Genomic DNA, 57,671 nt, shown 5'->3' on the forward strand with positions numbered 1-57,671 from the left:
GGGTAGTAGATCATCGGCTTGTCGTAGACCGGCAGCAACTGCTTGCTGGTGGCCAGCGTCATGGGGTGCAGCCGGGTGCCCGATCCGCCGGCCAGCAGGATGCCCTTCATCGCGCCTTCCATCGTGCGGTCGTTTGCCGCCGGGGTGTTCGCGCGATAGGGGTGCAGGTGCGACAGGTTGGTCATCGGGGTCGGTTCCGATCCGGAGGGCTGCATGGTTCGCTCCTTTCCTGATGGCCGGCGACGCGCCGTCCGGGGGGCGGCGCCGGGTGGCCCGCGCGATTGCCGCGCCGGGGGCCTGCGCGCATAGTGATGACGGCAACAGGGATTTTTGCGTGCTCGCCGAACGATTGACCCATGACCTGGCCTGTGTCCTCGAACGCCCCGACCTGCGCGTGATCGCGGGGGGGCGGCGCATCGGGCTGGATCCGGCGCTGGAGCGGCCGTTCGTGGTGCGGGCCGACGGCATGGTCGTGCTGGGCGCGCCGTGCATGAGGGCGCCGGCCTGTGCCCCCGCCCTGCTGCGCCACGCGCTGGAGCTCGCCCGCCTGATCGAGGCCGTGCCCGGCGATGATGTGGCCGGCGACGCGGTGCCCGGCGACGTGGTGCTGGCGGGGCTGTGCGCGGCCCGCACCGCCGCGCTGTTCGCGGAGCTGGACGGGCCCGGTGGGGTGGCGCGGGCGGACTGGCATGCCGACATGGCCGCCGCGCATCCGCCGGGCGCGGGCCGCCTGCGGCAGGTCTGGATGGAGCTGGCGCCGTTGCAGCCGCCGGTTGCCCCGGAACATGCCGATGACGGTGCGTTCGGGCTGCTGGCGGCCCGGCTGGGCGCATTGTGGCCGCTGCTGGAGCCGGCGGAAAAGCTGATGGCTGAAGGCGGGGATGCGCGGCTGGCGATCGACCCGGCGACGGGGCTGAATCATTACGGTTCTTCCCACCGGCCTCGCCCCTGGGCTGTGACCTATGCGTCTTCCACCGCGTCCTCGGTGTCCGAACGGGGTTTCGCGGGGGCCGAGGCGGCGCGGGCGCGGCTGGTGCAGGGCGGGTTGGCCGGGGAAGGTGCGGAGGTGCGGGCCGGCATGGTCGCGGAGGTCCGGCACCGGATCGCGGCGCATTACGGGATGAGCGGGGCGCAGGGCGTCGTGCTGGCGCCGTCGGGCACGGATTGCGAATTGTATGCCCTGGCCCTGGCGATGCTGGGTTCTGGTGGACATCCGGTCAGCAACATCCTTCTGGCCCCCGAGGAAACCGGGAGTGGCGTACCGTTAGCGGCAAAAGGTTGCCATTTTGCGAATGACACCGCGCTGGGCGCCCAAGTGGCCAAGGGCGGGTCGATCGCGGGGTTTCCGGCGGACACGCTGCTTCTGTCGGTGCCGCTGCGGCGGCCGGACGGGGCGTTGCGCGCGGCTGCCGAGATCGACGGGGAGTGCATCGAGCTGGCGCGGCGGGGCCGGCAGGCGGGGCGGCATGTGCTGCTGCACCGGCTGGACCTGTCCAAGACCGGATTGCTGGCGCCGGGGCTTGAGATGCTGGACCGGCTGGCCGACGCGGCCCGGGCCGAGGGCGCGCCGGTGCCCGATATCGTCGTCGATGCCTGCCAGGCGCGGCTGGATCCGGCACGGGTGCGGGCCTATCTGGACCGGGGGTGGATGGTGATGATCACCGGCTCCAAATTCTTCACCGGGCCGCCTTTCTGCGGGGCGCTGCTGCTGCCGGAAAGCGTGGCTGCGCGGCTGCGCGACGGGGACCTGCCGTCCGGGCTGGCGGATTACTGCCATCGCGGTGCGTGGCCGGAGGCGCCGGCGGCGCGGGGATTGCCGGTGGGCGAGAATGTGGGGCTGATGCTGCGCTGGTATGCGGCGCTGGCCGAAATGGAGGCGCTGAGGGAGGTCCCCCGGCCGGTGGTGCGTGCCCGGCTGGCGCGGTTCCTGACCGCGCTGGAAGCGGCGATCGATGCCGACCCGGACCTGCGGCGGCTGCCGGTGCCGCATCCGGAGCGGCCGCCTCTGGCCGATGCCTGGGACGATCGCGGCACCATCCTGAGCTTTTTCGTGCGCGATCCGCTGGCCTCATTGCCCTGTGGGGACGATTTCGTGCCGCTGGGGCTGGAGCCGGCGCGTGCGCTCTATCGCTGGCTGAATGCCGACCTGTCGCGGGTGGTACCCGTGGGGGCGGATCGGGCCCTCGCGGGGTTGCTGTGCCATGTCGGCCAGCCGGTGCCGCTGCCGCACCCCATGCTGCCCGGCGGGGTGGCCGGGGCGCTGCGCCTGTCGGCCGGGGCGCGGCTGGTTTCGGGCGAGCCGTCGCATGACGGGCTGGTGCCCGATCTGCGCATGGATCGGGAAATTGCCGATGCACAGCGGGTTCTGGCCAAGATCGGGCTGATCCTGCGGCACTGGTCGACCCTGGCGGCGGCCGACCCGGTACAGACCTACGCGCCGCTTCCGGCTATGGATACCGGCGCACCCGTCACCCTGCCCTGATCGGACCGGCCTTCATGAACCAGAATCACGGTCATTTCCTCGACACCCCCAAGCTGCCGGACGGTGTCACCCGCTTCTGGCTGATCCGTCATGCGCTGGTCGAGGAAAATGCCCGCATGCGGGTCTATGGCACGCTGGATGTGCCGCTTTGCCCCGACAGCCTGGTGGCCCAGCGCGGCATGTACGAGGCGCTGGCGGCGCGCCTGCCGCAGAACGCGCAATGGTTTACCTCGCCACTGGGCCGCACCCAGCATACCGCGCGCACGATCCAGGAGGCGGGGTATGGCCTGGTGGACTGGACGGTCGAGCCCGGGTTCACCGAGCAGTCGCTGGGCGAATGGCATGGGCTGCGCCATCACGAATTGCTGGACCAGTTGCAGCTGGCGCCGCATCTGTTCTGGTCGGTCGCGGCATCCGAGCGGCCGCCCGGCGGCGAGAGCATGCTGGAGGTCTGCGCCCGGGTGGGCGAGACGATGGACCGCATGGCGCGCGCGCATGCGGGACGGAACATGGTCGTCGTCAGCCATGGCGGGGCGATCCGCGCGGCGCTGGCCCATGCGTTGCGGGTGCATGCCGACACCGCGCTGCATTTCTCGATCCAAAATCTTTCCCTGACGATCATCGAGCGCTTTCCCGAAGCGTGGCGCATCGTGGCCGTCAACGAACTGCCGGGGGTCTGAACCTGCCCGGCATGGCGGTTTCGGCCGCCGATCAGTGCATGGAGTACCCCGAACATGACGTCATCCGACCGCCAGACCCTGCGAGGCACGGCGCTGCTGAACGATCCGTTCCTGAACCGTGGGACCGCCTTCACGACCGCCGAACGCCGGGCCCTGGGCTTGGAAGGGCTGCTGCCGCCGCAGGTTGAAACGCTGGACCGGCAGGCCGAACGGGTGCTGGCGCATCTGGACGCCAAGCCGACCGACCTTGAGCGCTATATCTACCTCTCCGCGCTCGTCGATCGGAACGAGACCCTGTTCTACAAGGTGCTGATGTCCGACCCGGCGCGCTTCGTGCCGATCGTCTATGCGCCCACGCTGGGCGAGGTCTGCAAGTCGTTCAGCCATCTCTATCGGCGCCCTCGGGGCATGTATATCAGCCTGGACATGAAGGGGCGCATTGCCGAGGTGCTGCGCAACTGGCCGGTGCCGGATGTGCGCTTCCTGTGCGTGACCACGGGCGGGCGCATTCTGGGGCTGGGCGATATCGGTGCCAACGGGATGGGCATCCCGATCGGCAAATTGCAGCTTTATACCGCCTGTGGCGCGGTGCCGCCGCATACCACGCTGCCGGTGCAGCTTGATATCGGCACCACCAATGCGGCCCTGCGCGCCGATCCGCTCTATCTGGGCCTGCGGCGCGAGCCGCCGCCGGAAGCGGAACTGGATGCGTTCGTCGAGGAGTTCGTGGCGGCGGTGCAGGAGGTCTTTCCCGCCTGCTGCATCCATTTCGAGGACTGGAAGGGTACCGACGCGATCCGTTACCTGGAGCGCTATCGCGAAAAGGTGCTGTGCTACAACGACGATATCCAGGGCACGGCGTCGGTGACGCTGGCGGGGCTTGTCACCGCGCTGCGGATCAAGGGCGAGCAGCTTTCGGACCAGAATTTCCTGTTCCTCGGCGCCGGGTCTTCGGCGCTGGGGACGTCGGACCTGCTGGTGACGGCCATGGAGGCCGAGGGGCTGACGGTTGCCGAAGCGCGCTCGCGCATCATTATGATGGATGTGAAAGGGCTGGTCGAGCCTTCGCGCACCGACCTGACCGAGGCGCAGCGTCGCTATGCCCATGCGGCCGCGCCCACGCGCGATCTGCTGGAGACCATCCGCCGTGTGCGGCCCAGCGTGCTGATCGGGGTTTCGACCGCCGGGGGGGCGTTTACCCAGCCGGTGGTGGAATTGATGGCCGAGATCAATGCGCGGCCGATCATCTTTCCGCTGTCGATTCCGCGCCCGGAATGCACGGCCGAGCAGGCCTATGGCTGGTCGGACGGGCGGGCGCTGTATGCCGCCGGCATCCAGTTTCCGCAGGTTCTGCGGGGGGACATGGTGTTTCGGCCCGGGCAGGCCAATAATTTCTATATCTTCCCCGGCCTGGGGCTGGCGGTCTATGCGACGCGGCCGCGCCTGATTACCGGCGCGGTGATCATCGAGGCCGCGCATGCGCTGGCCGATCAGGTATCGCCCTCGGCGCAGGCGCGGGGGATGCTCTATCCGCCGCAGTCGCAGATCCTGGAAGTGGAGGTGACGTCGGCCTGCCGGCTGGCGGAGTATCTGTTCGAGAACGGCATGGCGACCGTGCCGCGCCCGGAGGACATCCGGGCCTGGATCGAGGGGATGTGCTACAGCCCGGAATATGGGGCGATCGCGCCGGCTGAAGGCTGAGAGGCTGTTTGCAAAGTCACCCTGCCGGCGATCCGACGCGCATTTGCTGCGCTTCGGTGCTCACGGCCATCAAGGCCGCTCCGCTCCGATGCTCGAAAATACACGCCGGACGTGCCGCTTCGCGGCACTCTCGCTCGGCAGGCCGACTTTTCAAACAGCCTCTGAGGCGCGCGGCATACTCTTTAAATTAAAATGGTCTTCAAGGGGCAGTTTGTGCAGTGCGAATGGCGTAGATCTTATGACAGGCTGGTTCCGATGCTGATCAAGGAACATTTCGGTGACCCGGGCGCCCTTACGCGGCAGTTTCCGTATATGAAATCGACGTTCCTGTGGAAAAGCGACGATTTCATCATCACTGCAGAGGCGCTCGCCAATCCGAATAACAAATATCACGGGCTCGAGCGGCTTGCCGTGGAGCATCAGCAGGCCGGATCCTGGCAACTTGCTGGTGAGTATTGGCTGATCGCGGCGGGTTGGCGCCGTCATACGATGGATGCCAGTAACGAACGTCATGTAGAAGCATTGCAGCTTGTCTTGCGGCATGTCGAATATAACAGGGCGATGGCCGAGTGGAAAAAGAAGAGGCTAGGCAGAAGCGCGATGCCTTACCCCGGCCAGTTCGGGCTGTCGGACGATTGAAAATTGAAATTTTCAAAGAATATTCAGGATTGTTGCAGGGCGTGCGCCTTTGGAGCGCGGGGGAATGTCCTGTATTGGCGCAGATGAGGCGAAAGCGGAAATTCGGGATCTGACAAACCGGCTTCCAGCGTCAAACTATCGAAGCCTCTGGCGGAACGGTCCGCCAGAGGCCATCGATTGAAAGTCTTCTTGCTTCTTTTTCTTCAGAAAAAGAAGGCTCGTCCTCAGCTCACTTTGGGCGGGCGCCCATTGGCGGCGGCGACTTTCGTGCCCCATTTTACCAGGGTTTCGGTGCAGTCCGAGCGGTCGAGGTCGCATTCGATCAGGGTGGGGCCGTTTGTGTTGGCCCTGGCCTGTTCGATGGCGCTGGCGAGTTCGCCGGCTGTGGTGGCGCGGAGGCCGAGGCCGTGTCCGTCCTGGGCGTTGAAGGCGGCGATCAGGCCGGCATAGTCCCAGTTCTTGATGTAGTTGTAGGGGCCGTCATGGATCTTGATTTCGATGACGTAGCCGTGGTTGTTCACGAGGAAGATGATGACCGGGAGCTCGTAGCGCACCATCTGCGCGACTTCCTGCGCGGTGAGCTGAAACGAGCCGTCTCCGACCATCAGGACGTGGCGGCGGTCGGGGGCGGCCAGCGCGCCGCCCAGTGCGGCGGGGACCGACCAGCCGATGCTGCCCCACTGCATTTCGCTTTCCACCTTTGCGCCGCCGGGGAGGTTCATGCGCACGGCGTTGAACCAGCTATCGCCGGTTTCGGCCGTGAGCGTGGTGTTGCTGTCGACCAGGGCGTTGATCTGGCGGGCCATTTCATCGTTGGTCAGGCGGGCGTCGCGGGGTGCCTGGGGAATGGCGGGCAGGGGCTGGCGCGGGATTTCTGCGGAGCCGGCGCGGCGGGGCGCACGGGCGGCCAGGGCTTCGACATACTGGGCGATGGAAAAGCCTTCGAAGACGCGGCCGTTGACGGTGACGCTTTGCAGGTCGGCCAGCAGCGTGTCTTCCGGGCGCAGCGTGGCGCGCCAGCCGACGGTGGCGTAGTCGTTGAAGATCGGGCCGAGGCAGAGCACGCCGTCGGCGCCCTCGACGAGCTCCTGCGCGCCGGGGGAGCTGACTTCGCCCCAGTAGACGCCGCGATAGGCGGGGTGATCCTCGGGGAAGAAGCCCTTGGCGGCGGCCATGACCGTGACCGCGCAGCCCATGCGGTCGGCCAGGGCGGGGAGGAGGTCCAGGATGCCGGAGGCGCGCATGCGGCTGCCGACCAGCAGCACCACCTTGTCGCGGGCGTAGAGGAAGCGGCCGGTTTCTTCCAGCGCGGCTTCCAGGCTGGCCGGGTCGGCGGCGGGCTCGGACAGCAGGCTGCTGACGGGGCCCGGGGCCGGGCATGGGGCGTTGGCGAGGTTGCAGGGGATTTCGATATAGGCGGGCTTGCGCGCGCGCAGGGCGGTGCGGATGGCGTGGTCGATCTGGTGCGGTGCGTTTTCGGCCGAGAAGATCACCTCGGTCGCGCAGGTGATGTGGCGCATCATTTCGGCCTGGTAGCCGTAATTGGTGTTGCCCAGCGTGTGGTGCAGCAGGTGGCCCGACCCGTGGTCGTTGGTGTTGGGGGCGCCGGAGACCAGGATGACCGGTACATTTTCGGCATAGGCGCTGCCGATGGCGTTCATGGCGGAGAGCGCGCCGACGCTGAAGGTCACGATCATGGCGGCGGCGCCGTTGGCGCGGCCGTAGCCCTCGGCGCTATAGCCGCAATTCAGCTCGTTGCAGCTGTAGATCTGTTTGGTCGAGCCTTCCGTCAGCAGCTCGTCGAGCAGGATCAGGTTGAAATCGCCCGCGACGGCGAAATGGTGCTTCAGGCCGATCTGGCCGAGGCGGGTGGAAAGATATTGGCCGACTGTGGTGGTCATGGCGATGACTCCCCCGGTTTCCGGGGCGACCCGTTCGTCCCGGCTGCGTAGGGCGCAGACTGGGAGGCGCGGATTTTTCTGTCCAATATATGCGAACAACGCTATCCATATATTTCAGATATGAACATCGATTTCCGCCATCTGCGCTACATTGCCGCGATCGCCGAGCATGGCAGCTTCACGCATGCGGCACGGGCGCTGCACATGGAGCAGCCGCCGCTGAGCCAGCAGGTCCGCGCGCTGGAACAGGCGCTGGGGCTGAAGCTGTTCGTGCGGTCGCGGCAGGGCGCGGTGCCGACCGAGGCGGGGGCCGAGCTGGTCAAGCGGGCGGGTATCCTGTTGCAGATGCGGCAGGAATTCACGGATGTCGCGACCGGGCTTGCGCGTGGCGAGCGGGGCAGCCTGCGTGTGGGGCTGGCGGGCGCGGTGTCGCTGCTGCCGCTGATTCCGGCGGCGATCCGCCAGCTTCGCCTGGCGCTGCCGCATGCGGTGATCACGATGGAGGAAAGCAACACGCCGGCCTTGTGCGCGGCGCTGACCGAACGGACGATCGACGTCGCCATCATTCGTCCGCCGGCGCCGGGCGGGACGTTCGCGATCGAGACATTGTTCGAGGAGCCGACGCTGCTGGCGGTGCCGGTGGGCCATCCTGCTGCCGGACAGGCCACGGTTGCGTTGCAGGATGTGGCGCAGGATCCGCTGATCCTGTTTCCGCGTGCGCTGGGGCCGGGTTTCTTCGATGCCATTCTGGCGGCGTGCCAGAATGCCGGCTTTACCCCGCAACTGGGGCAGGAGGCGCCGCAGATTACCGCCGCCGTGCCGCTGGTGGCGGCGGGGCTTGGCGTGTCGATCGTGCCGGCCTGCCTGGACCAGATCCATGCCGGCGGGGCAGTGTTTCGCCCCATTGCCGGCACCGCGCCGCGCGCGACCCTGGCTGTTGCGACGCGGCCCGAGCCGCCGGCGCCGTTGCTGCGGCGGTTTGTGGAGACGTTGCGGGAGCAGGTGCGCGGGAGGGGGGCAGGGTGAAAGGGGAGCATTATGTGTGCCGGCAAGAGGCTTCTGAACGAATGGCTTCCAAAGGCGCCGCCTTTGGCGGGGTGTGGGGCGGAGCCCCACGGCTGGCGCTCTGCCTGATCCTGCTGCTGTCTCTGTGGCATGCCGGCGCATGGGCGCAGGGCCCGCGGGACCTGCCGACATCGGGCATGGTGGTGGCGCTGGTTTCGCGGGTGACGGGGTCCGATTTCTTTTCCGGCTATCGGAAGGGGGCCGAGCGAACGGCGGCGGCGCTGGGGATGATTCTGCTGGTGATTCCGGCGGGGACGACCGGCGTGTCGCAGCGTGAGGCGGTGGAAAAGGCCGTCGGCCTGAAGGCGCGGGGTATCATTCTGAACGATGTGGTCGGCCCCGATGTGGATGCCGTTCTTGCGCCCGCGTTGCAGGCGGGGGTGCCGGTCGTCTCCTTTGATTCCACGGAGAAAGATCCGCGCGTGATCCGGGTGGGGCAGGATGACGTGGCGATGGCCCGGCTGGTGGCGACGCAGGCGGTGGCGGACCATGCGGGGGCGGTGCGTGTTCTGGTGGCCCATATTACGGGTTTTCCGGAGATGGACCGGCGCTATGCGGCCTGGCAGGAGCGTGTGGGCCGTGCCGGGTGGCATGTGCGGAGTGTGGAGATGCCGGCTGGCGGCGATGTGCCTGGGCAGGCCGGGGAGCGGATTGCGCGGGCGATCCGGCGCGATCCGGGCGTGGCGGTTGTGTATGCGCCCTGGGACCAGCTTGCTTTTGGGGCGGTTGCGGCCTTGCGCGGGACGGCGTCGGGCGGGGCCGGGGGGCGCGCCGTTTATGGGAGCGACATAACGGATCAGGTCATTCGTGAGCTTGGCCGGAAGGGGACGCCGTGGGTGGGAACGGCGGGGACCGATCCTGCTGTCATGGGGGCGGTCTGCGTTCGTACGCTGGCGTTGCGGCTGGTGGGTGGGCTGCCGGGTGCGCCCGCGCCTGTGGCGCCGGTTCTCCTGACCGCTGCCTTTGTGCGGGGGGCGCGGATCGGGAGCATGGAGGATCTGGAGCGGGCCGTTCCGGCCTTTGCCCATAGTCCGGTTTCGGTGGCGCCGTGGATGCCGGAGGGGGCGCGCTGATGCGGGGGGTCAGGGCGCCTTTGCTTCGGGCATGGTTTCGGCCGGGCGTGGTTCCCGAAAGCGGCCGATCTCGAACGGAGTGATGACGTCGGCCAGCGTGTAGCGGTCCAGCACGGTGGTCATGGCCAGCAGGGCTTCGCCCAGGACGCCGCGCAGGCGGCAGGAAGGCATCAGCGTGCAGGGGCCGCGGGGGTCGGCTTCCGGAGTGTCGGTCATGCACGCCAGGAGCGCCATGTCGTCTTCCATGTACCGCACCACGGTGCCAATGACGATGTCGGAGGCGGGTCGGCCGAGGCGGATGCCGCCATTGCGGCCGCGGATGGTGTCGATGAAACCGCCCAGCCCGAGCCGGTGGACGACCTTGACCATATGGGCTTCGGAAATGCCGTAGGCCTCCGCGATCTCGCGGATCGAGGACAGTCGTTCGGTCCTGATCCCCAGATAGATCAATGCGCGGAGCGCATAGTCGGTTTGCAGCGTCAGTTTCATGAGTGGAAGATGCGCGCTCTTGACAGGTTTTCCAATGGGTTCGAAAAGGTATATTAATAATGAACCTTAAAGGATCACGCCATGTCCGCACCCCTCGACGAGGCAACCCGCGCGATTGTCCGGGCCACCGTTCCGGCGCTGAAGGCGCATGGGGTGGCGATTACGACGGAGATGTACCGGCGCCTGCTGGCGCGGCCGGAAATCCGTGACCTGTTCAATCTGTCGCACCAGCGGGACGGCGAGCAGCCGCGCGCGCTGGCGCTGGCGGTGCTGGCCTATGCGGAGCATATCGACCGGCTCGACGCGCTGGGCGGGATGGTGGAGCGTATTGCCGGCAAGCATGTCGGGCTGAACATCCTGCCGGAACATTATCCGTATGTGGCCGAGGCGCTGCTGGGGGCGATTGCCCATGTGCTGGGGGATGCGGCGACGCCGGACATCCTGGAGGCGTGGGGGAAGGCCTACTGGTTTCTCGCGGATATCCTGATCGGGCGCGAGAAGCAGATCTATGACGCGCATGCGGCGGCGCCGGGTGGGTGGACGGGCTGGCGTGCGTTCCGGGTCCGTGCGCGGCATCGGGAGACGGCGTCGATCGTCTCGTTCGAACTGGTGCCGGTCGATGGCGGGCCGATCGCGCGGCACAGGGCGGGGCAGTATCTCAGCTTCCGGCTGGAGGTGCCGGGGCATGGGGCGCAGCGGCGGAATTACAGCATTTCGTCGGTGCCCGGCGCGGATCATTACCGGATCAGCGTCCGTCGGGCCGAAGGGGGCGTGGTGTCGCCTTGGCTGCATGACAGCGTGGGGGAAGGGACCGAGCTTCAGGTGGCCAATCCGGCGGGTGACTTTGTGCTCGATGGAACGGGGCCCGTCACGTTCCTGACGGCGGGCGTAGGGCTGACGCCTGCCATGGCGATGCTGGGCGAACTGGCGCAGGCGGGGGGCGGGCGGAGGGTCCGCTATGTTCATGGGGCGGAAAGCGAGGAATCGGCGGCCTTTGTGGCCGATGTGTCCGCGCTGGCTGCCCGGGGGGTGGTGACGGCGGATTTCTTCTATGCGCGGGAAAGCGGCGTTGCGGCGGAGGGCGGGCCCGGCATGACGCGCCATGCGGGGCGGATCGATGCCGACTGGGTGCGGGAAACGCTGGATCGTGCCGCGACCTATTATGTCTGTGGGCCGGATTCGTTCATGCGCGACATGGTGGGTGCCCTGCGGGCGGAGAAACTTCCGGCTGCGCAGATCCGCTATGAGGTCTTCGGGTCGGCGGCCGATCCCGAACTGGTCCTCTGAGGGGCGTCACGACGAACGGCCTGCCCGATATCCGGCTCAGGCGCGGATGATCGTGGGGATGGCGGTCACGGGGAAATTGACCGAGCGCGCGATGAAGCACATGGCATGCGCCTGATGGTGGAGGGCCATGTCGGTCTTTCGCCGTCGGTTCAGGCCTGCCGGTTTTCGAGCAGGCTGCGGCGGATGCGGCGGCCGCGTTCGATGCGGTCGACGATGAAAGCCTCGTCGCCCCAGCGGATGGCGCGGGCCATGGCCTGGGCGTCTTCCATGAAGCGGGCCAGCATTTCCAGCAGGGCCTCGCGGTTGTTCAGGAAGATGTCGCGCCACATCACCGGGTCGGACGCCGCGATGCGGGTGAAGTCGCGGAAGCCGGAGGCCGCGAAATCCAGCACTTCGGACCGGGTTTCGTCCGCCAGGTCGTCGGCGGTGCCGCAGATGGTGAAGGCCAGCAGGTGCGGCAGGTGGCTGACGATGGCGCAGACGCGGTCGTGATGGGCCGGGTCCATGATCCGGGTGCGGGCGCCCAGGCGGTGCCACATCGTCTCGATGAGTGCTGTGGCCGCCGGGTCGGTATCTTCCAGCGGTGTCAGCAGGCACCAGCGGTCGTCGAACAGGGTGGCGAAGCCGGCATCGGGGCCCGAATATTCGGTGCCCGCCATCGGGTGGGTCGGCACGAAGGGGATGTCGGGCCGCAGGGAGGGGGCGATGGCGTTGATGATCGACTGCTTGGTCGAGCCGACCTCGCTGAGGATCGCGCCGGGTTTCATGGCAGGCAGGATCCGGGCGCCGACCGTGGCGATGGCGCCCACGGGCACGCAGAGGATGACGCAATCGGCGTCGGCGGCGGCACGGAGGGGATCGGCCTCCACCCGGTCGGCGATGTCCAGTTCCGCGACGCGCCGGCAGACGGCGGGGTCGATGTCGCAGGCCACCAGTTCGGCCGCGATCGTGCCGTCGCGCCGGGCGCGGCGCAGGATCGACGAGCCGATCAGGCCGGGGCCGATGACGGCCAGCGTGCCGAAAAGGGATGGGGCGGGATCGGTCGGGCGGTCGGTCATGGGGCGGTTCAGCGCGAGCGTTCGGAGGCGGGGTAGGCGCCGTCCTCGCGCGCCGGGTCGGGCCGGTTGCCGCGCAGGCGGCGGACCTCGGCGGCCTGCCACAGCAGCAGGACGGGGATGCCGATCACCAGGTCGCGGCCCCGGCGCAGCAGCGACAGGCCCAGCGAGACCGAGGGATCGATGCCGAAGGCCGAGCCCAGGGCGATATAGGCGGCTTCCTGCACGCCCAGGCCGGCGGGCACCAGGAACGAGACCGACATGATGCCGCAGGCCACGCCCTCGATCGCGATGGCGCCGCTGAGGCTGAGATGCGCGCCCAGGAAATAATAGCCGACCCAGATGGCGGCGGCGCTGCCGATCCAGGCGACCAGGTGGGTCGCCGCGGCCTCGGCGATGCGGCCGGGGTGGGACCAGACTTCGTCGAGCTTTTCCTGCAGCGTGTCGGCGCTGCTGAGCATTGCGCTGTGCCATTGCGAGGCGATGTTGCGGCTGAGCCCGCGCGCCATGCGCTTGAGAATGGTGCCGCCATGCTGCTGGGTCCAGATGAAGCCGCCGATGCCCAGCGCCAGCAGCAGCGTGCCGATGATGACCGGCTTGGCGAACGGGCTGGATTGCTGGTGGGCCACCAGGAACACCACCGCGATCAGCACGAACACGATCTGGCCCAGTACCTCGGTCGTCAGGTCGACGATGTTGGCGCTGGCGGCCTCGGGCCAGTCGATCGGCCGGCCGCCGGTGCGAGGCGAGGCGTCGCGGCCGGTCGCGCGGATGCCGATCAGGATGCCCCCGAGCTGCGAGAAGGGCAGGCATGTCGCCGCCGCATCGCGGACCATGCGGGCCATCGTCAGGTGCGCCAGACCGATCTCGCGGCAGGCTGCGTGCCAGGCAACACCCAGGATTGCATCCACTGCAAGCTGGGCGAGGATCGTGGCGCCGAATCCGACGATGCCGATGGACAGGACGGCCTTCAGCACCGAGCCCGCGCCGAGCCACGCGGTACATCCGGTTACAAGGGCCAGTCCCAGGAAGGCCAGCAGGATCGTGAGCTTTTTCAAGGATTGACCGCACTTCGTCTGCCGCGCCATGGCCAGTCCGCTGGGGAACCTGCCGACGCATGGGTTGGGCCTGACTTACACCAGAGGAGGGTCTGGCGCCACCATGTGGTGTCGGGATAAATGGTGCCCCGCCTTCCGCCGTCCTGGCGGCCCCCCGGGGCCGTGTGGACGGGACCTGCCGGAGCATTTGAACGGATCATGACTGCCCCCACGCTTGTTACCGGCGCGACCGGATTTGTCGGTTCGGCCGTTGCCCGTACGCTGTTGCAACGGGGACACAGCCTGCGGCTGATGGCCCGCAAGGGCGCCGACCTGACCAATATCCGCGACCTGCCGGCCGAAATGGTGGAGGGCGACCTGTCCGCCCCCGCGACCTTCGCCGAGGCGGTCCGCGGCTGCCGCTACGTGTTTCACGTTGCCGCCGACTATCGGTTGTGGGTGCCCGACCCGGCGCCGATGATGACGGCGAATGTGGAGGGCACGCGGCGGCTGATGCTGGCGGCGCAGGATGCGGGGGTGGAGCGGATCGTCTATTGTTCCTCGGTCGCGGCGCTGGGGCTGATCGGGGACGGCACGGTGTCGGACGAGGAGACGCCGGTGCATGAGCATGCGGTGATCGGCATCTACAAGCGGTCGAAATACCGGGCGGAGCAGGAAGTGCTGCGGCTGGTGCGCGAGCGCGGCCTGCCGGCGGTGATCGTGAACCCCTCGACGCCCGTGGGGCCGCGCGACATCAAGCCCACCCCGACCGGCCAGATGATCCTGGATTGCGCGGGCGGGCGCATGCCGGCCTATGTCGATACCGGCGTGAACATCGTCCATGTCGACGACGTGGCCGAGGGCCATGCCCTGGCGCTGGAGCGCGGGTGGATCGGCGAGAAATACATCCTGGGCAGCGAGAACCTGGCCCTGCACGACCTGTTTGCCATGACGGCGCAGATCGCGGGCGTGAAGCCGCCGCGCGTCAGCCTGCCGCAGGAGGTGATCTGGCCGGTGGCGGTGGTGTCGGAATGGCTGTCGCGCGGGTTCGGCATCGCGCCGCGCGTGACGCGCGAGATGCTCGCCATGTCGCGGAAGAAGATGTTCTTCTCCTCCGCCAAGGCCGAGCGGGAGCTGGGTTATGCGCCGCGTCCGGCGCGCGATGCGGTGACGGATGCGGTGACGTGGTTTCGCCAGAGCGGCATGCTGAAATAAGACGGACGCCAAGACGATGGTCCTGCTGCTGACGGCGTCGCTGTGCGCCCTGGTCTGGCTGGTTCTGATCTGTTTCCATGGCCGCTTCTGGCAGGGAGGGCCGATCCTGGACCCTGTGCCGGTCGCCGCGGCGGAGGACTGGCCGCCGGTCTGTGTCGTCGTCCCGGCGCGGGACGAGGCCGGGTCGGTCCAGGCCTGCGTGGGGTCGCTGCTGGGGCAGGCCTATCCCGGCGCGCTGCGCCTGATCCTGGTGGACGACAACAGTACCGACGGCACCGGCGGCCTGGCGCGCGCGGTGCCCGACCCGTTGCGCCGGCTGGCCGTCATCACCGGCCGCGAGCGGCCCCCGGGCTGGAGCGGCAAGCTGTGGGCCGTGGCCCAGGGCGTGGCCGAGGCGCGGCGGCAGATGCCCGAGGATACGGGATATGTCTTTCTGACCGATGCCGACATCACCCACGATCCGGCCCATATCGCGACGCTGGTGGCCAAGGCGCGGGCCGATGGGCTGGACATGGTGTCGGAGATGGTGGAGCTGAACTGCGCCAGCGTGGCCGAGCAGATGCTGGTACCGGCCTTCGTCTTCTTCTTCGCGCTGCTGTATCCGTTCGCGCGGGTCAACGATCCGCGCAGCCGTGTCGCGGGGGCGGCGGGGGGATCGATCCTGGTGCATCGGGCGGCGCTGGCGCGGATCGGCGGCATTGAATCGCTGCGCGGCGCGCTGATCGACGACTGTACCCTGGCCACGCATGTCAAGCGCAGCGGGGGGCGGCTATATCTGGGGCATAGCCGGCTGGCGCGCTCGATCCGGCCCTATCCGCACCCCGTCGATGTCTGGCGCATGGTGGCGCGCACCGCCTATGTGCAACTGCGCTATTCGCCGCTGATGCTGGTGGGGACCGTGCTGGGCATGGTGGTGGTCTGGATGGCGCCGATGCTGCTGGCGCTGTTCGGCCACGGCCTGCCGCGCCTGCTGGGGGCGGTGGCGTGGATCGCCTCGATGGCGTCTTTCGTGCCGACGCTGCGGCGCTTCCGCCTTTCGCCGGCCTGGGCGCTGCTGTTGCCGCTGGTCGCGCTGTTCTATACCGCCGCGACCATCGGGTCGGCCATCGACCATCATCGGGGGCGCGGTGTGGTGTGGAAGAGCCGCGCCTATCGCGAACCGAACGGGAATGCCCCGCCAAAATGACAGGACAGCATGTGAACGCGACCCAGAGCCGGCAGGATGCCCATGCGCGAACCGACCAGGATGTCTGGGGCACCGAGGACGTGTCGTCCGGCAAAGGGGCTGGGGACGAGAATTTTCCCGTCGGGTCGCTGCTGATCAGCCGGCGGCTGCGCCCGCATGTCCATGCCTATTACGATTTCGCGCGGGTGATCGACGATATCGTCGACAATGACCGGCTGTTGCCCGAGGCCAAGATCGCGCGGCTGGATGCGATGGAGGACGTGGTGCTGGGCCGGCGCGAGGCGCCGCCGCGCCGCGATGCCCAGACGGCGGTGCGCGTCGGCCGGACGCTGGCCGTGACGGGGGTGCCGGTCGAGACCGCGACCGACCTGATCGTGGCCTTTCGCCAGGATGCGGTGAAGACGCGCTATGAATCGTGGGAAGAGCTGGCGGAGTATTGCCGCTATTCCGCCAATCCGGTCGGGCGCTTCCTGCTGGGGCTGCATGGCGAGAGCGCGGCCACCTTCGGCCCGTCCGACGCGCTGTGCACCGCCTTGCAGGTGCTGAACCATCTGCAGGATTGCGCGGATGACCTGCGCACGCTCGACCGCTGCTACCTGCCGCTGCCGTGGCTGGCGCGGGAGGGGTCTTCGGTCGATGATCTGCGGGCGGCTTATGCCTCGCCGGGGTTGCGGCGGGTGATGAATGCGCTGCTGGACCGGGTGGATGCCCTGAACGACGAGGCCGGGCGCCTGCCGGCGCTGGTGCGCGACCGGCGCATGCGGCTGGAGACGGCGGTGATCGTCGGCCTGTCGCGCCGCCTGGCCGCGCGGCTGCGGCGCCAGGACCCGCTGGCCGGGCGGGTGAAGCTGACGCGCGGCGATGCCGTGGGCGCGCTGGTGGGCGCGTTGCGCGTGCTGCCCTGATGAGCGGGGTTTTGTCTTGGGCGCCAATCCGCCCTAAGAGGCTATTTGCAAAGTCACCCTGCCGGCGTGTCCTCCGTGCATTTTCTGCGCTTCGGTGCTCACGGCCATATAGGCCGCACTCGCGCTCGGCAGGCTGACTTTTCAAACGGCCTCTAAACCGCGGCTGCGGAGTGAACGGATGACGGAAACGGGAAGGCGGGAATGGAATTGACGCGGGCACGCACGGTTCAGGCGCCTCCCCTGGGGTGCGATCCGGCCGATCTGGCGCAGGTCGAGGCCGTGGTGAGCGCGTCGGGCACCTCGTTCGGCAAGGGGATGCGCATCCTGCCGCCCGACCGGCGCTATGGCATGTATGCGGTCTATGCCTTCTGCCGGCTGGTGGACGACGTGGCGGACGATGACGGTGCGGCCGAGGACAAGGAAGCGCGGCTGGAGGCCTGGCGGCAGCGGATCGCCGACCTGTATGCGGGCAAGACCCATGATGCGCTGGACCGGGTGCTGGCGGTGGTGATTGCCCGCTTCGGGTTGCGGCAGGCGGATTTCGAGGCGGTGATCGACGGGATGATGATGGACGCGCGCGGCCCCGTCGTCGCGCCCGACGAAGCGGTTTTCGACCTGTATTGCGACCGCGTGGCCTCGGCGGTGGGGCGGCTGTCGGTGCGGGTGTTCGGCGATGCGTCGGAGGAAGCCGACCGGGTGGCGTACCATCTGGGCCGGGCCCTGCAGATTACCAACATCCTGCGCGACGTGGCCGAGGATTCCCGGCTGGGCCGGCTGTATCTGCCGCGCGAGCTGCTGACCCGCTTCAATGTGCCGCTCGACCCCGCGCGGGCGCCGCGCGCCCAGGGGCTGGAAGGTGTGTGCCGGGTGCTGGCGGGGCGGGCGCGCGATCATTTCCGCGCCGCGCACCGGGCGATGGCGCGGTGCAACCGGCTGGCGATGCGCCCGGCGCGGCTGATGGGGGCGACCTATGGTGCCATCCTGACGGCGCAGGAGCGGCAGGGCTGGCGGCACCCGGAACGGCGCGTGTCGCTGTCGCGGCCGCGCAAGCTGCTGATCGCCGTCCGCGCCCTGGTCGGATAGGGCGATGGCGGGGCATGTCCATATCGTCGGCGGCGGGCTGGGCGGCCTGTCGGCGGCGGTCGAACTGGCGGGCAGCGGCGGGCGGCTGACGGTGTACGAGGCCGGGCCGGCCTGCGGGGGACGGGCGCGGTCGTACCACGACCGGCATCTGGGCTGCCGGATCGATAACGGCAACCATCTGCTGCTGTCGGCCAACGATGCGGTGTTCCGCTATCTGGGGCTGATCGGGGCGGAAAAGACGCTGGTCGGTCCCGACCGGCCGATCTTTCCCTTCGTCGACCTGGGCGACCGGTCGCGCTGGACGCTGGACCTGTCGCGCGGGTTGATCCCGTTCTGGCTGCTGTCGAGGCATCGGCGGGTGCCGGGCATGCGGCTGAGCGAGATCCGGTCGCTGACCCGGCTGATGCAGGCGACGCCGGAGCAGACGGTGGCGGAGTGCCTGCTGCCGGGCATGCTGTCGACCCGGCTGCTGGAGCCGTTCGCGGTTTCCGCCCTGAACACGCTGTGCGACAGCGGCAGTGCCGCCCTGCTGGGGGCGGTGATCCGCGAGAGCCTGGCCAAGGGTGGCCGGGCCTGCCTGCCGCGCTTCCCGGCCATCGGCCTGTCGGAGAGTTTCGTCGATCCGGCGCTGGAGCATCTGGCGCTGATGAAGGCGGAGGTGCGCACCGGTTGCCGCGTGTCGGCCGTGATGGCCGCCGATGGGCGGGTCACGGGCCTGCGCCTGCCGGAGGGCGAGGTGGCGCTGGACGCGGACGACATCCTGATCGTGGCGGTTATGGCGCCGGTGGCGGCCGACCTGCTGGGGGGCGTGGTGCCCGGCCTGGTCGTGCCCGATGCGTTCGAGAGCATCGTCAATGTCCATTTCCGCCTGGACCCGGCGCCGGTGGCGCTGGGGGCGCTGGAGCGTGCCCGCTTTATCGGGGTTGTCGGCGGGGTCAGCGAATGGGTGTTCGTGAAGGAGGATATCCTGTCGGTGACGGTCAGTGCCGCCAACCGGTATGCCGACCGCGACAATGACGAACTGGCGGCCGTGATCTGGAACGAGGTGCGCGCGGCGGTGGGGCCGGCGCTGGCGCACCCATTGCCGGTGGACATGCCCCCCATGCGCATGGTGCGGGAACGCCGGGCCACCTTCGCCGCGACCCCGGCGCAGGAGCGGCTGCGGCCGCCGGCCCGCACCCCCCTGGACAATCTGATTCTGGCAGGGGACTGGACGGCGACGGGATTGCCCGCGACAATCGAAGGTGCGATCAGGTCCGGTGTGACGGCGGCCCGTGCCGCCCGCGCCCCTATCCGGCGATGAGCCAGCCGCCGGAATTGTGAATGGCTGGCATTTTGGACAGGTCCCGCCCGGGGGCGGGAGACAATGGAATGATGGTGAACGCGACCGATACCCTTGAACGTCCTTCCGCCGATGTCGCGGACCCGGCGGTACCGATGATCGAAATCGACCGGGCGGTCGATGCCGGGCATGCGGCGCTGGGCCGCCGGCAGAACGATGACGGGCACTGGGTGTTCGAGCTGGAAGCCGATGCCACCATTCCGGCGGAATATGTGCTGCTGGAACATTACCTGGACCGGATCGAGCCGGCGCTGGAAGCGCGGATCGGCGTCTATCTGCGGCGTATCCAGGGCGATCATGGCGGCTGGCCGCTCTATCACGGGGGCAAGTTCGATCTTTCGGCCTCGGTGAAGGCGTATTTCGCGCTGAAGGCGATCGGCGACGATATCGACGCGCCGCACATGGCGCGGGCGCGCGCGGCGATCCTGGACCATGGGGGGGCGGAGCGCAGCAACGTCTTTACCCGTTTCCAGCTTGCGCTGTTCGGCGAGGTGCCGTGGCATGCCACGCCGGCCATGCCGGTCGAGCTGATGCTGCTGCCGCGCCGCGCGTTCTTCTCGGTCTGGAACATGTCCTACTGGTCGCGGACGGTGATTGCGCCGCTGCTGGTGCTGGCGGCCCTGCGGCCGCGCGCGGTCAATCCGCGCGGCGTGCATGTGCCCGAGCTGTTCGTCACCCCGCCCGGGCAGGTGCGGGACTGGATCCGCGGCCCCTACCGGTCGCCGCTGGGCCGGGTGTTCAAATATGTGGACAAGGTGATCCGCCCCGGCGAGAGGCTGATCCCCGAGGCGACGCGCCGCCGGGCGATCAAGGCGGCGGTCGATTTCATCGAGCCGCGCCTGAACGGGGTGGACGGGCTGGGCGCGATCTATCCCGCCATGGCCAATTCCGTGATGATGTTCCGCGCGCTGGGCGTGCCCGACAGCGATCCGCGCGCCGCGACGGCGTGGGAATCGGTGCGGCGCCTGCTGGTGGAGCATGGGGATGAGGCCTATTGCCAGCCCTGCGTCTCGCCGATCTGGGATACCGGCCTGGCCGGCCATGCGATGATCGAGGCCGCGTCCGGCCCCGAGGGAATCCGCCCGGAAGAGACGAAAAAGAAGCTGGCCGCCGCTGCGCACTGGCTGCGCGAGCGGCAGATACTGAACGTGAAGGGCGACTGGGCGATCAACTGCCCCGACGTGGCGCCGGGCGGCTGGGCCTTTCAGTACAACAACGATTATTACCCGGATGTGGACGATACGGCCGTGGTCGGCATGCTGCTGCATCGCGAGGGCGACCCGGCCCATCACGAGTCGATCGAGCGTGCGCGGCAGTGGATCATCGGCATGCAAAGCACCAATGGCGGCTGGGGTGCGTTCGATATCGACAATAATATGGAATTCCTGAACCATATTCCCTTTGCCGACCACGGCGCGCTGCTGGACCCGCCGACCGCCGACGTGACCGCGCGCTGTGTCTCGTTCCTCGCCCAGCTTGGCCATCCCGAGGATCGGCTGGTGATCGAGCGGGGCATCGCCTATCTGCGCACCGACCAGGAGGCCGAGGGCTGCTGGTTCGGCCGTTGGGGCACCAATTATATCTACGGCACATGGTCGGTGCTGTGTGCGCTGAACGTGGCCGGCGTGTCGCACGATGACCCGGCGGTGGTGCGGGCGGTGGACTGGCTGCGCTCGGTCCAGCGCGAGGATGGCGGCTGGGGCGAGGATTGTGCCAGTTACGAAGGCGCCACGCCGGGCATCTATACCGAGAGCCTGCCCTCGCAGACCGCGTGGGCGGTGCTGGGCCTGATGGCGGCCGGGCTGCGCGACGATCCGGCCGTGGCGCGGGGCATGGCCTATCTGACCCGCACGCAGAAGGAAGACGGGGAGTGGGACGAGGACCCGTATAATGCCGTCGGGTTCCCCAAGGTCTTCTATCTGCGCTACCACGGCTATCGCCAGTTCTTCCCGCTGATGGCGCTGGCGCGCTATCGCAACCTGGAATCCAGCAACACCCGCCGCGTAGCGTTCGGTTTCTGAGCGTGTCCGGGCCTGATCTGCCGGCCGTGCGCCCCGGAAGCCGCGTGCCGTCCCCGGCGCGCCTGGGCGTCGTCGTCGGGATGGAAGCCGAGGCCGCGCTCGTGCGGGCCGCCTTGCCCGCCGCGCGGGTTGGCATCAGCGGTGCCACGGCCGAGGGGGCGCGGGCCGCCGTCCAAGGCCTGGTGCGAGATGGGGTGGATGCGCTGCTCTCCTTCGGGTTGGCAGCCGGCCTCGACCCCGATCTGCGGCCCGGCGCGGTGCTGGTGCCCCGGCATGTGCGGCTGCCCGACGGGAGGCTGCTGGCGGCGGCGCCCGCGCTGCTGGCCTGGCTGGGCGATGGACGGCCCGATCGGGTGGGTACCGACCTGCTGCACAGCGACGACGTCGTGGCCACTGCCGGGCGCAAGGGCGCGCTGTTTCGCCGCACCGGCTGCGCGGGGCTGGATATGGAAAGCGGGTTTGTTGCCGAGGGCGCGGAACGGGCGGGGTTGCCGTTTGCGGTGTTGCGCGTGGTGTGCGACCCGGCGGGGCGGACCCTGCCGCCGGCGGCGGTGCTGGCACTGCGGCCCGATGGCGGGATCGGGCTGGGGGGAATCCTGCTGAGTGTGCTGCGTCGGCCGGTGCAGATTCCGGCGCTGATTGCGTTGGGGCGGGATGCGGCGCGGGCGCGGGCAAGGGCCGTTCAGGTTTTGCGGGAGTTGTAAGGTCTTCTTTTTCTGAAGAAAAAGAAGCAAAAAGACTTTTATCCGTTCAGGGACATCGTGTGTCCCCAGCACAAAATCGCTGAACGAATCAGAAGTTTTTTGGTTCTTTTTTTCAAAAAAGAACGGAAACACCGGCCCCGGGGGAATCTTGATACGGGTCAATGAGCCTTGCCCCCGCCCGGCGTTATGATGCGCGGCATAGCGGACAACAAGGGAACGGTGCTTCCATGGCCACGGCAATTCTTGCGCTCAATGCCGGCTCTTCCAGCGTAAAGTTCACGCTGTTCCATGAGGCGCGCCGCATCGCGCATGGCCAGCTGGAAGGGCTGCATACCCATCCGCATTTCCGCGCCACCGGCGCCGACGGGGCGGTGCTGGTGGACCAGACCTGGCCGGCGCCGGCACCCGAGGGCGAGGACCCGCATCAGGGGCCGGTGGCCAGCCTGCTGGAGTGGGTGACGTCTCATCTGGGGGATGTGCCTCTGCTGGGGGTGGGGCATCGGGTGGTGCATGGGGGGGCCGAGTTCGCGGCCCCGATCCGCATCACGCCTGAAATCCTGGAACGGCTGGAGGCGCTGACGCCGCTGGCGCCGCTGCATCAGCCGGCCAGCCTGGGGCCGATCCGTGCCTTGCTGGCGCTGCGGCCCGACCTGCCGCAGATCGCCTGTTTCGATACCGCGTTCCACCACACTCTGCCCGTGACGGCGACGCGCCTGCCCCTGCCCGCCAGCTATGGCGCGAAGGGCGTGCGGCGCTATGGTTTCCACGGCCTGTCCTATGAATATATCGCCTCCTGCCTGCCTGGCCTGTCGCCCCGGCTGGCGTCGGGGCGGACGATCGTGGCGCATCTGGGCAACGGCGCGAGCCTGTGCGCCATGGCGGGGGCGCGCAGCATCGAGACCACGATGGGCTTCTCGGTGCTGGATGGGCTGGTGATGGGCACGCGGTGCGGGCAGATCGATCCGGGCGTGCTGCTGTACATGATGCGCGCCGAGGGGCTGGATGCGGCGGGGATCGAGGCGGTGCTGTACCATCAGGCCGGCCTGCTGGGGCTGTCGGGCGTGTCGAGCGACGTGCGGGATCTGCAGGACCGGGCGGCCGGCGACGAGGCGGCCCGCGAGGCGCTGGAGATGTTCACTTATCGGCTCGTGCAGCAGATCGGCGGCATGATCCCGGTGCTGGGTGGGCTGGACGGGCTGGTCTTTACCGCCGGGATCGGCGAGCATGATGCTGCCATCCGGCAGGCGGCCTGCGCCCGCCTGTCCTGGCTGGGCGTGCGGCTGGATGCGGCCGCCAACGATGCCCATGCCGCCGTGATCAGCACGCCGGACAGCGCGGTGGAGGTCCGGGTGATTCCGACGGACGAGGAGAGCATGATTCGCCGTCACGTCGCGGACAGTCTGATCCTGGCATAGTCCGGCACAGGCATGACGCCGGCCGGAAACGCAAAAGGGAAGGAACGAAAATGAACGAGCCCCTTTCGGAGGCCCCGTCGGTCGCGCCTCTTTCGGAAACCGAACTCGCCCTGTTCAACCGCTGGTGGCACGCCGCCAACTACCTGTCCGTCGGGCAGATCTACCTGATGGCCAATCCGCTTCTGCGCGAGCCGCTGCAACTGGAACATACCAAGCCGCGCCTGCTGGGCCATTGGGGGACCACGCCGGGGCTGAATTTCCTCTGGCTGCATCTCAACCGCATCATCCGCGAGCGCAATACGTCCGTGCTCTTCATCGCCGGGCCGGGGCATGGGGCGCCGGGGCTGGTGGCCAGCACCTATCTGGAAGGCACCTACAGCGAATATTTCCCTGAAGTGTCGCAGGATTTGGAGGGGCTGGGGCGGCTGATGAAGCAGTTCTCGTTCCCCGGCGGCATTCCGAGCCATGCGGCGGCCACGACGCCGGGTTCGATCCATGAGGGCGGCGAGCTGGGCTATTCGCTGTCGCATGCCTATGGCGCGGCGTTCGACAATCCGGACCTGGTCGTGGCCTGCGTGATCGGTGATGGCGAGGCCGAGACGGGGCCGCTGGCGACGTCGTGGCACAGCAACAAATTCGTCGATCCCGCGACCGACGGCGCGGTGCTGCCGATCCTGCACCTGAACGGCTACAAGATCGCCAACCCGACGATCCTGGCCCGTATCGCGCCGCGGGAACTGACGGCGCTGCTGCGCGGCTATGGCTACGATCCGATCTTCGTCGAGGGGCATGACCCGGACCCGATGCACCAGAAGATGGCGGCGGCCATGGACCTGGCGTTCGACCGCATCCAGGCCATCCAGAAGGCGGCGCGCGAGGACGGGAAGACGGAACGGCCGGCATGGCCGATGATCGTGCTGCGCAGCCCCAAGGGCTGGACCGGGCCAAAGGAAATCGACGGGCTGCGGACCGAGGGTTACTGGCGGTCGCATCAGGTTCCGTTCTCGGACCTGACGCATCCGGGCCATTTGCAGGCGCTGGAGACCTGGCTGCGCAGCTACAAGCCGGAAGAGCTGTTCGACGCCTCCGGCCGCCTGTTCCCCGAGATTGCGGCCCTGGCGCCCACGGGGGCCCGGCGGATGAGCGACAACCCGCATGCCAATGGCGGGCAGTTGAAGCGGCCGCTGCGGTTGCCCGACATTGCCGATTATGCGGTGGCGGTGACCAGTCCCGGGCATGAGACCGGGGAGAGCACGCGCGTGATGGCCGCGTGGCTGCGCGACGTGATGAAAGAGAACCTGGCGTCGCGCAATTTCCGGGTCCTGTCGCCGGATGAGAACAATTCCAACCGCCTGAACGCGGTGCTGGATGCCACCAACCGGGCGTGGAATGCCGAGACGCTGGATTATGACGACCACCTGGCGCGCGACGGCCATGTGATGGAGATCCTGAGCGAGCATACCTGCCAGGGATGGCTGGAGGGCTATCTGCTGACCGGGCGGCACGGTTTCCTGTCCTGCTACGAGGCATTTATCCACATTGTCGATTCGATGGTGAACCAGCACGCCAAATGGCTGAAGACCGCGGCCGAGGTGCCATGGCGCCGGTCGATCGCGTCGCTGAACTACCTGCTGACATCGCATGTCTGGCGGCAGGACCATAACGGGTTCAGCCATCAGGACCCGGGCTTCATCGACCATGTGATCAACAAGAAGGCCGAGTTCGTCCGCGTCTATCTGCCGCCCGATGCCAATACCCTGCTGTGGACCACCGCCCACTGCCTGCAGAGCTGGGACCGTATCAACGTGATCGTGGCCGGCAAGCAGCCCGAGGCGCAATGGCTGGGGCTGGACGATGCGATCCGCCATTGCGAGGCGGGCATCGGCATCTGGGAATGGGCCAGCAACGACAAGGGCGGCGAGCCCGACGTGGTGATGGCCTGCGCCGGCGACGTGCCGACGCTGGAGACCCTGGCGGCGGTGAAGCTGCTGCGCGAGCATGCGCCCGACCTGAAGGTGCGCGTGATCAATGTGGTGGACCTGATGACGCTGGATTCCCCCAGCCAGCATCCGCACGGGCTGGACGATGCCGGCTTCGATGCGCTGTTCACCCTCGACCGGCCGGTGATCTTTGCCTTCCACGGCTATCCGCAGCTGATCCACAAGCTGATCTATCGCCGGGCGAATGCGCGGAATTTCCATGTTCATGGGTTCCGCGAGGAAGGGTCGACCACGACGCCGTTCGACATGGTGGTGCGCAACCATCTGGACCGGTTCCATCTGGTGTCGAACGTGATCGACCGCGTGCCGGGGCTGGCTGCCCGGGCGGCCTATGCCAAGCAGGCGATCCGCGACAAGCTGGTCGATCATACGCGCTATATCGCGGAGCATGGCCGCGACATGCCGGAAATCGAGGCCTGGCGCTGGTCGTAGGCCTGTCAGGCGGCGTGGCGGCTTGCCGCCGCGCCGCTGACGGCGTGCCTAATTCCGATCTGTTTCATCACCTATCCATCTGATCCGGGCGGATTATTTCCGCCCGCCCTGCCGGCTGCAAACCATTTGTAAAGATGAATCTGGTTTGAATGTCCGGTCTGTTCCGGGACGCCGGGCAGGGGGAATCCGCTCCGATTCCACGGCGGTGGCGGAAAGCGTGATGGATAGGTGACATGAAGCTGGTCGGCGTAACACGGACGTTGAACGAAAACGATATTATCGAATCCGTCATTCGGCATCATCTGGCCATCGTCGACCATGTCATCGTGATGGACGATGGAAGCAACGACAATACGGCGGAGATCGTGCATGCCCTGATCGAGGAAGGGCTACCTGTTTCCATCATGCAGAGACGGTGCGTGATCTTCGATGAGGGGAACAGAAATACCGTCTTGTACAATATGGCCCGGGACAGGTTTTCGGCCGACTGGGTGCTGTTTTTCGATGCGGACGAATTTGTCGATGTCAGGCGGGTCGGCAATGACCTGAAGAGCTATCTGGCGCGTGTTCCAGACCGATTCGATAGCGTTTCATTAGATATGTTCAATTATACCGACAGTATTTTCGACGACGGGAATGAACGGAACGTTCCGCGCAGGTTGCTGTGGCGGACGAAAGAGCCCCTGAATGTCTTCAAGGTCGTCGTCAGGGGGAATCTGGAAGGCGACGTGTCCATCCATGCCGGCAATCATTGCGGTTATCGGGATGGTGTCCCCATGAATTCATACCGGTCCGATGCCGTCTTTATCTCTCATTATCCCAGACGGTCGGGGTGGCAGGATATCTATAAATGGGTGATCGGGCGGCTGAAAATTACCGCCGCCGGTCACAGGGAGACGGAGAACGGAACGGGGAGTCATTATATTCATCCGTTCAATATTCTGTCGAGAAATCCGATGGAGATAATAAATAATCATGATTTTTTCAATGTAAGGCCGAACCCCGGGACATCGGAAAAAGATACGGGATTCTATCTCGGCACGGATTTGAGATACACGGAACTTGTGGATTACAAGGAAAAATGCATCAGGATGGTGCTGAAATATACCATGGAACTTGCGCATGATTTCGGGAAAATAATCGATAGTCATCCCGATATCTCGGACGAGGTGAGAGGGCATTTTTCCGACGGACGGGATTATCGCGGCATAGCGGACAGTTTGCGAGAATATGAGGGAGGGATTGAAACCTCCCAAAGCTCAGTCGACGCGATCTGGTCGACCAGGAAGAACGTGAGGGACGATTCCGCCATTCTGGTCAACGGTTCGGTGCAGCCGGATAATTACAACCATTCGGCCCGGGAGGATGGGCCATGGTGGAGCGCCGATTTTGGAGAGGAAATCGGCCTGAAGGAAATATTGGTCGTCAACCGCTTTGACCAGGACGGCGTCAGGAGCAGGTTGTTTCCGTTTGATATCATCCTTGAAGATGGAAATGGCGATCAGAGGATAATATCGGTCGGAATCGAAAATATGAAGGCCGGGAAATATGTTCCTGTCGAGAACATTTCCGGAAATGCAAGAAAAGTTACGATATCTCTTCCCGGTCGTGACCGATATTTGAGTATTTCCCAGGTGAAGTTCTTTGTTCAGGGGTGAGCCCTGTCGGTCATTCGTGTTCTCGGTTCCATGCCCGGAGAATCGTCAGGACGATGTGGGATCTCGCTGAATCGAGGACGTTGTGAAGTGGCGTTCGGGAATATTGCGTAGGGCCTGCCGATGGGTGGGGTAGTGATGCGTATGTATGGGGTCCCGATTGATTAGGGGGACAGCGCGTTGGCCCGATATCTTGATCCCCCTGCTCTTACTTATGTCGGGTGGCCAGGCCGACGGCGTCGTTCCATCGGCTGCCGTTAAACGTGACGTTGATCCCTGTCTGCGGATCGTCTGGGGGGCGTAATCCTGAATAGCAATCGGGGCAGAAGACGGTTTCACCCAGATCGGCTCGGGAAGGGAGATATTTGAATGGAAGAACCCGGACCGACATATGGCTTTTGCAGGCCGGAGATTCTACTGTCGGGTATTTTTCGGTATCGTTACTGCCGGCCGTGAGCAATTTCCGGTATGTGCCGTTTTCCTGTATGAATAACTGATGAGTGGATGTGTTGTTGACGAGAAAACCGTCAGCGTGCCGTTGAGTCCATATAGTGTCATTGCCCGGGTAATTGGGGGCGTGAAGTCCGCTTTGGAAGTGGGAATCTTTCAGGAAGAAGACGTCTCCGGTATCGGAGTTTATTCTTATATCGGTCGTTTCACCGGATCTTATTTCCAGATCTCTGTTTTCTGAATTATATTGCAGAGAAATTCCAGGAGGGTTTCCGAACTGTATTTTTTGATCGTCCGGGATTTTCAGGCCATGATAGAATAATCCGGCGCCCGAACGGGCATCCAGTCCGAGGGACTTCTTTCCGCCTACCGTAAATTCAAGATGCCCATTATGGGAATTGTATTTTTGCGTGGTTGCGCCATCGCTACTATAGGTGACGATCATATCGTCTCCCATCCAGATGATGGGCGGGCAGTACGAGTCGGCCCGATCTGTTTGGCACATGGGTTTCGTCTGTCGCAGATCGATCGCGGCCGTGGAGAATTTTCCGTCCAGCATAACGGTTTTTCCGTAATAGGCGTCATCGCTGTTGACGCCCACCAATAGTCCCTGGGAGACGGACATCGGGATTCCGTGGTGAAGGGAATCGATTACCAGCAGAGCCAGGGTGCGATTGTTTGGTGCGCCGCCTGTCGTGTCCAGGCCATCCGCATAAATATCGGCCTCAAAAGCGCCCATTCCCCCGGAATGGAGAGCGGTTTCCCCCGTGTCGTCCTTGGCGACGGCCGTGAGGGCCGTTATGGATGATCGCGGACCCTGGTGATCGTGCAGCGCATCGGGGGGGCGCTCGACAATGAAGTTTCCGGCAGAGTTTACGGGGCCGTTATAGGCAGACGTGATCATCCAGTTTGTTTGACAATAGAAACTTTCTTTTGTCGGAATGGCGGATTCATGACAATTTCCCAAAAGACCTGAAATTTGGGCATAATTTTCATGGGATGTATCGATATCGCGTTTGAAGAAAAGGGAGGGCGGTGATTCTTTTTGTCTGTTTCCCTGGAGTATTATGAAGAGGGGCCCGTTTATTGGCGTTGGGAGTGCATCGGATGGGTTTGTTCCGGGAAAAGAGATGTCTTCCAGAGAGTGGGGGTTTCGTTGCGGGATGGGAGGTCTTTTATACGGCGCGACATCGAGGGACCACGAATAGCGTGGGCGCTTCGATAGGGTACCCTGAGCGTCTGCTGTCTGAATCGATAAAATCATTATATAGAAAAATATTTTCTGTTTTCTCACGGTTTCTTCCCTTTTCGCGATGGTGTTGACTTGGGGGAAGGCGATTTTCCTGGAGCGTGCCGAAGGCGCAGGACAGGACTGCAAGGGGTTTGAAGATCGACCTCGTGGGGCAGGAAAGTCCGTGATATGGCTTGTGGAGTATGTGGTTTTTCAGGATTTGCTCTGGATGTCGAACAGGCGTTTTGTTTTTTGCAGTTCGCTCCAATGTTTTCCGTCTTCTCGATAGGTATAGTGCTTGTAAATTTCGAAACCGGCGCTTGAAGCGTGCTCCATGGTGATGAGTTTCACCATGTTTCTGTATTCGTAGAATATATCTGTCTTGCAAAAGAGCGTGTCCATGATTGTCTGCGTTCCGGTTAAATCGAACACGTCGTAGGGTACATAGTCGCTCGTCATGTTTTCTTTTTCATAATGCCTTTCCAGGTTCAGGAATATTTTCTTTAAAATAGCCTTCAGCAGGAAGCTGTTCGACCGTCCGGCGATGACGGTGTTCATGACGTTTATCACCTCGTCATCATTTCTTTCCCATCCCTTTCCGAACAACAGAATATCGTATGTGGAGAGTTTTTCTAAGGTTGCGGGAAGGAGATGGGGTTCTCTCTCTGCTATGCCCGTGTGGGCATCGACGTACATGCCGCCGTATTCGAGAAGAAGAATGATACGGGATATGTCGGATTTGGCCGCCGGGATTGTGATCGAATTATAGATGGTTTTCAGTTTTTTGTTTTTTATCAATGGTATGACGTCTCTGTCCGTAAAAACCTTGAACCCTGGGAAATATTTGTCCCACTCCGCCTTTGAATGCGGGTGCGGTATTTCGGGATGGGACCAATAGGTGAACAGCATCCTGGCTACCTTGCTGTGTGGAATGCGGGAAATTGCGGATTCTGTGACGGCTGGGGTGGAATCGGTTGCCGTGATGCGAGACGGTGGAACAGTGTATTGAGGCTCATTCGATTACCGATTGCAGCATGCGCAGATAGTCAGTCTTCCGGTTTTCCATGAAGATTCGGTGAATCGCGTTGCGGCGGAGCGTCGTCCAAAGGGTTTCGTCGGTGTAGGCGCGGGCCATGGCATTGGCGAATGCTTCCGGGTGGTCGGCTGGTGGGCAGGCGAGGTCCGATCCGGGGTGCCAGCCGAGTTGTCGGCTCAGGAGGTCGGTTGCGACGATGGGAATGCCGTGGGCGGCGGCGTCGTGGATCTTGTAGGGGAGGCCGGCGGCGAAGCGGGTGGGGGCGATGAAGACGCGGTGGGCTGCGTAGAGCGGGGCCAGGTCTTCGACGGCGCCGAGCAGGTCGAAGCGCGGGTGCGTCAGTATGGCTTGCAGGTCGATTCCGGGGGCGACGTGGCCGGCGACGGTGATGCGGGATTCGGGGGGGAGCAGATGGTCGTGGTTTGGCAGGAGCTGGTCGTTCATCCAGTGCAGGGCATCCAGATTGGGGGAGTCGGGGGTCTGGATCGCGCCGACGAACAGGAAATGCTTGCGGGCGGCGAAGGGCATGGGCTGGCGGGGTTGGGGGTGGGGCGATTTGACGTGGCCGAGGATTGTGACCGGGCCGCTTACGACCGGGGCGATCAGTTCGGCTTCCGCCGGGCTGACCGCGACGAAGCGGTCGACGAAATCGGTGGCGCGGAATTCGTGCCGCAGCATGTCCGCCAGGGGGGGCAGGTCCGGGCGGCCCTCCAGTTGCATCCGGCCGCGTTCGCGCAGGGTGGCGACGGCTTCGGTGTCGAGGATGATGCGGCAGTCGGCGAGCGGGGCGCGGCAGGCGGCGAGGATGGGGCGGAGGCGGCCGGCGTTGTGGGTGCGGCCGATCCACAGCACGTCGTAATAGCCCGGGCGGGCGTGGAGGAAGGATGCGAGGTCCGCGATCCCGCGGTCCCACATGATTTCGGCGCGGTCCGGCAGGTCGCGATAGCGGCCCGCCGGGGCCTCGCGCGGGGGAAAGACCGGGTAGACGGTGACGTGCAGGCCGAGATCCTCGACCATGGCGTGCAGGATGTCGTTCGAGCGGGGAAAGCCCGCGCCGATGGCGGGTTGGGGGAGGTAATCCTCGATGAACAGGATGTGCCTGCGCTGGCGGTCGCTGGTGCGGGCGCGCAGCAGGTTTGCGTTGTCCCGCGTATAGTAGGCTTCGATCCCGTCGCGGTGGCGGTGGAAGAACCGGCCGATATTCCGGCCCAGGATCGTGTCGATATCGGCCTGGTTGCCGCTGCCGGATTCGTAATGCAGCACCGTCACGTCCGGGTCGTAGATCACGTCGAATCCCTGGCGGCGGATGCGGACGCACAGGTCGGTGTCTTCGTAATAGGCGGGGCTGAAATGCGGATCGAAACCGTGCAGCGCCTTGGCCAGTTCGGTGCGGACCATCAGGAACGCGCCCGAGCAGAAATCGACCGCGCGGGTGTAATTGGCTTCGGGGCATGAGGGGGAAGCGTCGCGCAGGTAGCCCGACGTGGTGCCGTCGTTCCAGATGATGCTCCCGGCCTCCTGAAGCCGGCCGGTGGTGCGGACCAGCTTCGCGCCCACGGCGCCGGTGCGCGCTTCAAGCCGCAGCCGGCGGAGCGCGGCGTCGATCGCGCCGGGGAGGAGTTCGACATCGTTGTTCAGGAACAGGACATGGGGTGCGACGACCCTGGCCAGTCCGGCATTGGAGCCGGCGAGGAAGCCGATATTCTCGTCCATCCGGATGATGTCGAGCCCGTGGACGTGCCGGGCGATCCGGGTGGTTTCGTCCCGCGAGCCGCTATCGATCACGATGACCTGCACCGGGCCCCGATAGGTCGCCCGCAGGGAGGACAGGGCCGTCATGGTGAAGGAAAACTGGTTGTGGACGACCATGACGACGCTGAGGGCGGGGAGGTCGCAGGAAAAATCGATCGGGTGGGCCAGCAGGGCGCTGGTGCGGGCCTCGGCCAGCAGGCGGAAGGCACGGCGGCAGCTCAGTTCGGCGGTATCCGCCGGCTTTTCGCCCTCCGGCACCTTGCCCGACAGGGCGGCATGGGCCGCGAACGGAGTGGGATAGCGGCCCTGGGCGAGGGCTGCGATCACGCCGGGGTCTTGCGCATAGGCGGCGAGGTCGACCCGTGGGTGCGGACGGCGGGCTTCCTGCTGGCCGTAACGCAGGAAGTGCGCGTAGCCGTTGCGGAAATCCCCCGCCGCGACGGCGGCGGCCACGTCGGGATGGCTGGCTGTGTAGAATGCTTCGGAGAAGGAGGGCAGGGGGGCGAAGCCGGCCGGGGTGGCGTTGATCAGGTAATGGCGCAGGGGGTGGCCCCATTCGTGCATCCGCTCCGCTGCCGCCGGATAGGCGCGCAGATACCAGGCGGCGTCGAAGAACCATGAGGTGCGCCGGGCGGCGTTTTCTGGCGCGTGCAGGTTTTCCATGAACGCGACGAACGGGCCGAGGCGGCTGTCGTGGAGGAAATCCGGGTTTTCCGCGAGGAAGACCTTGGTGGAGAAGAAAAGGGAGGCGTCGCGGCCCTCGCCCGCGCCGTAGGACAGGAAATGATCGTAACCGTTGCGCAGGCCGTGCTGTTCCAGCCCCTCCAGCGACAGGCCGAGCTGGTGGTCCCGATAGAAGGATTCGTCGAAGAACGGGTTGGGATCGCGGTCCCTGAAGCCTTCGGTGCGGTAATGGGCGAAGCCTGACGGGATCTGCTGCGCCTGGATGGCTTCTTCCACGTCGGGATAGGTCTGGCGGTACCATTCCTCGTCGAAGAACGGGTTGGGGGAGTGGCCCAGCATTTCGCCGCATTCCCGGTAGAAGGCCAGGATGTCCGCTTCGTCGCGCAATGCGGCGACGGCGGGGATGACGGCGTAGCGGGTGCGATACCAGGCGGCGTCGAACTGCCACCAGGCGCGCTTCAGGGCCGGTTGGTCCGCTGGCTGGTCCATGGGCATCGGGGCCTCCTTGTCGTCGCCTGGGTCAGTGGGTGCGGAGCAGCCATGGCGCCAGCAGCACGGTGGCGAGGGAGGCGATGGGCAGGTGCAGCGGCACGGCCAGGCCGGTGCCCGTCGCCTTGATGCGCGCGGCCGGCGCGCCGATGTCGAAGGTGATGACCGGTATGTCCTGCCGCCAGAACTCGGTCAGGATATAGGACCAGGTTTCCGGCCAGATCGCCGGCAGGAAGCCCCAGTCGCACGGGTGGTTCCGGATCAGCGCGGGCAGTTCATGCTCGCCATAGCGACCGGTGATCTCGACCACGTCGGTCGCCAGCAGCCTGGGGTCGTCGCAGGTATGGCCGATGATGGTGAAGCGCATCGGCAGGTCGTGGTCCGCGACATGCCGGGCCAGGGCAAGGAGGATATTATAGCCTTTCTCGATCCCGATGGCGCCGATCAGGAGGATGCGGCGTATCTCGTCCGCCGCCTTGGGCGGGAAGGTTGCGGGGCGCGTGGGGATGGGCGCCTCCCACTGGCCCAGCGTGATCGGGGCGTCGAGATGGCGGCGGTAGCGGTCCGCGACATCGTGGCAGGAGGCGATGATGGCGGTGGCGCGCCGGAACAGATCGGCGCTGAGTTCGCGCAGCAAGGTCAGGGGCGTGTCGTCGCTGTTCAGGGGGCCGAGGTCGGCGACGCAGCGCTGGCAGGCGTCCGGCGCCGGTTCGCCGCAATACAGGCTGTTGTACGACACCAGCGTGATGCGCGGGCAGAACCAGGAATAATCGTGCAGGTAGACGACATGATCGATGCCGCAGCGGGAGAGCTGGTGGACGTCCCTGATTCCGGCGCCGATATAGCTGTGGATTTCGATCCGCGCGCAGCCCAGCGCGCGCAGCAGGGTGGGCAGGTCCGCGCCTCCTCGGGGCACCGTGATGTTGGGATAATCCTCCGGCAGGAACGGGATGATCCGCCAGACTGGATCCTCGGTGGCGTGGCGCGGAGGGTGGGGCGAGACGATCAGCGGCACATGGCCTTCTGCCAGGTTTTCGCGCGCGCGGTCGGTCACGAAACGCTGGACGCCGCCCTGCCGGTCGTGGGTCAGCAGTGCCACGACCGGGCGCCCGGCGATGGCGTGGTGCAGGCGGGCCAGGTCCAGCTGCCGACGGAAGGGGCCCAGCGGGTCGCGGGCCTGCCAGGCCTGGACCATCCGGTCGTAGCCGGGATGCAGGCCGTTGAGGGTTGCCAGGTTGCGGCGGATCAGGTCGCTGCGGACGGCGCTGAAGGACTGGCCTTCCGCATGGCCGACGAAGGTGTGCAGGCAGGCCACGTGTCGCCAGCCCAGGGCGGCGGCGCGGCGGCTGAAATCATTTTCCTCGCCATAGCCCTGCGCGAAGACGTCCTCGCGCAGCAGGCCGGTCTGATGCAGGCAGTCGGCGCGGATATACATGCAATAGCCGTGGGCGGTCGGGACCTCGACCAGCGCGTCGTTGCCGCAGGCCGCGAGCCGCTCTGCCGTTTCGAGAACCTCCTCGTAGGGCGGTATGGGATTCTGGCCGTCGGCGCTTGGGTAGCTGAAGATCGTCGCCGCGTTGGAGAGCGGGGTGGCGGTGCCGATATCGGGCGCGCGATGGACGGTGCGCCGCAGGGCGTCGATCCAGTGCGGGGGCGGCAGCGTGTCGCTGTTGAGCAGGATTGCGTCTTCGTCCCGCTCCACGGCGCGCAGGCCGCGATTGGAGGAGAAGGTGAAGCCGCGATTCTGGGCGTTGGTCAGGAGTGTGACGCCGTCCAGCGTTGCCAGCGTATCGAGGAATGCGGTGATCCGCTCGTCCGGCGAGCAGTCGTTGACGATGACGACACGCTCGTGCACGCCGCGATGTTGCAGGACCAGCGTGATGCAGGTCCGGGTGGTTTCGTAACCGCGATAGACGGGGATGATGACCGCGACCCGGGGGGCGGGGATGGCCGGGGCATCGGTTTCGGACGCCGGGAAGCGGGGCGTGTAGAGGGTCGGGAAGGGCTGGTTGAAACTGGGCTGTACGGACGCGGGGTGGGCGCTGGGGAAGCGGGTGGCGACCCATTCCGCCTGGGTGCGGGCATAGCGCCCGCCGGCGAGCGGGTCGATGGGACTGCCGTAGAATGCGCGGCCGAACCGGTCGGTGACCTTGACGGCCGGGGTTTCGGGGCCCTGCAGGTCCTGCCATGGAATGACGAAGTCGGTGCGCGGTTTTTCGGGCCAGAGTCGTTCGTCATCCGGTTCGTCATCGGGGGGGCCGATTAGTGCGTCGAACAGCGTGCGGTCGCCTTCGACGGTGCGCACCTGGATGTGGTCGGTGGCCGCCAGATTGTTGGGATAGCGGCACCAGCCGCTCAAACCGTCGGTGGCGCCCTCGATGAATCCTTCGAAGGTCCAGACCGTGCGGCTGTCGATGCCGCTGCCCAGCAGGCCGCGACCCGCCTGGAGGATGTCGATGCGCGGCAGGTGGCGGGGCAGGACGAAATTGTCGATCGTCCAGACCCGGTAGCCGGGTGGGCGGGCCAGGAGGGTGAGGTCGGCGGGTCGTTCGTCGGCATCGTGGCGCAGGATCAGCGTGTGTGCGGCATGGTCCGGCAGGCCGGCGACGAGGCGCCCGTCGGGCAGCATGGCGCACCATCCCGAGCAGCGATTGGCCTCGGCCACGGCGCTGAAGAGCGGGAAGGCGATCTCGGGGAAAATGACCGCCGTTTCGCGCAGGAGCGCGCGCAGTTCGGCAAAGGCCCGGTCATGGGCGCCGAAGCGCATGCGGGTGATCAGCAGGAAAAACCGGGCCAGCGGCGACATCGTGACCGACGAGAGGAATTCGAAGGCCTCCGACGCGCGGGGCTCGTCCAGCGCCAGGCGGCAGAAGCCGATCCCCAGCGTGATGTCGCGCGCGCTGGGGTAGGATCGCTGGAGATACTCCAGCCTTGGCAACATGGTTCCCGGGGAGACGCCTTTCAGCCCTTCATGGCGGGCGGAGAGAAGGCGGCTGTAGCGGGCGGAGATGGTTTGTACGAACGTGTCGATCGGTTTCTCCATCGTGCGCCGGTCTGGTTGCCAGGGGGATAGGCAAGGGCTTTGCCCTTGACCCACCAAAGGGCAGTCGCCCTTTGGAAACCCAGTTGTTGGGGTGCAGGGGGAGCCTTGGGATTACGTGATGCAGAAGCCGCGCCAGCTGTCGTAGACCGGTTCCAGTGCCCTTGAAGGCGCGCGCAGTTCCGCGCGGCCGACGCTCAGCCAGTGCATCTTGCCGTTTGTCCATTCGCCGCGGAGGACGGAGGCGGCGACGTCGGGATTATTCTTGAGATACCATTTCTCGTCGAATTCCTTGCCGTCCGTGTCGCGGCCTTCGAAAAATCCGACCTGGATGAAATGGTCGTGGCCGCTTTTCAGCTCGCCGCGATGGATCGCGGCGTCCACGTCGGGATTGGCGCGCAGATAGGCTGCTTCGTCGAACGGTACGGTCTTCAGGTACGCGGTGAGCAGGAATTTGAACACATCTTCCGGAATGACGATTTTTCCATTATCGCTTTTCAGTATCTTTTGGACTGAAGAATAAAGGATCACGATATCCTCCGGAAGAAGAACACTTCAAATGGGCATTGCTTGCGTTGGATATCGGGTCAAAGTGAATATAAGGTAAAATTTCTTGACGTTCCGTGTGGGGGTTTGGATTTCTCTCCTGTTTTTTCATGCGGAGGAAAGGTGAATATTTTGTAAATGGAGGGTTTTGTTTGTTTGCAGGCGTGTGAAAAATCAGGCGCGCGTCTTTCTCCGTTCTTTTTTGCAAAAGAACGGAACGGTTGTGCCGGAAGGATCGGGCTGTTCGGTTGGCCTTTCTTCCTGTTTTTCAGGACAGGAAGAAAGGACGGCCGGTTATTCCTTGAAAGCGCGGGCGAGGATGTTCTGCTTTTCCAGCGAGACGGGCAACGCGGTCGCGGTGACGGCGACGCCCTGCCAGCCCCCGCCCATGGCGGTGTAGAGGTTGACCGCGTCCTGCAACCGCTCCAGCCGCGCCTCGGCCTCGGCATTCTCGGCCGCCAGCGCGGTGCGCTCGGTCGTCAGCACCTCCAGGAAGCCCACCAGGCCGGCGCTGTAGAGCTTGCGCGCCCGGTCGCTGGCCAGCCGGCTGTCCTCGGCCGCGCGGTGCAGCAATTCGGTGTGCTCGACATCGTCATGCCAGGCCGCCATCGCATCCTCGACCTCGCGGAAGGCCGTCAGCACCGTCTGGCGGTAGCTCAGCCGGCTGGCTTCCGCCGCCGCCTGCATCCCGCGCACCTGCGCCGTCAGCTTGCCGCCATGGGCCAGCGGCAGCGAGGCCAGCATGAAGAACTGCCAGCTCAGCGCCCCCGCTTGGAAGAGCTGGTACATCGCCGACGCATTGGGGTTGAAGTTCAGCGGAATGCTGAAATTCGGATACATCTGCGCCACCGCGACCCCGATCCGCGCCGTGGATTCGGCATAGGCCCGTTCCGCCCGGCGGATGTCCGGGCGGTTGGCCAGCACGATCGAGGGCATCGTCGCCGGGAAATCCGGCACCTTCGGCAAGGGGCGGGCGATCTTCAGTTCCGCTTCCGTCGTGCCGGGCATCTGGCCCATCAGCACGTCGAGCGCATGGGTGATCTGGGCGATATGGGTGCGCAGCGGCTCGCGCGCCGCAAGCTGGCTGTCCAGCTCCGCCTTCGCCTGCGCGATCTGCAGCGTGTTGCCCACGCCTTCCAGATACAGGCGCTGCGTCAGGTCGTAGGCTTCCTGCGCCACGCTGATGTTGCGGTTGGAGATTTCCAGCCGCAACTGGGTGTCGCGCAGCACCATATAGTCGCTGACCACGGCCGAGAGCATCGTCATCAGCACCGCGCGGCGGTCTTCGATCGTTTCCTCGACCGCGCGCTCCTGCGCCTCCACGCTGCGGCGGATGCGGCCGAACACGTCGATCTGCCAGCTGGCGCTGACCCCGTAGGACAGGTACGACGCCCCGGGACGGTTGGCCGGGTTGCCCGGGCGCAGCGGCCAGTTGTCGACATTGAGCGAGTAGCGGGAATCGCCGTTGGTGGTGTTGGCGTCGACCTGCGGATACCAGGCGGAGGCCTGGCTGTCGCGCAATGCGCGCTCGGCCAGGATGCGCTGGCCGGCGATCTGCAGATCGTAATTGCCGCCGATCGCGCGATCGACCAGCCGGTCCAGTTCGGCATCGCCGAAACGGTGCCACCAATCCTTCAGCTCGGCATTGGTGCGTGCGATCTCGGCGTCGGTTGCCGGATGCTCGTCCTCGGTGAAGTGCTCGGGCACCTTCATCCGGTCGGGCTGGTAGCGCGGGCCGACCGTGCAACCCGCCATTACCAGGGCCGAGGTCAGGACCAGGCCGGCCCGTCGGGTCTTCGTCATCATGGTCATGCTCGCGCCGGGGGCCTTACAGATGGTCTTGCAGCCAGGTGGTCAGATGCCCCTTCTGGCTGCGCGATTGCGGGCCGACGGTCACCGTGCAGGTCATGCCCGCCGCCAGCGTCACGCTTTCGGGCACATGGTCGAGATGGATGCGCACCGGGATGCGCTGTGCCAGGCGGACCCAGGTGAAGATCGGGTTGACGTCCTGCAGGCCCAGCCGGTCGGGATTGCCGTTCTGGTCGTTGATGCCGCGCGCGATGGAGACGACATGGCCGGGGATGATCTGCTTGTAGCCCATCAGCTTGACGCGGGCGACGTCGCCGACATGCACGCCCCACATCTTGGTTTCCTCGAAATATCCGTTCACCCAGTAGGAATCGGCGTCGATCACCGCCAGGCGGGGCTGGCCGGCCGTGAGATAGTCACCCACCCGCAGGTTCAGGTTGGTCACGTAGCCGTTGACCGGCGAATACAGCACCGAGCGTTGCAGGTTCAGCTTCGCCAGGTCCAGCGCCGCCCGGGCCGCGTCCACCGCCGCCACCTGCGTCGCCACGTTGGAGTTGAACACTTCCTGTTCTTCCGCCGACACGATGCCGCCCAGCCCCATGCGGCGCTTCGCGTCGTTGCGCTTGAGCTTCAGGTCTTCCTCGGCCCCGTCCAGCCGGGCCTGGGCCTCGCGGATCGCCAGGCGGAAACGGACCGGGTCCAGCACGAACAGCGGCTCGCCCTTGTGCACGAACTGGTTGTCCACCACCGGAACCTGCACCACCGTGCCCGGAACTTCCGGCGCCACGTCGACCACGTAGACGCGCACGCGCCCGTCGCGCGTCCAGGGGGCAATCATGTACGTGTCCCACAGGGTCACCCCCAGAACGATCGCCAGTACGACGATGCTCAGGGTCAGGACCACGCGGATCAGGGTGCGTAGAAGGGGCATTGTCTATCTCGGACCTTGCAGGGGGCAGTTGTTCGGCCGTTTTTCAGACGAACAGGATCATCAGGCACAGAACACAAGTGTAGAGGGCGACCTCGAACAGCGCGAGATGCCAGAACCATTTCATGATGCCGGTCCACCAGAGCAGGAAGCGGATCAGCATGGTCACCGGCAGGGCGGCGATCGCGTAGACGACGATCGGCGCCATGAAGACGCCGAAGAAATTGAACTCGGTCAGCATCACGCGACTCTCATTCCGAACGAACGCGTCCTGGGTGGGATGGCCATACTCAGCCTGTTATCGGCGCCGGGCATGTCGCCAGGCAATTGCAGTGGACCATGTTTGTGAAAGAATCCGGGCGCCGAGTCTACCAGGAGCGATGCCTGTTCGAGGCAGGCGGCGATGCGCCGGGTGGGAACGTGGGAGGGCGCGGGACGGTCTTCGACGTCGCGCATGACTTCCTGCGCCGCCGTGCGCAGGACCAGCGCGGTACGGGTTGGATGGCTGCACAGGTGCTGGAACGATTCCAGCGCCGCCAGCGTGCGGGCGCGGTCCTGTGCATGGACCGCCGGATGCTGCGCCAGATGCCGCAGGCGCGTGATCAGGCGCCCCACCGAGACGCAGATGAACGCCGCGTCGGTGGTTTCGTAGACGCGCCGGGGAGGGGCGACCAGCGAGAAGCGCTGGATCATGCGCAGGATCTTCTGCATCTGCAGGTTTTCCCACACCGTCCAGCTGACCGGGCGGTCCAGCGGCAGGCGGGCCAGCTGCTGGGTGGCGCGGTTGATCGACATGACCAGCCGGCCGGTGTCGAGCCGGTGGTCGGAGGGGAGAATGACGCGGAATACCAGGGCCAGCCCGATCAGGGCGATGAGGTAGGACAGCCAGACATTCATCAGCGACAGGTCGTCGAAGGAGATCGGGTTGCGGATCTGCACCATCGCATTGAAGAACACCGCATAGCCGAAGCCCCGCATGGCGTGGCGGGGGTGGAACTGAAGCCAGATGCCCGGCAGCAGGCAGACCGAAAGGGACAGCCACAGCAGCGGATAGCCGTCGATGCGCGGCAGGAAAAAGGTCTGGCAGATGAAGGCGGCGGGGATCGCGGCCAGGGTGCCGCTGGCGAACATGACGCTGGCGCGGGATGCCACGGGGCTGGTGGCCAGAAGGCAGGAAGCCGGGATGAGGTAGGCGAGCATGCTGGCACCGTTGGACCAGCGGAAGACGTACCAGGTCAGGCAGCCCAGCAACGTCACGAACGCGCCGCGCGTGCCGTTGCGCAGTGCCGCCGGCCAGTCGAAGAACAGGCGCAGCCTGATGGGGCGGACATGGGCCTGGGGGCCCACGAAATCGTCCAGCGCGCCGCGCAGCTGCACCAGCATGTCGCGCTCATTGTCGATGAACGCGATCGTGGGCAGGTCTTTCGTTTCCTCGGCCAGATTGTCCAGCGTGGTGATGGCGGTAGCGAGACGCGCGCGCATGTGGCCCGGATCGTCAAGATGCAGGTTTTCCGGCGGGGTGACGGAGAAGCTGGCCATCACCTCGTGCACCAGGTCGCGGGCGGCTGTCGTCTGCGGGTTTTCCGGAGGCTGGTCGCGCCAGATCGGGTGGTGGGTGCTGAGCAGCCCCAGCAGCCGGGCCACGCCGGCGCGCAGGCCGTCGGCCCGGCGGCCGATCGCGAAATTGTCGGCGGCGGCGTATTCGATCGCCTCGACCAGCGCATTGGCCTGGGAGAGCAGGCGGGCGCGCGCATCGTAGCTGGTCAGCGTCATGGCGCGGAAGGACAGAGGCTGGCCGCCATCGTCGGGCATCGGGGTCTGGCCGGGTGCGATGTCCTCCATGTCCGTCGGGTGGGAGAACTGGCCGGTGATGTTGCGCAGCGTCTGGTCGACCTGGCGCAGGACCTTTTCCGGCCGGCTGACCGAGGTGACCAGGAACACCACCGCCGTGCTGACGATGCCGACCGTGACCGCCGACAGGCGCGACATGGCGGCCATGAAGATGCGGTCGGGGTCGGCGAAGGTGGAGATCGAGACCAGCACGATGGTGTAGCCCGCCAGCACCGCGGCATAGGCCTTGTAGAAGCGCAGCAGCGTCGACACGCAGCAGGCGATGCCGATGATGACCGACAGGCCCATGAAATAGAGCATCGGCGACTGGGGGAAGGCCGCCATCAGCAGGACCGCCGCCGTCGCGCCGATCACGGTGCCGAAGATGCGCCAGAAGCTCTTGGAGACCATCGCGCCGACGACCGGGTTGGCCACGATCAGGACGGTCGTGACCGACGACATCGGTGTCTGGAGCTGGAAGAAGAAGGCGAGGAACAGGGCCAGCCCGACGGCGAGCAGCGCGCGGATGCTGTAGGCGATGGTCGGCGAGAGCGTCTTCCAGTCGGGGAAGGCGAAGCCGCCGAAGCGGACCAGCGAGCGCGGGACGTGCAGCGCCGTGTGGGGGGGGACCAGCCGGATGCTCATGTCCGGATTGCCGCGCCCATGGGCCGGGCGGCCGGCCCGCAAGGCAGCGGAGCGCGACCGGGCCGTCCCTGGCGGGCGGGGCCTTTATGGGTCAGACGACGTCCAAAGGATCGTGCCCGTGCACTACGCTCGGAGTCCGCCATCCCTGCAGCTACCCGGTTCCCTGACTGTCATGAGCCCGCATGCTCATGATTTTGTGACGAGGGAACACGTTTCCAGAAATGGGGGGCGGGGGCCAATGCAATTTCAGCATGGTCCCCAACCGGCTTTGGCGTCTCTCCCGCCCAGGCGGGTGTCAGATGCCGCCCTTGCGGCCGAAGAGCGTGCGGACGATGTGCATCAGCGCACGCAGGGCCTGGCGGCCGACCGGGCCGGCGATCGCGCCCGTGACCGCCGTGATGGCCATGGCCTGGCGCAGTTCGTTCAGCGCATGTTCGCGGGCGAAGCGGGCGCGGATTTCGGTGGCGGTCATGATCGAGCGGCGGCCGAGCAGCAGGAAGAGCAGCGCCATGACGGCGTCTACCGCGAAGACCAGGATGGCCGCGCCGAGCACGCTGAACCCCAGCGTCTGGTAGGCGAAGGCCCACAGCAGCGCGTGCCCCGACAGGATCGCCAGCAGGCCGAACACGCCGGCGACGACCAGGAACGCCACCTGCCTGCCTATGCGGATGGCCATCTCGCGGCGTACGGTCAGTTCCGCCTGGACAGTGGCTTTGCCAAGTTCGGCTATCTTCATGGTCCTTGCTTCTTCCCTCTGCTTCGTTGGCGGGCGTTCCGCCGGAATGCCCGCCCGGCCAGATAGCTGATCGCGGCACGGGTGGCGATGGCCGCCGGTGGCGTCTGGCGCCCGGCAGCGTGGATCGGGCGCGATGATCGGCCAGTTTGCGCGCCTTGGCAACGAGGGTCGGCCTGCCGCCGGGAGGGCGGCCCCGGGTCCGCTTGGGTGCCGATGGCGGTGCGGGGCCGGTTGCCCGGAAGGGGGTTCTGGCGATTTTACGCGCTGGGACCGCAAGATTGGTCGTATCTTTCATGGGGGTTGTCTACACTCGACGGCTTTCGTTCCGTCCTGTCAGGTTTCGCTTCTCGCATGGCTCCCCTCTCTCCACGTCTTGACGTTCGCGGATTTGTGTGTGCGCCGGTGGGGGCCTGCACGCCCGCGCTGTCCTTTTCGGTCGCGCCCGGCGGATGCCTGGCCCTGCTGGGGGACCGCGCGGCCGACCTGTCGGGCCTGATGGATACGCTGGCCGGCCATCTGCCGTGCGTGGCCGGGGAGATCCTGCTCGATGGGCGGGACGTGTCCGGGCTGCCGGTGGGCGGGCGGGGGCTGGGGCTGTTCAGTGCGCGGGACCCGCTGTTCGCGCATCTGACGGTGCGGCGGAACCTGGCCTTTCCGCTGGAGGCGCGGGGCATGGCGCGCCCGGCGATCGCGGCGCGGGTGGATGCCGTCCTGGCCCTGCTGGGGCTGGATGGATGTGCCGGCCACCGCCCGCGCGCGCTTGCCCCGCAGGATGAATGGCGTGCGCGGCTTGGCCGGCTGCTGGTGTTTGCGCCGTCGGTCCTGCTGCTGGACGACCCGTTCGCGGGGCTGGAGCGCGGGGACCGGCTGGCGATGCGCCGCCTGCTGGCGCGCGTGAGCCGGGCGCAGGGGCTGACGTTGCTGCTGGCGACCGGGGACCGGGACGACGCGCTGCTGCTGGGGGAGACGATCGGCATCCTGTCCGGCCGCGCGCTGTTGCAGACCGGCAGTGCGGCCGAACTGTTCGACCGGCCGGCCTGCGACCGGGTGGCCACCGGGTTTGGCGATGCCAACGCGCTGACCGGTCGGGTCGCGTGGGTGGAGGACGACCTGGCCTCGGTCCATCTGGCCAGCGGTGCGCGGGTCGAGGCCATGGCGGGGGAGGGGCTGGGGGACGACATGCTGTGTACGCTGTGCGTCCGGCCCGACCGGATCGCCACCCTGTTTCCGACCGGACGGGCTGCCGCCGACGAGGACGGGGAGGACACGCTGCCGGCAGTGCTGGCGGGGCTGCACCATATGGGTGACCATATCCGGCTGCGTTTTCGCCTGGAGGACGGGCAGGAGGTGCTGGTGCGCCGGCCGCCCGCGCAGAACCTGACCGGGCTTGTGCCCGGACGGACCGCGCGGCTGGCGTGGCAGCCGGCCCATGCGGTGGCCTTTCCGTTTCGCGGGGAAATGGGCTAGCGTGCCCGGCTCTTTGTCCTGCCTCCTGCGAAAGTCCATCCCCCTGTCCGGCTCGTTCCGCACCCTCCGATCGTTCCGTCGTCTTCTGATCGGGCTGCTGCTGCTGGCGATCGTGTCGACCGGCGGGAATGCCCGGGCGGGCTGGCGCGCGCATGCGCTGGTGGTGAACAGCCTGGGCGGCGCGCTGGGCAGCGCCCAGGACAAGGCGTTCTTCCGCCCCTTCGCGGCGCAGAAGGGGTTCGGCATCCTGCGCTATGTCTGGGATGGCACGCCGCAGCCCCGGACCGCGCATGGCACCGGCCATGCCTGGACCGTGGCACTGATGGAAGACAGCACCGTGCGCGCCGCCTGCATGCAGGGGACCCTGCTGCGCCTGGGGGGCGCCCCGGGCAGCGCGGATGCCTGCGGCGTGCCGGCGCTGCGCGAGGGGATTGCGCTGGCGTGGGATCGCGGGCGCATTCCCGTAGCCCCGCACTGGAGCGATTTCTGGAACGTCGTGCGCTATCCCGGCAAGCGTGGCCTGCGCAAGGACCCGCGCTCGACGCTGGAGATCGCGTTGATGGCCGATGGGGTGGCGCCGGCCGATGTCTATGCCGTGCTGGGCACGCCCGAGGGGGTGGCCCGCGCGTTCCGCAAGCTCAGCCAGTTGCGTCCTTATATCGTGTGGTGGACCAGCCCGGCGGAATCCGCGCGCATCATCGGCAATGGCAGCGTGCTGATGACCAGCGCGGCAGGGGGCGAGGTGGCGGCGGCCGGGACCGGCCAGCGCGATGTCGGGCTGCAATGGGAGCAGAGCCTGGATGAGGGCCTGTCCTGGGGGGTTGCGCCCGACCTGGACCGGGCCGCGCTGGATCGCGCGCGTAGCCTGCTGCATTTCATGGCCCAGCCCGAGCAGGTGGCGCGGTTTGCCGGGCTCTATCACGCGCACCCCGACGGATCGGCCGCGCAGCCGCTGCCGATGGATGCGTCCTTCTGGCAGGAGCATCTGCCCGATCTGTCCAGGCGCTTCGCGGACTGGCTGGCCGCGCCATGACCGGACTGCCGGCTTTTTCGGCGCCGGCGCTGGCGGTCAGTCTGCTGGTGGAAGGGGGGGCGGCCGTGGCCGCCTGCGGGTTCGGCCTGCTGCTGCGGGCGGGGCCGGTCGGGCGGCGTGCGCTGTCGGGCGCGCGGGTCTGTGCGCTGGCGCTTGCGTTGCCGGGATGGATGGGGGCCGTTGCATTGTCCGGCCCCTGGCGGGAGGATGGCGTGGAGCCGGTGGTGACGCAGGCTGTCTGCCTGGTGCCGCTGGTGCTGTTGCCGCTGCTGCGTGCGCTCGACCGGTTGCCGCCCGGACTGGCGCGGACGGCGGCGGGCCTGGGAGCGGGGCGGGCCGTGCGGGTGCGGGGCCTGTGGGTGCCGCTGCTGGGGCCGGCGGCGCTGGCCGCGGCGGGGCTGGCGCTGGCGGGGGCGGTGATGGTGGGCGTGCTGGACGCGTAGGCGGCGTTTTTCTTCTCTCCGGCCGCCGGATTCAGTAAGACGGTCGCCATGACCGATACAAAGCCGTTCTGGCAGGTCCGCCGTCTGGACGAAATGACGACCGAGGAATGGGAGTCGCTGTGCGATGGCTGCGGGCGCTGCTGCCTGCACAAGCTGCGCGAGGACGTGACCGAGCAGATCCTGTTTACCGATGTCGCCTGCCGGCTGCTGGACCTGGAAAGCTGCCTCTGTTCGGATTACGCGTGCCGCCGGCGCAAGGTGCCCGATTGCGTGCAGCTGACGCCCGAGGCGCTGGCGGAGATCGACTGGCTGCCGCCCTCCTGCGCCTATCGGCTGCTGGCCGAGGGGCGCGATCTGGCATGGTGGCATCCGCTGGTGTCCGGCTCGCCCGACACCGTGCACGAGGCCGGGATTTCGGTGCGCGGGCGGGCGATCAGCGAACGGCGCGCGGGCCAGCTGGAGCATCATATCGTCGACTGGCCGGGCAGGATGCCCCGGCCGCGTCGGCCACGGGCGCGCGACCGGGGATGATTGCCGGCCTGTCCGGGCCGGTTCCGGCGGAGGCCGAGACCGTGCGGCTGGCGGGGCGGGACGTGCCGGTGCGCTGGCGCCGGTCGGGCCGGGCGCGGCGGCTGTCGCTGCGGATCGATGCGCGGGCGGCCGAGATCGTGATTACCCTGCCGCCGCGGGCGGAGCGCGAGGCCGGGCTGGCACTGCTGCGCAACCATGCCGTCTGGGTGCTGTCGCGGCTGGACCATCTGCCGGCGGCGGTGCCGTGGCACGATGGTGGGCAGGTGGTGCTGGATGGGTGCCCGCTTGGTATCGCCCATTGCCCCGATGGGCGGCGGGGAGTGTGGATCGAGGACGGGGTGGTGAAGGTGAGCGGTGAGGCGCCGTTCCTGCGCCGCCGGCTGGCGACCTTTCTGCGGCAGGAGGCCGGGCACCGGCTGGGGGCGCGGCTGGCGCAGATTGCCGGGCCGGCCGGGCTGCGGCCCCGCCGGCTGGTGATCAAGGATACCAGCAGCCGCTGGGGCAGTTGCAGCGCGGACGGCACGGTGATGCTGAACTGGCGCCTGGTGATGGCGCCGGTGGACGTGCAGCATTATGTGGTCGCCCATGAACTGGCCCATCTGCGGCACATGAATCATGGTCCGGATTTCTGGGTGCTGGTGGCGCGCCTGACGCCGCACCGGCATATGGCCGAGGCGTGGCTGCGCCGGCATGGGCCGGCATTGCTGCGCGCCGCGTGATCTGTCGAAAACCGCCTGCGCCGGATTTCACCCACCGCGCGAGTATGCTAGACGGCGAGCGGGGCGAGCTTGGCGGAATGGTAGACGCACGAGACTTAAAATCTTGCGCCCGCAAGGGCGTGCGGGTTCGAGTCCCGCAGTTCGCACCATAACCGGATTGCGCGGGTGTGCGGCGCCCTCCGATCAGGGGATTTCTCTGATCGGAGGATGTGCGTCCGTTATGCCGCGAAGGCGGGGCGGGTTTCGTCTATTCTGAAATGATTGACGATCTGGCGGAGGGAGGTTGCTTCCCGGGCCAGGTTGTGGACGGCCGCGGTTGTTTCCTCGACCATGGCCGCGTTCTTCTGGGTGATGAGATCCATCTCGTTCATCGCCGAATTGATTTCGTTCAATCCGCTGGACTGTTCCTGGGACGAGGTGGAGACGTCCTCGATCAGGGAGCCGAGTTCGTCGACCTGGCTTGTGATGTCCCTGATGCAGCGTTCGGTGTCGTTGACGAACTTTACGCCGTTGTTGATTTCCGCGTACGACCGGGAAATGAGTTCCTGGATGTTCTTCGACTCGTCGGCGGCTCTTTGCGCCAGGGTCCGGACTTCGCTTGCGACGACGGAGAAGCCGCGGCCCTGCTCGCCCGCGCGTGCGGCCTCGACGGCGGCGTTCAGGGCCAGGATGTTGGTCTGGAACGAAATTCCGTTGATGGTCTCGATGATTGTATTGATCATCTTCGAGGATTGCTCGATCCGGCCCATGGCGCCGATGGCTTTTGCGATGGCGTCCTGCGATATGGTGGCGCTCGACCGGGTCGAGGTGGCCGTGCGCTGCGCGGTCTTTGTGACAGCCGCTATCTTTTTCATGTTGTCCGTGATCGAGGAAACCGTGGCCACCGTCTGTTCGAGGCCTGCGGCCTGTTCTTCGGTGCGGCGGGCCAGGTCGTCGGTCGCGATGGAGACTTCGGCGGAGGTGTTTCTGACAATCTCGCTATTGTTCGAGATCTTTCTCATGGCTTCCTTGATGCCATGGATGCCGTCGTTGAAATCCTTCCTGATGGATTCGTACTGGGTCGGAAACGGCTTGTCGAGGCTGACGGCCAGGTCGCCGGTCTTGATGGCCTCGAGGGCTTCGCTGAAGGAGTGCCGGACGAATTCGACATCTTCATCGAGCTTTTTCTGCTTTTCCTGATTGGCGAAATGTTCGCGGCGGTCTTCCCACACGACGGCGATCTGGTCGGTGCCTTCGATCGTGATCAGGAAGATAGTTGCGAAAATCGGAAGAATCGTGCCGTCCAGGCGGACGTGCATCCAGTCGAACTGAATGGGCTCGCGGTATTTCAGGAGATTGCCGACGATTTCCTGCGCCGCCTGGCCCGAATTTCTGCCGTCGGGCTGGAATTCGGGGGAAAATTTTTCGACGCTGAGCCCTATGACCTGTTCCCTGCTTCCGCCCACCAGGTCGAGCATGGCCTTGTTGCAGTCGGCGACTTTTCCGTCTTTTAAATAGAAGCAGCCGGTAAGGGTGTGTTCAAATATCGATTCTGCGAGAATTTGGCGAACCGTTCTGTCGTCTGAATGTTTACTGTTCCGTTTTTTCGAAAACCACACGCCGTCACGCTCCGTATTTTGGGAGGTGGGGATTCTAGATAAAACGCCCTGTGTGTCTCACGAATATTTGTTATTAATCATATGCGATATTTAAATATATGAGCCTTGCGGAAGGACTCAGGGCAGCCGGATCTGCGCGACGAGCCAGGGACGTTCCTGCCGGTCCTGGCCGTTATGGAAGACGGGCAGGCGGGACCATTGGCCGACCGTGAGCCACAGCGTATCGCCGTGCAGGGCCAGCCCGTCGGGCGAGATCAGGCGCGGATCGTGCGCCACGATGGACAGCGTGCCGTCGGTCGCGCGGTGCAGGATGGCGTGGCGCTCCAGGTCCGTCAGGTAGAGGCTGCCGTCGGGCGCGGTTGCCATGCCGTCCACGACCCCTGTCTCGCCTTCATCACGTACCGCGCGGGCCAGGGCGGCCGGGGTGGCGTGGGGGTTGCCGAGAATGGCGGTGGGGGCGCTGTAGAGCCGGCGCCCGGACAGGGGCTGCCAGTAGAGCACCGCGCTGTCGGGGCTGATGGCGATGCCGTCGGCGCCGCCCTGGCCCATGGCGGGGTGGGCCAGGTCGAAACGCTGCATCTGGCCGTCGACCATCATCGCGAAGCCCGGGGTCGGGCGGGTGGAGATGTCGCCATCGAGGATGCGCCATGCGGCCCCGGTGGCCAGGTCGACGACGATGAGCGCCGGGTGGTCGGCCGTGGACGTGTCGGTGATGAAGGCCAGGCCCGCGCGGCCGTGCGTGAGGTCGATCCGCAGGTCGTTGACGTGGCTGTCCGGGCGGATGGCCGGGGCGTGCAGCGGCACGATCCTGACCCCCGCCCCGCCGGGGGTGGGGTCGATCATGACCAGGGCCGGCTTTGCCGGGCCGGGGGTGCCGGCCACCGTGCCCTCGTCGACGATCCAGATCCGCCCGCGCGTATCCAGCGTCATGCCCAGTGGGGAGACCAGCCGGTCCTGTGTCGCGGCATCGGGGTAGGGCGTGAGGTCCGGACGGCCGTCGGGGTGCGTCGTCAGGCGGGCGAGCCGCGGCCCCGCATGGTCCTGCGCGCTGCGCGGAAAGCCCAGGATCACGGTGCCATCGGGCAGGGCGACGATGCCCGATGGCTGCATGTCGGCAAAGCGCGCCGCGACGGTGACGTTGCCCGTGGGGGTCGCGCCGTGATCGGTGCTGTCGGCGGCGCGTGCGCCCCACGGGGCGGCCGCCAGGACCGCGCAGAGCGCGAATGCCGCGCCGGTCTTCCTGCCATTCTGTCGCATCCTGCCTCCGGCACGCATCGCGGTTCTTTCCCCGCCTGTATCATCGGCGCCCTGTGTGCGCGACCGTCGTGGTTTCGGAAAAACGTGATTGACGCACAATTGATCGAACGCGGAGGCCGGCGGGCGCAGCTTTAACTTTGTGTCATTTCTCAACCTTGGACATGCCGATGTCGCTTGTGCATAGCTATGCAACATGATCGTAACCTCTGTTTTCGGAGCGCCGCATGAGTGACAGAATCTTCTTGAGTATCCTGACCGGATCTTTTTCCACGCCCTGCGCCGACAATCCCACCGTGGCGATGATCGAGGCGGCGTATCGCCATCACGAGATCGACGCGCGCTATATCAACTGCGATGTGAAGCCCGACAATCTGGCCGATGCCGTGCGGGGCGCGAAGGCGATGGAGTGGGTGGGGTTCAACTGCTCGCTGCCGCACAAGGTCGCGGTGATCGAGTATCTGGATGCGCTGTCGGACGCCGCGAAGATTATCGGCGCGGTCAATTGCGTGACGATCCGCGATGGCCGGCTGACCGGCGACAATACGGACGGCAAGGGGTTCCTGGCCTCGCTGAAGGGGGTGACGGACCCGCGCGGCAAGCGGGTCCTGCTGCTGGGTGCGGGGGGTGCCGCGCGCGCGATTGCCGTGGAGCTGGGGCTTGCCGGCACCGCGCATATCACGGTTGCCAATCGCGACCCGGCGAAAGGCGAGATCATCGCGGCGCTGGTGCGCGACAATACCAAAAGCGATGCGACGGCCATTCCGTGGAAGGGCGCGGTGGAGGTGCCCGGGGATGTCGATATCGTCATCAACGCCACCTCCGTCGGGCTGGGCGACAAGGACGCGATACCGGAGATTGCGCTGGACAGCCTGAAGAAAGGGCACATCGTCGCCGACGTGATTCCGAACCCGCCCAGGACGCACCTGCTGCGCGAGGCGAAGGCGCGCGGCTGCACGCCGCTGGACGGGCTTGGCATGCTTGTGAACCAGGGGGTGATCGGCGTCGAACTGTGGCTGGGGAAAACGCTCGATGCCGCCGTGATGAAACGCGCGCTCCAGGACATTTTCGGCGCCGCCGACTGATGTGAACGGCGGCAGCGCCGCGACCGCGGAAGGACCCAGCCCATGGCACGCTCCAGCACGGCCGACATCGCGCACGACACGCGGCGGGACGAACGGCACCGGCGGGCTTTCTCGGTCATGCCGGCCATCGAGCGGCTGGGCGACCGCACGGGGCCGGCGCGACGCTATGTCTCGGTTGCCGCCGCCGTGGCGGCCGTCGGCGGGCTGTTGTTCGGGTACGATACCGGGATCATCGCCTCGGCCCTGATCTTCATCACGCAGAGTTTCGCGCTTTCGACGGCGGGGCAGGAATGGATTGCGGCGGCGCTGAATATCGGGGCGATATTCGGTGCCGTGCTGAGCGGGCCGATATCGGACCGGTGGGGGCGGCGCCCCGCCATCATGGTCGCGGCGGCCATCTTCGTCGTGGCGTCGGTGGGGTGCGGCCTGGCGCCGGGCGTGGGCGTGCTGATTTTCGCCCGGCTGTGGCTTGGCGTGGCGATCGGCGCCACGACGCAGATCGTTCCGGTCTATGTCGCCGAACTGGCGCCGGCCGAGCGGCGCGGGGGGCTGGTGTCGCTGTTCCAGCTTGTCTTTTCGCTGGGGCTGCTGCTGTCGTTCTTCGTCGGCTATCTGCTGTCGGGGACGGCCGAATGCTGGCGGCCGATGTTCATGCTGGGGGTGATCCCGGCGCTGCTTCTGGCGCTGGGCATGGTGTTTCTGCCCGAGAGCCCGCGCTGGCTTCTGCACCACCAACAGGAGCGGCGCGCGGTTTCGATCCTGTACCGGCTGCGCGGCCACCACCGGCATGTGCGCCGCGAGCTGAACGATGTGCTGGCCGCCGGCGATGCGGACGCCCCGCAGGCGGGATGGGCGGACCTGCGCCGCCGCTGGGTTCGGCCGGCGCTGGTCGCAGCCCTGGGGATTGCCGCGCTTTCGCAGCTCTCGGGGCCGAATGTGATCGTCTATTATGCCCCGATCATCCTCTCGCAGACGGGGCTGGCCCATTCCGCCGCCCTTCTGACCTCGGTCTCGGTCGGGGTGACGTCGACCGTCACCACCGCGATGGGCATCGCGCTGATCGACCGGGTCGGGCGGCGGCGCATGATGCTGGTGATGCTGCCCTTTGCCGCCCTGTCGCTGTTCGTGCTCGGTGCCGTGTTCCTCGACCCCGCGCCGTTGGGGGGTGTGCGCATGGTGCTGATGGTCGTGTCCCTGCTGGGGTATATCTTCTTCAATTTCGGCTCGCTTTCCGTCGCCGTCTGGCTGGTGGCGGCGGAAGTCTTTCCGCTGGCCATCCGCAGCAAGGCGATGGGGCTGGCCAGTGCGACCGTGTGGCTGGCCGATACGATCGTCTCGCTCGTCACCCTGTCGCTGGTCCAGGCGCTGGGGACGACGGGGACCTTCTGGCTGTTCGGGGCGATCAACGTCCTGTCCTTCCTGTTCGTCTGGAAATACGTGCCGGAGACGGTGGGGACGACGCTGGAGGAGATCGAGGGATCGCTGCGCGCCGGTACGTTCCGGCCCGCCGGGCGGTGACGCCGCCCGGCGGCGGATGCTTGCGGCGGGGTGCCGTTTTCGGCACGCTGCCGGGTGGCGACCGCCGGGGAAGGGCTGTCATGCGCTAATTTCTCTTCCCCCCGGGGGTGTTTTGCCGCCATCAACCATGCTGGTCGGTCAGCACAAGGAAAGCCCCCCTGCTTCAGCACCTGGACAGCCTGCTGCATCATTATGGTTACGGTATCGTGACCCTGGCCGTTCTGCTGGAGAGCATGGGGATCCCCATCCCGGCCGAGACCTGCATCATCACGGCGTCGCTCTACTGCCTCAAGACGCACCATCTGGCCATTCAGGGCGTGGCGCTGGCCGCCATCGCCGGGGCCATTATCGGCGACAATTGCGGCTATATGATCGGGCGGCATTTCGGGCTGCCGCTGCTGGAGAAATACGGCGCGCGCATCGGCCTGACCCGGGAACGGCTGATCCTGGGGCGGTACCTGTTCAGCCATCATGGCAGCGCCATCGTCTTCCTTGGGCGCTTCGTCTCGCTTCTGCGCGTATTCGTGGCACTGCTGGCGGGGGCCTGCAACATGCGCTGGCGGCGCTTCATGCTGTTCAACAGCCTGGGGGGCACGTGCTGGGCGGGCGGCTATGCGCTGGGCACCTATATGCTCGGGCGCAAGATTTCGCAGGTTTCCGGCCCCACGGGCATTGCCATCGGCATCGTGACGATCGTCGGGCTGGTCGGCTCGGGTATCTTCCTGCGGAAGAACGAGAAGAGGCTGACCCAGCAGGCGATGAAGGAAGCTGCTGCACTTTCGGCTTATCCGGGGACGTGAGCCGGTCGTGAGGAAGGGTCTTCTTTTTCTGAAGAAAAAGAAGCAAAAAGACTTTTGATCGGCTCGGGAGTTTTGTGCCGGGGTACGCGAGGCCCTGAACGAATTAGAGTTTTTTGGTTCTTTTTTTCAAAAAAGAACGAAGACCATTCCGCGCCGTCCGTTCCGAAAAATACAGGAATAGAGCAGAAGCACAGAAATTCTTCCGGCCGCGAAAGTCGATCTCTTTCGGTGGTCCCTCCTGCCGGTTGCGAGTATTGTGTGGTGGTGATCGCACTTTATCTTGAAGGGCCATGTCGTCATCTGTTCTTTTCCGGATGAACCTGATGGTCCACAAAACGTTGGCGTTGTGTTTTGTTTGGAGCATTGTTGGATGGCAGGTTTGTACAGGCCTCGAAGGGCCTCGGAATGGGCGACGTGCGCGGTTGCGTTTCTGCTCATCGTTCTCGGGCTTCCCCTGCTGATCATGGGGGCCGAGCTGGCCCTGCTCGGCGGGTCGCTTTACTATGTCGTGGCCGGGGCGGCCATTATTGCCGGCGGCGTGCTGATGCTGATGGGATCGGTGGCCGGGGCGCTGCTGTATCTGCTGGCATGGCTGCTGACCTGGCCCTGGGCCCTGTGGGAAGTCGGGTTCGACGGCTGGGGGCTGCTGCCGCGCCTGCTGGGCCCGACGCTGATTGCCGTTCTGGTGGTGTTCACCATTCCCGTTCTGCGCCGTATCCAGAAAACATCGTTGGCACAGAAGGGAATTGCGTGATGTCCAGGACAGATCTTTCTGCCGCCACGGCGCTGTGCGGCCTTGTGCTTCTGTCCGCCGTGGCGGGCAGCGTGCCGGCCCATGCACAGAGCGCCTACAAGGAAGCGCCTCCCGGTCCGGGGGATGCGGATGCGCCGGGCAAGCCGTCCGACAACCGGTTTGCCGGCCCTTCGCCTTTCGCGCCGCAGGCGCCGGGTGTGAATGCCGCGAATATTCCCGATGGGCCGCCCGCCGAGCCCAGCGAGGCGACGCCGGCCGTCGAGCAGGTCAGCAGCCATCCGGCGCACGACGACTGGCCGGCCTATGGGCGGGATACCGATGCCACGCGCTTTTCGCCGCTGGAGCAGATCACGCCGGAGAATGTGGGGCGGCTTTCGCGCGCCTTCGTCTACCATACCGGCAGCAAGCCGGCGCCGGGGCAGGTGAACAAATGGGCCGCCGAGACCACGCCCATCAAGGTGGGTGACGGGCTGTACATGTGTTCGGCCATGAACGACATCGTGAAGCTGGACCCGGCGACCGGCAAGGAAGTCTGGCGGCACGATGCCGGGGTGAAATATGCCAGCATTCCCTATACGGCGGCCTGCAAGGGGGTGGTGTATTATACGTCCTCGAGCGTGCCGGAGGGACAGCCCTGCCATAATCGTATCCTCGAAGGCACGCTGGACATGCGGCTGATCGAGGTCGATGCCGATACGGGCAAATTGTGCGAGGGCTTTGGCTATCACGGCCAGGTGAACCTGATGAAGGGCATGGGCGAGTCCGTTCCGGGCTTCGTCTCCATGACCGCGCCGCCGCCGATCGTGAATGGTGCGATCGTAGTGAATCATGAAGTGCTGGATGGCCAGCGCCGCTGGGCGCCTTCGGGCCTGATCCGCGGCTACGATGCCGAGACGGGCAAGTTTTTGTGGGCGTGGGACGTCAATCGTCCGGACCAGCATGGGGAGCCTGCCGAAGGCCAGCATTACAGCCGGGGCACGCCGAATTCTTGGGCGACCATGACGGGCGATAACGGGCTTGGGCTGGTCTATGTGCCCACCGGCAATTCGGCGGCCGATTATTACTCGGCCATGCGTTCGCCGGAGGAGAACAAGGTTTCGTCGGCGATCGTGGCGCTGGACGTGAAGACCGGTTCGCCGCGCTGGGTGTTCCAGACCGTGCACAAGGATGTCTGGGACTACGATATCGGCTCGCAGCCGACCATGATCGACTTCCCCGGCCAGGACGGCCCGGTTCCGGCGCTGGTGGTGCCGACGAAGCGTGGCCAGACCTTTGTGCTGGATCGCCGCGACGGCAAGCCGCTGCTGCCGGTCGAGGAACGCCCGGCGCCGCTGGATACCGACGTGAAGGGCGATCCGCGCTCGCCCACCCAGCCATGGTCGGTCGGGATGCCGCGCCTGGGTCTGCCGGACCTGAAGGAAAGCGACATGTGGGGCATGTCGCCCATCGACCAGCTTTTCTGCCGCCTGAAATTCCGCCGGGCCAAATATGAGGGCGAATTCACCGCCCCCAGCGTGGAACGGCCGTGGATCGAATATCCCGGCTATAACGGCGGCAGCGACTGGGGCAGCATGGCGTACGACCCCCGGACGGGCGTGCTGATCGCCAACTGGAACGTGACGCCGATGTACGACCAGCTGGTCACGCGCAAGAAGGCCGATGCGCTGGGCCTGATGCCGCTGGACGATCCGAACTTCAAGCCCGGCGGCGGCGGGGCCGAGGGCAACGGCGCCATGGCGGATACGCCCTATGGCATTGTGGTTTCGCCCTTCTGGAACCAGTACACGCACATGATGTGCAACAAGCCGCCCTACGGCATGATCACGGCGATCGACATGCACACCCGCAAGGTGCTGTGGCAGCATCCGCTGGGCAGTGCCCGGGCCAACGGACCCTGGGGTGTGCCCACCTACCTGCCGCTGACGATCGGGACGCCCAATAATGGCGGGCCGGTGGTGACGGCCGGTGGCGTGGTGTTCGTCGCCGCCACGACCGACAACATGCTGCATGCATTCGATGCCAAGAGCGGCAAGGAAGTGTGGAACGACGTGTTGCCGGGTGGTGGGCAGGCGACGCCCATGACCTACGAGTACAAGGGCAAGCAGTATGTCGCCATCATGGCGGGCGGGCATCATTTCATGATGACGCCGGTCAGCGATGCGCTGGTGGTTTACGCGCTGCCTGACGGGAAGTGAGACTGTAGGGGGTGTTTTCGCGGGGCTCTGCCCCGCACCCCGCCAAAGGCGGTGCCTTTGGAAACCGCTTGTTTTGAGGGGCTGTTTTACAGGAACCGGTGGCGGGGCCTGTGAGGCAGTCCCCTGACGAATGGGGTCAAGGGGCCGACTGGCCCCTTGCGGGTTCGGGCAGAGCCCGACGCCTGACCACACGTTCCAGAACAAAAATACCGCCGATCGCAACCAGTCCGAGGGCAAGCTCGTGGCGGGCATGCGGATCGACCGCCATCGCGGCGAGGACCGCGCCGAGGCCCGCGAGGGTGAGGAGCGCCGCGCGGCGCCCCTCGCGCACCAGGTACAACCGGGCGAGGACGATCATCATGTTGCCCGCGATGATGAACACGCCGACGACGCTGATGAGGAATGCGAACACCACCGTCGGCGACAGGATGGCCGAGGCCGCGACGGCGGCGCTGGCGGCGGCGATGCCGAGAACGGCCCGGTGGGGGATGGCGCTTGCGCTGTCGGTGGCCCGCAGGGCGGCGGGGGCGTTTCCGGCCAGGGCGACGTCGCGCAGGATGCGCGACGAGGCGTAGAGGCCGGAATTGAGGGTGGAGAGGACGGCCGCGAGGATGACCACGGTCATCATCATGTTGGCGAAGGGGATGTGCAGGGCGTCCAGCACCGCCAGGAAGGGCGAGTGGCCGGGGGTGAGGGCGCGCCAGGGCAGCAGGCACAGGATGACCGCGACTGAGGTCAGGTAGAAGCCCAGCAGGCGGATGGCGATGGTGCGGGCGAGGCGGGCGATATTTTTTTCCGGCCGGTCGGAATCGAGGGCCGCGATGGTGCCGATTTCGGTGCCCGCCATCGAGAAGACGACGATGGGCACGGCGCTGAGGATGGCCACGCCGCCATGCGGGAACAGGCCGCCGGCCGCGAATGCGGCGCGGGGGACATGGTGGCCGGTGGCCAGGGCGATGGCCCCGATGGCGATGAAGATGACCACCGCGGCGACCTTGGTGAAGGACAGGCAATATTCGGTTTCGCCATATCCGCGCACCGAGGCGAGGTTGAGCGCCGTCATGCTGCCCAGCACCAGCAGTTCCAGCAGCCAGTAGGGCAGCGGCACCAGCGGGGCGATGAGCGAGGCGGCGGCCATGATTTCCGCCGCCAGCGTGGTGATCCAGACCAGCAGGTAGGTCCAGCCCATGACGAAGCCGTAGCGTGGGCCGAGGATATGGCCGACCTGGCTGACGAAGGAGCCGCGCGGGGTGCGGCCCAGCAGGTCGCACAGGATCAGGTTGACGAAGAAGATCAGGATGCCGGCGACGGCGTAGGACAGCAGCACCGCCGGCCCGGCCATGGCGATGGCGCCCGACGAGCCGATGAAGAATCCGGCCCCCATGACGCCGCCGAGCGAGATCATGGTGATGTGGCGAATGCGCAGCGAGGATGCCGCCGGAGGGGCCGCCGGGATGGGTTGGGTGCTGCCTGGCGCCACGTCTTGTCCTTTTCCGTTGGTCCGGTTCGGTTGTCTGGGCGGGCGGCCTAGAAGGTGGCCGGGCCGGGGGAGGGGGCGATGAAGGGAAAGGCCTGCCGGTCCAGCAGCTCGACGACCGCGCGGTGGGCGGATTCCAGCGCCGCGTCGGTATGCGGGCTGGCCGCGGAATCGGCATTGGCGATGGCGATGCGGCCGAAGGGCTGGCGGCCGATGACGCAGGGGCGCTGCGCGCTTTCGGTGAAGACCCATTC

46 protein-coding genes and 1 tRNA gene (1 of these 47 running past the window's edge) are annotated in these 57,671 nt (G+C 66.3%); 28 read left to right on the forward strand and 19 right to left on the reverse strand.

Annotated features, from left to right (window positions below; all coding sequences use genetic code 11):
- The coding region (locus HLH27_RS17125; RefSeq protein WP_408870855.1) for a sugar phosphate nucleotidyltransferase at positions 1-215 on the reverse strand (215 nt) is incomplete at its 3' end.
- 119 nt (positions 216-334) lie between these two features.
- Here HLH27_RS17125 and HLH27_RS14570 point away from each other — a divergent pair.
- The 4 genes from HLH27_RS14570 (at position 335) to HLH27_RS14585 (ending at position 5,502) form a co-directional block, all read left to right on the forward strand.
- Complete coding sequence (locus HLH27_RS14570; RefSeq protein WP_182950830.1) at positions 335-2,482, forward strand: hypothetical protein; 2,148 nt, start codon at positions 335-337, stop codon at positions 2,480-2,482.
- A 14-nt stretch (positions 2,483-2,496) separates the two neighbouring features.
- Positions 2,497-3,162 carry a histidine phosphatase family protein gene (locus HLH27_RS14575; RefSeq protein WP_182950774.1) on the forward strand — a complete coding sequence of 222 codons (666 nt, stop codon included), beginning with the start codon at positions 2,497-2,499 and terminating at the stop codon, positions 3,160-3,162.
- 54 nt (positions 3,163-3,216) lie between these two features.
- The gene (locus tag HLH27_RS14580; RefSeq protein ID WP_182950775.1) at positions 3,217-4,863 is read left to right on the forward strand and encodes an NAD-dependent malic enzyme; all 1,647 of its coding nucleotides are present in this window, start codon (positions 3,217-3,219) and stop codon (positions 4,861-4,863) included.
- A gap of 255 nt (positions 4,864-5,118) precedes the next feature.
- Positions 5,119-5,502 carry a hypothetical protein gene (locus tag HLH27_RS14585; RefSeq protein WP_182950776.1) on the forward strand — a complete coding sequence of 128 codons (384 nt, stop codon included), beginning with the start codon at positions 5,119-5,121 and terminating at the stop codon, positions 5,500-5,502.
- Positions 5,503-5,726: 224 nt separating this feature from the next.
- Here the strand turns inward: HLH27_RS14585 and HLH27_RS14590 are convergent, their stop codons facing one another.
- A complete protein-coding gene (locus HLH27_RS14590) occupies positions 5,727-7,403 on the reverse strand; it encodes an alpha-keto acid decarboxylase family protein (protein ID WP_182950777.1) in 1,677 nt (558 codons plus the stop codon).
- A 126-nt stretch (positions 7,404-7,529) separates the two neighbouring features.
- On the opposite strand from HLH27_RS14590, the gene HLH27_RS14595 reads away from it, so the two are divergent.
- Complete coding sequence (locus HLH27_RS14595) at positions 7,530-8,429, forward strand: LysR family transcriptional regulator (RefSeq protein ID WP_182950831.1); 900 nt, start codon at positions 7,530-7,532, stop codon at positions 8,427-8,429.
- Between the two features lie 41 nt (positions 8,430-8,470).
- Positions 8,471-9,541, forward strand: a complete 1,071-nt coding sequence (locus HLH27_RS14600) for a substrate-binding domain-containing protein (protein ID WP_182950778.1) — start codon at positions 8,471-8,473, stop codon at positions 9,539-9,541.
- 9 nt (positions 9,542-9,550) lie between these two features.
- Here HLH27_RS14600 and HLH27_RS14605 read toward each other — a convergent pair whose 3' ends face one another.
- The gene (locus HLH27_RS14605) at positions 9,551-10,030 is read right to left on the reverse strand and encodes an Rrf2 family transcriptional regulator (RefSeq protein ID WP_182950779.1); all 480 of its coding nucleotides are present in this window, start codon (positions 10,028-10,030) and stop codon (positions 9,551-9,553) included.
- Between the two features lie 81 nt (positions 10,031-10,111).
- Between HLH27_RS14605 and hmpA the strand changes: the two genes are divergently transcribed.
- On the forward strand, positions 10,112-11,317 hold the full coding sequence (hmpA, locus tag HLH27_RS14610; RefSeq protein WP_182950780.1) for an NO-inducible flavohemoprotein: 1,206 nt from the start codon (positions 10,112-10,114) through the stop codon (positions 11,315-11,317).
- 149 nt (positions 11,318-11,466) lie between these two features.
- On the opposite strand, the gene HLH27_RS14615 is transcribed toward hmpA, so the two are convergent.
- Positions 11,467-12,375, reverse strand: coding sequence for a prephenate dehydrogenase/arogenate dehydrogenase family protein (locus tag HLH27_RS14615; RefSeq protein ID WP_182950781.1), 909 nt, complete (start codon positions 12,373-12,375; stop codon positions 11,467-11,469).
- A gap of 8 nt (positions 12,376-12,383) precedes the next feature.
- Positions 12,384-13,430: a lysylphosphatidylglycerol synthase domain-containing protein gene (locus HLH27_RS14620; RefSeq protein ID WP_182950782.1), complete on the reverse strand. Its 1,047-nt coding sequence runs from the start codon at positions 13,428-13,430 to the stop codon at positions 12,384-12,386.
- 198 nt (positions 13,431-13,628) lie between these two features.
- On the opposite strand from HLH27_RS14620, the gene hpnA reads away from it, so the two are divergent.
- The 10 genes from hpnA (at position 13,629) to HLH27_RS14670 (ending at position 27,370) form a co-directional block, all read left to right on the forward strand.
- Positions 13,629-14,624, forward strand: a complete 996-nt coding sequence (hpnA, locus tag HLH27_RS14625) for a hopanoid-associated sugar epimerase (protein ID WP_182950783.1) — start codon at positions 13,629-13,631, stop codon at positions 14,622-14,624.
- Positions 14,625-14,640: 16 nt separating this feature from the next.
- The gene (locus HLH27_RS14630) at positions 14,641-15,810 is read left to right on the forward strand and encodes a glycosyltransferase (protein ID WP_182950784.1); all 1,170 of its coding nucleotides are present in this window, start codon (positions 14,641-14,643) and stop codon (positions 15,808-15,810) included.
- Positions 15,807-16,715: a squalene synthase HpnC gene (gene hpnC / locus HLH27_RS14635; RefSeq protein ID WP_182950785.1), complete on the forward strand. Its 909-nt coding sequence runs from the start codon at positions 15,807-15,809 to the stop codon at positions 16,713-16,715. Before HLH27_RS14630 ends, hpnC begins: the two co-directional genes overlap by 4 nt.
- A 201-nt stretch (positions 16,716-16,916) precedes the next feature.
- Positions 16,917-17,798 carry a presqualene diphosphate synthase HpnD gene (hpnD, locus tag HLH27_RS14640; RefSeq protein WP_182950786.1) on the forward strand — a complete coding sequence of 294 codons (882 nt, stop codon included), beginning with the start codon at positions 16,917-16,919 and terminating at the stop codon, positions 17,796-17,798.
- 4 nt (positions 17,799-17,802) lie between these two features.
- Positions 17,803-19,101 carry a hydroxysqualene dehydroxylase HpnE gene (gene hpnE / locus HLH27_RS14645; protein ID WP_182950787.1) on the forward strand — a complete coding sequence of 433 codons (1,299 nt, stop codon included), beginning with the start codon at positions 17,803-17,805 and terminating at the stop codon, positions 19,099-19,101.
- A gap of 134 nt (positions 19,102-19,235) precedes the next feature.
- The gene (gene shc, locus HLH27_RS14650) at positions 19,236-21,161 is read left to right on the forward strand and encodes a squalene--hopene cyclase (RefSeq protein ID WP_182950832.1); all 1,926 of its coding nucleotides are present in this window, start codon (positions 19,236-19,238) and stop codon (positions 21,159-21,161) included.
- A gap of 80 nt (positions 21,162-21,241) precedes the next feature.
- On the forward strand, positions 21,242-21,865 hold the full coding sequence (locus HLH27_RS14655) for a phosphorylase family protein (RefSeq protein WP_182950833.1): 624 nt from the start codon (positions 21,242-21,244) through the stop codon (positions 21,863-21,865).
- A 227-nt stretch (positions 21,866-22,092) separates the two neighbouring features.
- Positions 22,093-23,280: an acetate/propionate family kinase gene (locus HLH27_RS14660; RefSeq protein ID WP_182950788.1), complete on the forward strand. Its 1,188-nt coding sequence runs from the start codon at positions 22,093-22,095 to the stop codon at positions 23,278-23,280.
- Positions 23,281-23,330: 50 nt separating this feature from the next.
- Positions 23,331-25,712 carry a phosphoketolase family protein gene (locus HLH27_RS14665; RefSeq protein WP_182950789.1) on the forward strand — a complete coding sequence of 794 codons (2,382 nt, stop codon included), beginning with the start codon at positions 23,331-23,333 and terminating at the stop codon, positions 25,710-25,712.
- 233 nt (positions 25,713-25,945) lie between these two features.
- Positions 25,946-27,370 (forward strand): glycosyltransferase family 2 protein, encoded by a 1,425-nt coding sequence (locus HLH27_RS14670; RefSeq protein ID WP_182950790.1) that lies wholly within the window; start codon positions 25,946-25,948, stop codon positions 27,368-27,370.
- Positions 27,371-27,575: 205 nt separating this feature from the next.
- Here HLH27_RS14670 and HLH27_RS14675 read toward each other — a convergent pair whose 3' ends face one another.
- The 10 genes from HLH27_RS14675 to HLH27_RS14720 form a co-directional block, all read right to left on the reverse strand.
- Positions 27,576-29,111, reverse strand: a complete 1,536-nt coding sequence (locus HLH27_RS14675; protein ID WP_182950791.1) for a hypothetical protein — start codon at positions 29,109-29,111, stop codon at positions 27,576-27,578.
- A gap of 150 nt (positions 29,112-29,261) precedes the next feature.
- On the reverse strand, positions 29,262-29,957 hold the full coding sequence (locus tag HLH27_RS14680) for a glycosyltransferase (RefSeq protein WP_182950792.1): 696 nt from the start codon (positions 29,955-29,957) through the stop codon (positions 29,262-29,264).
- A gap of 103 nt (positions 29,958-30,060) precedes the next feature.
- Positions 30,061-33,009 carry a glycosyltransferase gene (locus HLH27_RS14685; protein WP_182950793.1) on the reverse strand — a complete coding sequence of 983 codons (2,949 nt, stop codon included), beginning with the start codon at positions 33,007-33,009 and terminating at the stop codon, positions 30,061-30,063.
- A 31-nt stretch (positions 33,010-33,040) separates the two neighbouring features.
- A complete protein-coding gene (locus tag HLH27_RS14690; RefSeq protein WP_182950794.1) occupies positions 33,041-36,052 on the reverse strand; it encodes a glycosyltransferase in 3,012 nt (1,003 codons plus the stop codon).
- Positions 36,053-36,163: 111 nt separating this feature from the next.
- Positions 36,164-36,580: a hypothetical protein gene (locus HLH27_RS14695; RefSeq protein WP_182950795.1), complete on the reverse strand. Its 417-nt coding sequence runs from the start codon at positions 36,578-36,580 to the stop codon at positions 36,164-36,166.
- Between the two features lie 309 nt (positions 36,581-36,889).
- The gene (locus tag HLH27_RS14700) at positions 36,890-38,401 is read right to left on the reverse strand and encodes an efflux transporter outer membrane subunit (RefSeq protein ID WP_408870856.1); all 1,512 of its coding nucleotides are present in this window, start codon (positions 38,399-38,401) and stop codon (positions 36,890-36,892) included.
- A 22-nt stretch (positions 38,402-38,423) separates the two neighbouring features.
- A complete protein-coding gene (locus tag HLH27_RS14705) occupies positions 38,424-39,335 on the reverse strand; it encodes an HlyD family efflux transporter periplasmic adaptor subunit (protein WP_182950797.1) in 912 nt (303 codons plus the stop codon).
- A 43-nt stretch (positions 39,336-39,378) separates the two neighbouring features.
- Positions 39,379-39,573 carry a DUF1656 domain-containing protein gene (locus HLH27_RS14710; protein ID WP_182950834.1) on the reverse strand — a complete coding sequence of 65 codons (195 nt, stop codon included), beginning with the start codon at positions 39,571-39,573 and terminating at the stop codon, positions 39,379-39,381.
- Complete coding sequence (locus HLH27_RS14715; protein ID WP_220790436.1) at positions 39,573-41,807, reverse strand: FUSC family protein; 2,235 nt, start codon at positions 41,805-41,807, stop codon at positions 39,573-39,575. The genes HLH27_RS14710 and HLH27_RS14715 overlap by 1 nt, the downstream gene beginning before the upstream one ends.
- A gap of 295 nt (positions 41,808-42,102) precedes the next feature.
- Positions 42,103-42,543, reverse strand: coding sequence for a hypothetical protein (locus tag HLH27_RS14720; RefSeq protein ID WP_182950798.1), 441 nt, complete (start codon positions 42,541-42,543; stop codon positions 42,103-42,105).
- Positions 42,544-42,945: 402 nt separating this feature from the next.
- On the opposite strand from HLH27_RS14720, the gene HLH27_RS14725 reads away from it, so the two are divergent.
- From HLH27_RS14725 to HLH27_RS14750, 6 genes are all read left to right on the forward strand, one after another.
- On the forward strand, positions 42,946-44,010 hold the full coding sequence (locus HLH27_RS14725; RefSeq protein ID WP_338029921.1) for an ABC transporter ATP-binding protein: 1,065 nt from the start codon (positions 42,946-42,948) through the stop codon (positions 44,008-44,010).
- 1 nt (position 44,011) lies between these two features.
- Positions 44,012-45,043, forward strand: a complete 1,032-nt coding sequence (locus HLH27_RS14730) for an extracellular solute-binding protein (protein ID WP_338029922.1) — start codon at positions 44,012-44,014, stop codon at positions 45,041-45,043.
- Positions 45,040-45,486, forward strand: coding sequence for a hypothetical protein (locus tag HLH27_RS14735; RefSeq protein ID WP_182950801.1), 447 nt, complete (start codon positions 45,040-45,042; stop codon positions 45,484-45,486). The genes HLH27_RS14730 and HLH27_RS14735 overlap by 4 nt, the downstream gene beginning before the upstream one ends.
- Before the next feature lie 48 nt (positions 45,487-45,534).
- Positions 45,535-46,017, forward strand: coding sequence for a YcgN family cysteine cluster protein (locus tag HLH27_RS14740; RefSeq protein ID WP_182950802.1), 483 nt, complete (start codon positions 45,535-45,537; stop codon positions 46,015-46,017).
- The gene (locus HLH27_RS14745; protein WP_182950803.1) at positions 46,014-46,736 is read left to right on the forward strand and encodes a M48 family metallopeptidase; all 723 of its coding nucleotides are present in this window, start codon (positions 46,014-46,016) and stop codon (positions 46,734-46,736) included. The genes HLH27_RS14740 and HLH27_RS14745 overlap by 4 nt, the downstream gene beginning before the upstream one ends.
- 63 nt (positions 46,737-46,799) lie before the next feature.
- A tRNA-Leu gene (locus HLH27_RS14750) sits at positions 46,800-46,885 on the forward strand.
- Positions 46,886-46,954: 69 nt separating this feature from the next.
- On the opposite strand, the gene HLH27_RS17300 is transcribed toward HLH27_RS14750, so the two are convergent.
- Together HLH27_RS17300 and HLH27_RS14760 are read right to left on the reverse strand one after the other, a co-directional pair.
- Positions 46,955-48,334, reverse strand: coding sequence for a methyl-accepting chemotaxis protein (locus HLH27_RS17300; RefSeq protein WP_182950804.1), 1,380 nt, complete (start codon positions 48,332-48,334; stop codon positions 46,955-46,957).
- A gap of 117 nt (positions 48,335-48,451) precedes the next feature.
- A complete protein-coding gene (locus HLH27_RS14760; RefSeq protein ID WP_182950805.1) occupies positions 48,452-49,609 on the reverse strand; it encodes an L-dopachrome tautomerase-related protein in 1,158 nt (385 codons plus the stop codon).
- A gap of 206 nt (positions 49,610-49,815) precedes the next feature.
- On the opposite strand from HLH27_RS14760, the gene aroE reads away from it, so the two are divergent.
- From aroE to HLH27_RS14785, 5 genes are all read left to right on the forward strand, one after another.
- Positions 49,816-50,673, forward strand: coding sequence for a shikimate dehydrogenase (gene aroE, locus HLH27_RS14765; protein ID WP_182950806.1), 858 nt, complete (start codon positions 49,816-49,818; stop codon positions 50,671-50,673).
- A gap of 42 nt (positions 50,674-50,715) precedes the next feature.
- Positions 50,716-52,191 (forward strand): sugar porter family MFS transporter, encoded by a 1,476-nt coding sequence (locus tag HLH27_RS14770; RefSeq protein ID WP_182950807.1) that lies wholly within the window; start codon positions 50,716-50,718, stop codon positions 52,189-52,191.
- A gap of 206 nt (positions 52,192-52,397) precedes the next feature.
- Complete coding sequence (locus tag HLH27_RS14775; RefSeq protein ID WP_338029923.1) at positions 52,398-52,991, forward strand: DedA family protein; 594 nt, start codon at positions 52,398-52,400, stop codon at positions 52,989-52,991.
- A 370-nt stretch (positions 52,992-53,361) separates the two neighbouring features.
- Positions 53,362-53,745 carry a glycerol dehydrogenase gene (locus HLH27_RS14780; protein WP_182950808.1) on the forward strand — a complete coding sequence of 128 codons (384 nt, stop codon included), beginning with the start codon at positions 53,362-53,364 and terminating at the stop codon, positions 53,743-53,745.
- Positions 53,745-55,940 (forward strand): pyrroloquinoline quinone-dependent dehydrogenase, encoded by a 2,196-nt coding sequence (locus HLH27_RS14785; RefSeq protein WP_182950809.1) that lies wholly within the window; start codon positions 53,745-53,747, stop codon positions 55,938-55,940. The genes HLH27_RS14780 and HLH27_RS14785 overlap by 1 nt, the downstream gene beginning before the upstream one ends.
- Before the next feature lie 136 nt (positions 55,941-56,076).
- Here HLH27_RS14785 and HLH27_RS14790 read toward each other — a convergent pair whose 3' ends face one another.
- Both HLH27_RS14790 and HLH27_RS14795 read right to left on the reverse strand, forming a co-directional pair.
- Entirely contained in the window at positions 56,077-57,420 is a 1,344-nt protein-coding gene (locus HLH27_RS14790) for an amino acid permease (protein ID WP_338029924.1), read from the reverse strand.
- A gap of 47 nt (positions 57,421-57,467) precedes the next feature.
- On the reverse strand, positions 57,468-57,671 hold the end of the coding sequence (locus tag HLH27_RS14795; RefSeq protein WP_182950810.1) for an NAD(P)-binding protein. 1,785 nt of this gene lie beyond the right edge of the window; 204 of the gene's 1,989 nt are visible here — the last part of the coding sequence; its start codon lies beyond the right edge, outside the window; it ends in the stop codon at positions 57,468-57,470.

The organism is Gluconacetobacter takamatsuzukensis (assembly GCF_014174275.1).
Classification (GTDB): domain Bacteria; phylum Pseudomonadota; class Alphaproteobacteria; order Acetobacterales; family Acetobacteraceae; genus Gluconacetobacter; species Gluconacetobacter takamatsuzukensis.

Coding starts and splice junctions, on each gene's coding strand:
- HLH27_RS14575 (WP_182950774.1), top strand. CDS start 2,497: ATGAACCAGAATCACGGTCATTTCCTCGACACCCCCAAGCTGCCGGAC.
- HLH27_RS14580 (WP_182950775.1), top strand. CDS start 3,217: ATGACGTCATCCGACCGCCAGACCCTGCGAGGCACGGCGCTGCTGAAC.
- HLH27_RS14585 (WP_182950776.1), top strand. CDS start 5,119: ATGCTGATCAAGGAACATTTCGGTGACCCGGGCGCCCTTACGCGGCAG.
- HLH27_RS14590 (WP_182950777.1), bottom strand. CDS start 7,403: ATGACCACCACAGTCGGCCAATATCTTTCCACCCGCCTCGGCCAGATC.
- HLH27_RS14600 (WP_182950778.1), top strand. CDS start 8,471: ATGGCTTCCAAAGGCGCCGCCTTTGGCGGGGTGTGGGGCGGAGCCCCA.
- HLH27_RS14605 (WP_182950779.1), bottom strand. CDS start 10,030: ATGAAACTGACGCTGCAAACCGACTATGCGCTCCGCGCATTGATCTAT.
- hmpA (WP_182950780.1), top strand. CDS start 10,112: ATGTCCGCACCCCTCGACGAGGCAACCCGCGCGATTGTCCGGGCCACC.
- HLH27_RS14615 (WP_182950781.1), bottom strand. CDS start 12,375: ATGACCGACCGCCCGACCGATCCCGCCCCATCCCTTTTCGGCACGCTG.
- hpnA (WP_182950783.1), top strand. CDS start 13,629: ATGACTGCCCCCACGCTTGTTACCGGCGCGACCGGATTTGTCGGTTCG.
- HLH27_RS14630 (WP_182950784.1), top strand. CDS start 14,641: ATGGTCCTGCTGCTGACGGCGTCGCTGTGCGCCCTGGTCTGGCTGGTT.
- hpnC (WP_182950785.1), top strand. CDS start 15,807: ATGACAGGACAGCATGTGAACGCGACCCAGAGCCGGCAGGATGCCCAT.
- hpnD (WP_182950786.1), top strand. CDS start 16,917: ATGGAATTGACGCGGGCACGCACGGTTCAGGCGCCTCCCCTGGGGTGC.
- hpnE (WP_182950787.1), top strand. CDS start 17,803: ATGGCGGGGCATGTCCATATCGTCGGCGGCGGGCTGGGCGGCCTGTCG.
- shc (WP_182950832.1), top strand. CDS start 19,236: ATGATCGAAATCGACCGGGCGGTCGATGCCGGGCATGCGGCGCTGGGC.
- HLH27_RS14655 (WP_182950833.1), top strand. CDS start 21,242: ATGGAAGCCGAGGCCGCGCTCGTGCGGGCCGCCTTGCCCGCCGCGCGG.
- HLH27_RS14660 (WP_182950788.1), top strand. CDS start 22,093: ATGGCCACGGCAATTCTTGCGCTCAATGCCGGCTCTTCCAGCGTAAAG.
- HLH27_RS14665 (WP_182950789.1), top strand. CDS start 23,331: ATGAACGAGCCCCTTTCGGAGGCCCCGTCGGTCGCGCCTCTTTCGGAA.
- HLH27_RS14670 (WP_182950790.1), top strand. CDS start 25,946: ATGAAGCTGGTCGGCGTAACACGGACGTTGAACGAAAACGATATTATC.
- HLH27_RS14680 (WP_182950792.1), bottom strand. CDS start 29,957: ATGCTGTTCACCTATTGGTCCCATCCCGAAATACCGCACCCGCATTCA.
- HLH27_RS14685 (WP_182950793.1), bottom strand. CDS start 33,009: ATGGACCAGCCAGCGGACCAACCGGCCCTGAAGCGCGCCTGGTGGCAG.
- HLH27_RS14690 (WP_182950794.1), bottom strand. CDS start 36,052: ATGGAGAAACCGATCGACACGTTCGTACAAACCATCTCCGCCCGCTAC.
- HLH27_RS14700 (WP_408870856.1), bottom strand. CDS start 38,401: ATGATGACGAAGACCCGACGGGCCGGCCTGGTCCTGACCTCGGCCCTG.
- HLH27_RS14705 (WP_182950797.1), bottom strand. CDS start 39,335: ATGCCCCTTCTACGCACCCTGATCCGCGTGGTCCTGACCCTGAGCATC.
- HLH27_RS14710 (WP_182950834.1), bottom strand. CDS start 39,573: ATGCTGACCGAGTTCAATTTCTTCGGCGTCTTCATGGCGCCGATCGTC.
- HLH27_RS14715 (WP_220790436.1), bottom strand. CDS start 41,807: ATGAGCATCCGGCTGGTCCCCCCCCACACGGCGCTGCACGTCCCGCGC.
- HLH27_RS14720 (WP_182950798.1), bottom strand. CDS start 42,543: ATGAAGATAGCCGAACTTGGCAAAGCCACTGTCCAGGCGGAACTGACC.
- HLH27_RS14735 (WP_182950801.1), top strand. CDS start 45,040: ATGACCGGACTGCCGGCTTTTTCGGCGCCGGCGCTGGCGGTCAGTCTG.
- HLH27_RS14740 (WP_182950802.1), top strand. CDS start 45,535: ATGACCGATACAAAGCCGTTCTGGCAGGTCCGCCGTCTGGACGAAATG.
- HLH27_RS14745 (WP_182950803.1), top strand. CDS start 46,014: ATGATTGCCGGCCTGTCCGGGCCGGTTCCGGCGGAGGCCGAGACCGTG.
- HLH27_RS14760 (WP_182950805.1), bottom strand. CDS start 49,609: ATGCGTGCCGGAGGCAGGATGCGACAGAATGGCAGGAAGACCGGCGCG.
- aroE (WP_182950806.1), top strand. CDS start 49,816: ATGAGTGACAGAATCTTCTTGAGTATCCTGACCGGATCTTTTTCCACG.
- HLH27_RS14770 (WP_182950807.1), top strand. CDS start 50,716: ATGGCACGCTCCAGCACGGCCGACATCGCGCACGACACGCGGCGGGAC.
- HLH27_RS14780 (WP_182950808.1), top strand. CDS start 53,362: ATGGCAGGTTTGTACAGGCCTCGAAGGGCCTCGGAATGGGCGACGTGC.
- HLH27_RS14785 (WP_182950809.1), top strand. CDS start 53,745: ATGTCCAGGACAGATCTTTCTGCCGCCACGGCGCTGTGCGGCCTTGTG.